Genomic DNA, 57343 nt, shown 5'->3' with positions numbered 1-57343 from the left:
GGGAGTCAGGGCATTCGGGGCGCCCGAGGACGGTCGGTGCGGTGGCCGAACGGGGGTAGGGCGCGGGTCAGATGAGCCGTACTGTCCCGTCCGTGACATCCCCGGAACCGGCCCCGGAACCGGCCCCGGACGCGGAACCAGCCCCAGCCCCGGCCCTCGTGTCCCAGGCCGCGAACGGGTCGAAGCCGCGGTGGCCCAACTCGCCGAAGACCGTGACCGGGGCGCCGCCCGAGAGTGCGACGAGCTTCCACAGCCCCTGGCGGGACAGCGCCGCCGGGGCGAGGGGCAGCGCGGATTCGCCCTCCGCGTCGGCCAGTTGCCAGCCGCCCTCGGACGGCACGGGTATGACCTCGCGCAGGGTGACCGGCCAGGCGTCCAACCAGGGATCGTCCCGCAGTGCCGCCCCGTACGCGGTGAGGGCGTCGGCGGTGGCGCCCCCCGGTGGCCGTGTGCCCGGCGCCGGGTCGGGCGTGGCGAACTGCCGGCCCGGATCGGCCCGGAGTCCACTGCCCGGGTACGGCGTGAGCTCGGCGTCGATCGTGACGCCCACCGGCAGCGCGAGATCCGGGGCACGGCCCGCCGCGCCGAAGGAGAGCAGCAGGGCCGTGCGGCCCGACCCCTTCCCGTGCAGCCAGATCCGCCGCGTGGTGAGCCGGCCGTCCGGGGTGTCGTACTGGGCGAGGACCAGCCAGTGGTCGCGGATTGGCGGGCCTTCGGCGGACAGGGGCAGCCCCACCCGCGTGCGCACCGTCGCGGCCAGCCGGTCCGGCAGCCGCTCCCGGCCCAGCCACGCCGTGTCCAGCAGGTGGAGCAGCCCGCACTCCTCCAGCAGCCGCACCGGCCAGCCCGGCCCGGAGCCCGGCACGGACCCCAACTCCCGCACCCGGCTCGCCAGTCCGGGCGCCTGGGCGTCGACCATGCGGGCGGCGGTCTCCTCCCACAGGCTGTACCCCGCCCGGTCGGCGGTGGCGAGTCCGCCCCGCAGCAGGTCGCTCAGGCGCTGTTCCAGCTCCTGAGCCCCTCCGGTGACGCGCTCCGCCCGGCGCTCCGCCCGCTTCCTGGCGGCGGTGTCGGCTGAGCCCGGTGCGGACTCCCCCACCGCGGTGGCCTCCTGCCGGGCCTGCTTGGCCTCCGCCCGGCCGCGGCGGGCTTCGAGCCACTGCACGGCCCAGTCGGCCGGCTCACCCCGCTCGAGCGGACCGTCGCCGGACGACCGGAGCAGCAGCAGCCCCAGCGCGTGCTTGCAGGGGAACTTGCGGCTCGGGCAACTGCACCGGTACGCGGGGCCGGTGGTGTCGACCACCGTCTGATACGGCTTGCTCCCACTTCCCTTGCACAGCCCCCATACCGCCCCCGATCCGTCGAAGCCGGTGCCCGACCAGTGTCCGGCGGAGGCCAGCTTGGTCCCCGCCTTACGTGATGCGTCGTCAGGAGCCAGGGACAGCACCTGCTCCACCGTCCAGCTCGCCACCGATTCCGTGGCGGGCAAGGGTTCTCCCCCGTGAGATAGCAGCATGGGAACGACGGTAGGGGCCACCACTGACAGTCCAGGGTGACCTGCGCGTTCGTGGCCCGGCAACCGATTTGACTTTGCTTTTCCTTTGCGTTTCTCTGCGATCTCCGCGCACGGAACCGTTCCGGTCGCGGTCCGATCCAGGGGGGATCCCGATGAAGCGCACCACCCGCACCACCCGCAGCCTGCGCACCGCCGTTCGTGCCCTTGCGGTCACCGGCCTCGTGTTCGGCCTCGGCGCCTGTTCGTCCGCCTCGGTGGACGAGGCGGTCGGCAAGGCGGTCGACAAGACCGTGGACGAGACGTACGAGGTCACGTACGAGGTGACCGGCAAGGGCGTCGACGAGATCACCTTCCACGCGGGTGGCGGTGACGCCATGGACCCGGAGCTGGAGACCGTCACCTCGCCCACCCTGCCGTGGAAGAAGACGGTGAAGCTGCGCGGCATCATGCCGCCCGCCGTCATGCCGCTGGCGGTGGAGGTCGACGGCTCCGACGTCGCCTGCACCATCACGTACCAGGGCAAGGTCATCAAGGAGGCGAAGGGCAAGGGCATGCTCACGGCGGGCGGCTGCGTCGCCGTCTCGCCGATCGTGGGCTGATCCGGCCCGCCGCCGGGCTGCCCGCAGTCGGCGCATGGGCCCTGACCTGCGGTCAGGACCCGTGCGGAGAGCGGCGCAGGGCCCGTTGTCAGTGGCATGGTGCACGGTGGAAACCACATCAGGTCGACGATCTGTCGACGATCTGGAGGGGGATCCATGACCGTGCCCGAAAACAGCACCGCCGCCGTCGACGGGGCGACCCGCCCCGAGGCCCTGCGCCCGCACGCCGAGGACGCGTTCGCCGACGAGCTGAAGGTGCTGGCCGCCGCCGACGACCGTCCCAGGCCCGCCCGTTGGCGCCTCTCGCCCTGGGCCGTCGCCACGTATCTGCAGGGCGGGACACTGCCCGACGGAACGGTGATCACGCCGAAGTACGTGGGCCCGCGCCGGCTGATCGAGGTGGCCGTGACCACCCTGGCCACCGACCGCGCGCTACTCCTGCTCGGCGTCCCCGGGACCGCCAAGACGTGGGTGTCCGAGCACCTCGCCGCCGCCGTCAGCGGCGACTCGACCCTGCTCGTGCAGGGCACCGCGGGCACCCCGGAGGAAGCCGTCCGCTACGGGTGGAACTACGCCCAGCTGCTCGCCCACGGCCCCAGCCGGGACGCGTTGGTGCCCAGTCCGCTGATGCGGGCCATGTCCGAGGGCATGACCGCCCGGGTCGAGGAGCTGACCCGCATCCCCGCCGATGTGCAGGACTCGCTCATCACGATCCTGTCGGAGAAGACCCTCCCCGTTCCCGAGCTGGGACAGGAGGTCCAGGCCGTCCGCGGCTTCAACCTCATCGCCACGGCCAACGACCGCGACCGGGGCGTCAACGAGCTCTCCAGTGCGCTGCGCCGCCGGTTCAACACCGTCGTCCTGCCGTTGCCCGCGACCCCCGACGCGGAGGTCGACATCGTCTCCCGGCGCGTCGACCAGATCGGCCGCTCGCTGGACCTGCCCGCCGCGCCGGAAGGTCTCTCCGAGATCCGGCGCGTGGTGACGGTCTTCCGGGAGCTGCGCGACGGCGTCACCGCCGACGGGCGCACCAAGCTCAAGTCGCCCTCGGGCACGCTCTCCACGGCCGAGGCGATCTCCGTCGTCACCAACGGCCTCGCCCTCGCCGCCCATTTCGGTGACGGCATCCTGCGCCCGGCCGACGTCGCCGCGGGCATCCTCGGCGCTGTCGTCCGGGACCCGGCAGCGGACCGCGTGGTCTGGCAGGAGTACCTGGAGACCGTGGTCCGCGAGCGGGACGGCTGGAAGGACTTCTACCGCGCCTGCCGTGAGGTCTCCGTATGACCGGCCCCGCGACCGCCGATCCCGCGACCACCGGCCCCGCGACCGACGCTGCCGTCCCCGGGCCGCTGCTGCTGGGCGTGCGGCACCACGGTCCCGGTTCGGCCCGCGCGGTCCTCGGCGCACTCGACGCCGCCCGGCCGGCCGCCGTGCTCATCGAGGGGCCGCCCGAGGGTGACGTGCTGCTGCCGCTCGCCGCCGACCCACGGATGCGCCCACCCGTCGCCCTGCTCGCCCACGCCGTGGACGACCCGGGGCGGGCGGCCTTCTGGCCGCTGGCCGAGTTCTCACCCGAGTGGGTCGCCATCCGCTGGGCCCTCGCCCACGACGTCCCGGTGCGCTTCATCGACCTCCCCGCGGCCCACTCCCTGGCCCTGAAGGAGCCCCACGGCGGACCTCCCGACACCGGGACCGGCCGCGACCCCGCCTCCGCGGACGAGGAGGTCACGCCGGTCGTCGACCCGATCCGGGTGCTCGCCGAGACCGCCGGATACGACGACCCCGAGCGCTGGTGGGAGGACGTCGTGGAGCACCGCTCACCGGACGGCTCCACCGCCGCCGGCACGTCGGCCGCCGACGCGCTCGCGCCGTTCACCGCGCTGGCCGAGGCCATGACGGCCCTGCGCGAGGCGTACGGGGACGGCGGGCACCCCCGGGACGCCGTGCGCGAGGCGTACATGCGGATCCAGTTGCGCACCGCCCGCAAGGAGTTCGGGGACAGTGTCGCCGTCGTCTGCGGTGCTTGGCACGTCCCCGCGCTCGCCGCCCGGACCACCCTCGCCGCCGACCGCGCCCTCCTCAAGGGACTCCCGAAGGTCAAGGCCGAGATGACCTGGGTGCCCTGGACCCACCGCAGGCTCGCCCGGCACAGCGGCTACGGCGCCGGGATCGACTCACCCGGCTGGTACGGGCACCTCTTCGGCGCCGCCGACCGGCCGATCGAGCGGTGGATGACGAAGGTCGCCGGGCTGCTGCGCGAGGAGGACCGGTTCGTCTCCACCGCCCATGTCATCGAGGCCGTCCGGCTCGCCGAGACGCTCGCCGCGATGCGGGGCCGCCCGCTGGCCGGTCTGAGCGAGACCACTGACGCGGTGCGCGCCGTGATGTGCGAGGGCTCCGACGTACCGCTCGCGCTCGTCCAGGACCGACTGGTCGTCGGCGAGACCCTCGGTGAGGTGCCCGACAGCGCCCCCGCCGTCCCGCTCCAGCGCGATCTGACCCGCAGCCAGCGCACCCTCCGGCTCAAACCGGAAGCGCTGGAGCGGGAGCTCGACCTCGACCTGCGCAAGGAGACCGACGCCGCCCGCAGCCGGCTCCTGCACCGGCTGCGCCTTCTCGGCATCGGCTGGGGCGAACCGGCCGAGGGCCGGGGCAGCACCGGCACCTTCCGGGAGAGCTGGCGGCTGCGCTGGGAGCCGGAGCTGCACGTGCGGATCGCGGAGGCCGGGGTGTGGGGCACCACGGTGGAGACCGCCGCCACGGCGAAGGCCGAGTACCAGGCCCTGGCGGCGACCGCCCTCTCCGAGGTCACCGCACTCGCCGAGCACTGCCTCCTGGCGGGGCTGCCCGATGCACTGCCCGTCGTCATGAAGGCCCTCGCCGACCGCGCCGCACTCGACGCGGACGTCGGCCACCTCGCCGACGCCCTGCCGGCCCTCGCCCGCTCCCTGCGCTACGGGGACGTGCGCTCCACGGACACGGCCGCGCTCGCCGAGGTCGCCGCCGGACTCGCCGAGCGGATCTGTGTCGCCCTGCCGCCGGCCTGCACCGGCCTCGACACGGACGGGGCCGAGGAGCTGCGCCGCCAGGTGGACGGGGTGCACGGCGCGATCGGACTGCTCGTCGCCGGCACCCCGCCCGCCGAGGGGCTGCGGGACCGCTGGGGCGCCGTCCTGCGCAAGCTCGCCGACCGGGACACGGTCGCGGGGATCATCCGGGGCAGGGCCGCCCGGCTGCTGCTCGACGAGGGGCGGCTGACCGAGGACGAGGCGGCCCGGCTCATGGGCCTGGCCCTCTCGCCCGGCACCCCGCCCACCGACGCGGCGGCCTGGATCGAGGGGTTCGTCGGCGGGGCGTCCGGCGGCGGCATGCTGCTGGTCCACGACGAGCGGCTGCTCGGCCTGGTCGACACCTGGCTCACCGGCGTTCCCGCCGACACGTTCACCGACGTGCTGCCGCTCCTGCGCCGTACGTTCTCCGCCTACGAACCGGGTGTACGCCGCACCCTCGGCGAGCTGGTCCGGCGCGGCCCCGTCCCCGATGGCGCCAGGAACGAGGGCGCGGACCACCCGTACCCGGGCTTCGGACCTGGCCTCGACACGGACCGCGCCGACGCCGTGGAGCCGGTGCTGCATCTGCTCCTCGGCAGGACACCCGAGCCGGCGGAGGCGCCCGCATGACCATGACCACGAGCGCCGCCACGCGGGCTATGACAACCACACGGGCCATGACAGCCACACCGGCCAGGACAGCCACACCGGCCAGGACAGCCACACACACCACACACACCACACACACCACACACGCCGCACAGGACGACGACCGCACGGGGGAGACGATGGAAACGGCGACGGCGCAGCCCGCACAGCACCCCGCCGACGGCGAGCGGATGCGGCGCTGGCGCATGGTGCTCGGCGGGGACAGCGCGGAGAGCACCGGATGCACCCTCACCGGCCAGGACGCCGCGATGGACAGCGCGCTCAACGCGCTCTACGGCGGGGGCGGCGGGAAGAAGCCCGGCGGCCGGAGCGGTGGACGTTCGGCCGGTCTCGGCGCGTCGGCCCCCTCCGTCGCCCGCTGGCTCGGCGACATCCGTACGTACTTCCCCAGCTCCGTCGTCCAGGTCATGCAGCGCGACGCGATCGACCGCCTCGGCCTCTCCGCGCTGCTCCTGGAGCCGGAGATGCTGGAGGCCGTCGAGGCGGACGTCCATCTCGTCGGCACCCTGCTCTCCCTGAACAAGGCCATGCCCGAGACGACCAAGGAGACCGCACGGGCGGTCGTCCGCAAGGTCGTCGACGACCTGGAGAAGCGGCTGGAGGGCCGCACCCGGGCCACCCTCACCGGGGCCCTGGACCGTTCGGCGCGGATCAGCCGGCCGCGCCACCGGGACATCGACTGGGACCGCACCATCCGGGCCAACCTGAAGAACTACCTGACCCTTCCCGGAGCGGACGGCGAGCCGGCCACGGGCACGGTCGTGCCGGAGCGCCTCATCGGCTACGGCCGAGCGTCGCAGTCGGTGAAGAAGGACGTCATCCTCTGCATCGACCAGTCCGGCTCGATGGCCGCCTCCGTCGTCTACGCCTCGGTCTTCGGCGCCGTGCTCGCCTCCATGCGCACCCTGGCCACCCGACTCGTCGTCTTCGACACGGCCGTCGTGGACCTCACCGACCAGCTCGACGACCCGGTCGACGTCCTCTTCGGCACCCAGCTCGGCGGCGGCACCGACATCAACCGGGCGCTCGCCTACTGCCAGTCGAAGATCACCCGGCCCGCGGACACCGTCGTCGTCCTCATCAGCGACCTCTACGAGGGCGGCATCCGCGACGAGATGCTCAAGCGGGTCGCGGCGATGAAGGCGTCCGGTGTGCAGTTCGTGACCCTGCTGGCCCTCTCCGACGAGGGAGCACCCGCCTACGACCACGAGCACGCGGCGGCACTCGGTGCGCTGGGCGCCCCCGCGTTCGCCTGTACGCCGGACCTCTTCCCCGACATCATGGCCGCCGCGATCGAGAAGCTACCGCTGCCCATACCGGACAAGGGGACCCAGCCGTAGCCGCGCCACCGGCCGCCCTACGGGACGCGCCCGTCCGGCACCCTCTGTGACCGTTATCACCGCTCAGGTGTGATCTGCGATTTAGGGTCACACGGAGTGCGGGGATAACCTGCCGGATGGACATGCCGCGTACTCGGACACCGTGTGCGCCTCCCTAGTGACAGAGCAGTCACGTTGCCCTTCGCGGCACGCCCACGCAGAAGAACGAACCGCGATACCACTTAAAAGGGACGGACGCGCGTGGACCTGTTCGAGTACCAGGCGAGGGACCTCTTCGCCAAGCACGGTGTACCGGTGCTGGCCGGTGAAGTCATCGACACGCCTGAGGCAGCCCGCGAGGCGACCGAGAAGCTGGGCGGCAAGTCTGTCGTCAAGGCGCAGGTGAAGGTCGGCGGCCGTGGCAAGGCCGGTGGCGTCAAGCTGGCCGCCACCCCCGACGAGGCGGTCGCCCGGGCGACCGACATTCTCGGCATGGACATCAAGGGCCACACGGTCCACAAGGTGATGATCGCCGAGCTGTCCCCGGAGATCGAGGCGGAGTACTACGTCTCGTACCTCCTGGACCGCACCAACCGCACCTTCCTGGCCATGGCCTCGGTGCAGGGCGGCATGGACATCGAGGAGGTCGCGGAGAAGACCCCCGAGGCCCTTGCGAAGGTCCCGGTCGACTCCAACTCCGGCGTCGACATCGTCAAGGCCCGCGAGATCGTGGCCCAGGCGAAGTTCCCGGCCGAGGTGGCCGAGAAGGTCGCCGAGGTCCTGGTGACGCTGTGGGACACCTTCGTCGCCGAGGACGCGCTCCTCGTCGAGGTCAACCCGCTGGTGAAGACCAAGGACGGCCGAATCCTGGCGCTGGACGGCAAGGTCTCGCTCGACGAGAACGCCGACTTCCGTCAGCCGGGCCACGAGGCTCTGGAGGACAAGGACGCAGCCAACCCGCTCGAGGCTGCCGCCAAGGCCAAGAACCTCAACTACGTCAAGCTCGACGGCGAGGTCGGCATCATCGGTAACGGTGCCGGTCTGGTCATGTCGACCCTGGACGTCGTCGCGTACGCCGGTGAGAAGCACGGCAACGTGAAGCCCGCCAACTTCCTCGACATCGGTGGCGGCGCCTCCGCCGAGGTCATGGCGAACGGCCTGGAGATCATCCTCGGCGACTCGGACGTCAAGTCCGTCTTCGTCAACGTCTTCGGTGGCATCACCGCCTGCGACGAGGTCGCCAACGGCATCGTGCAGGCGCTCGCGCTGCTCGAGTCCAAGGGCGAGAAGGTCGAGAAGCCGCTGGTCGTGCGCCTCGACGGCAACAACGCGGAGCTGGGTCGCAAGATCCTTTCCGACGCCAACCACCCGCTCGTGCAGCGTGTGGACACCATGGACGGCGCGGCCGACAAGGCCGCCGAGCTCGCCGCGGCTGCGAAGTAAGGACGAGGGACTCCACACCATGGCTATCTTCCTCACCAAGGACAGCAAGGTCATCGTCCAGGGGATGACCGGCGCCACGGGCATGAAGCACACCAAGCTCATGCTGGCCGACGGCACCAACATCGTCGGCGGCGTGAACCCGCGCAAGGCCGGCACCTCCGTCGACTTCGACGGCACCGAGGTACCGGTCTTCGGCTCCGTCAAGGAAGCGATGGAGAAGACGGGCGCGAACGTCTCCGTCCTCTTCGTGCCGCCGGCGTTCTCCAAGGCCGCCGTCGTCGAGGCGATCGACGCCGAGATCCCGCTCGCGGTCGTCATCACCGAGGGCATCGCCGTTCACGACTCCGCCGCCTTCTGGGCGTACGCGAACGAGAAGGGCAACAAGACCCGGATCATCGGCCCGAACTGCCCGGGTCTCATCACCCCCGGCCAGTCCAACGCCGGCATCATCCCGGGCGACATCACCAAGCCCGGCCGCATCGGTCTCGTGTCCAAGTCCGGCACGCTGACCTACCAGATGATGTACGAGCTCCGGGACATCGGCTTCTCCTCCGCCGTCGGCATCGGTGGCGACCCGGTCATCGGTACGACGCACATCGACGCCCTCGCGGCGTTCGAGGCCGACCCCGACACCGACCTCATCGTGATGATCGGTGAGATCGGTGGCGACGCCGAGGAGCGTGCCGCCGACTTCATCAAGGCGAACGTCACCAAGCCGGTCGTCGGTTACGTCGCGGGCTTCACCGCCCCCGAGGGCAAGACCATGGGCCACGCGGGCGCCATCGTCTCCGGCTCCTCCGGCACCGCCCAGGCGAAGAAGGAGGCCCTTGAGGCCGCCGGCGTGAAGGTCGGCAAGACGCCGACCGAGACCGCCAAGCTGGCGCGCGAGATCCTCGGCGCCTGAGTCAGGCACCGCAGGCACGCACGACGACGCGGGCCCGCACCCCTTGACCAGGGGTGCGGGCCCGCGTGGTTCTGCGCTCCCGCGCTCCCGCGCTCCCGCGCTCCCGCGCTCAGGGGATGCGCGGCACCAGCCGCTCCGGGCCGTGCGCCAACTGCTCCGTGAGGGCCTTCTGGAGCTCCAGGTCCTGCGCGGTCAGCTTCTGCGGACCACCGCGCGGCGGTACGCCCCCGACCCGTTCGGCGGGGGAGATGGGCGCCTCGTAGTGCGTGGGCGCCGTGTGCAGGGTGAGGGCCGTCACGCCGATGAGCAGGGCGGCGAAGGCGATGGCGGCCCGGGTCCAGAGCCTCGCCTTGGTATCGCTGCCGGTGCGCACGGCACGGGCGGGCGGCGGGGAGGGGACGTGCTCGGCGCGGGCGAGTCCGCTGAGCCGGTCGTGGAGCAGCGCGGACTGCTCGGCGGGCGAGGCGGCGGCCACCAGCTCGGGCAGCCGCTCGGCGACGGCGGCCCGGGCCGTCTCCAGACGTCCCGCCGCCGCCGGAGTCGACGCCTCCGTCTCGGCGGCGGTCTCCGGCAGGTCCAGACCGACCCCGTCGTAGAGGAGCAGGGTGCGTCGATACGCCGGCGGCAGATCGAGCAGCGCCTCGAACAGCGCCCGCCGGGCCGGTTCGGTGGGCGGGGCGTCGGGCTGCCGGTGGACGCGGCGCAGCCGGTGCCACGGGGACATCGCGTACTCGTACGCCGCCGCGCGCACCCAGCCGACCGGGTCACGGTCCACGGCCACCTCGGGCCAGCGGTGCCAGGCCAGTTGGAACGCCCGCTCCACGGACTCGCCGGCCAGACTGCGGCGGCCGGTCAGCAGAAAGGTCTGCCGTACGAGGCCGGGGGCGGCGTGGGCGTACAGCGCGTCGAACGCCTCGTCGGGGGAGAGCGGGGGGGTGCCGGGCTCCGGCCCGGGGGAGGGGGAAGGGCTCTCCGGTCCGGGGGAGGGGGAAGGGCTCTCCGGTCCGGGGGGTGCCGACGCGAGGGCCCCCGCGGCCGGCGGTGGGGCCCCTGCCGACGGCGAGGGTGCCTCTGCTGCCGCTGCGGGGGCCCCGGCCGCCGGTACGGGCGACGCGGCTTCGGGGAGCTGCTCCGGTACGGGTTCGGGCGACCGTTCCGGGGCCGCTGCGGGGGACCGCTCCGGAGCCGGTCCGGTCGAACGCTCCGGCGCCGGTCGCTTCCTCCGCCGTGCGGTCTCGGGCCTCGCGGCGGGGGCCGGATCCGGATCGGGCGCGATGAGCTGGGCGTACAGCGCGCGCTTGCGGCCGCGCGGGCTGGTGCGCCCGGTCTCCCAGGAGCGCACGGTGGCGCGCGTCACGCCCAGGGCCTGCGCGACCTCCTCCTCGCTCAGCGACTTCGCCTCGCGCAACCGACGGCGCTCCTTCGGGGAGGGCAGCGGCGGCGCGGCGGCCTCATCGGTGGTGCTCCGGGTCATGGACGACCCCCGGCAGCGCTGCACTGGGAGATAAAGTACATAAACGTATATTGGGCGACACGGCGGCTGTTCGCGCGTTACGCGGGATAAGCGCGTGTCGTTGGCAGCATGGGCGGCGTGACCCAAATGACCGAACGCGGCTCGATGTTGCCGTCCGAGCGGACCAGGACCCTCGCCCTGGCCTCCGCCTTTCTGCGGGGTGGCGCGGCCGCCGGGCTGGGTCTCGGCTCGCTGGCGGTGCTGGTGACGTTGCTCTGGATCAGCTCCCCGTACCCGGACAGCGGAGCGGGCGGCGCGCTGCGCGCGGCGGCCGGGGTCTGGCTGCTCGCGCACGGTGCCGAACTCGTCCGGCCCGACACCCTCAGCGGCGTGCCGGCTCCGGTCGGCGTGGTTCCGCTGCTCCTCGCGGCGGGTCCCGTCTGGCTGGCCCACCGGGCGGCGCGCGATGCGGCGGAGCCGGATGAGGGACTGCCGAGCCCTCCGCGGGCCGGTGCGTTCTGCGCGGTGACCGCGGGATACCTGCTGGTCGCGGCGGGGGCGGCGGCCTACGCACGGGGCGGGTCGCTGCGCGTCGTCCCGGAGACGCTGGCGTTCCCGGTGGCGCTGGTGGTGGCCGGTTCGGCGGCGGCCGGGGTGTGGACGGCGGCCGGGCGCCCGCTCGGAGCGTTGCCGTCCTGGTCACCCCTGGTACTCCAGGAGGCCGTCGCGCGGACCCTCTTCCGCGACCGGGCCGGGGCCGTGTGCCGGGCCGCCGCGTTGGGGGCGGCGACGCTGCTCGGCGGCGGCGCGCTCCTGGTGGCGGTGGCCCTGGGGCGGAACGCTGCGGCGGCACAGAATTCCTTCCTGGCGCTCTCCGGGGACTGGTCGGGGCGGTTCGCCGTGCTCCTGCTCGCCGCGTCGCTGGTGCCGAACGCCGCGCTGTGGGGTGCTTCGTACGGACTCGGCCCCGGCTTCGCGCTCGGTACGGGGGCCACCGCCACCCCCCTCGGCCTCGCCGGGGACCCCGCCGTGCCCCACTTCCCGCTGCTGGCGGCGCTGCCGGCCGAGGGCCCGGCCTCCCCGCTGAACTGGGCGGCCTTCGCAGTGCCGGTCGTGGCCGCGCTCACGGTCGCCTGGTGCGCGGTGAGCCGGGCGGCCCCGGCCGACGCTCCCCGCGCGCGGGCCTGGAGCGCGCGCGGGACGGCGCTGGTCACCGGCCTCGCCGCGCTCGGGTGCGGAGCCCTGACGGCACTGCTCACGGCGGTGGCGGGCGGGCCGCTGGGTACCGGGGCGCTCAGCGCGTTCGGGCCCGTGTGGTGGCTGACCGGGCCGGCGGCGCTGGTCTGGACGGCGGCCATCGGCGTACCGGCGGCCCTGCTCCTGCGGGTGTGGCGGCTGCGCGAACCGGACTGGGCCTGGCGCCGGGACGTACCGGAAGCGGGCGGCACGGAGGAGGCCCCCGTCGAGGCCAAGCCCGTCCGGCAGCAACCGGAACGCGGGCCCGGCCCCGCGCCGGAGGAAACGGCCACCGACCGGCCACGGCGCCACTGGTGGGCGCCGTGGCGCAAGCGCGGGTCGGGCGAGGGAGCCGTGGAGGAAGGCCAGGCGGCTGCCGCGGGGGCGGCCCCGGCCGGCGCTGCGGCCACGGACGAGGCGGGCTTCGAGCCGTACGACTTCCTGCCCACCGACCCCTGGCACGGGAAGGAGCCGGCCGACCCCTGGCACGGGAAGGAGCCGGCCGACCCCTGGCACGAGAAAGAGGCGACCGACCCCTGGCACGAGAAAGAGGCGACCGACCCCTGGCACGAGAAAGAGGCGACCGACCCCTGGCACGAGAAAGAGGCGAGGGAGGCCCGGTGGGCCTCCCTCAAGCAGGGTTCCGGCGGACTGATGGCCGAGTTCCCCGCCCGCGTCCCGGCCGCCCTGCGCTCCGACGAGGCGCCGGCGAAGCCCGCCGACGGCACCTCCGCCGGCGCGGAGGAGGGCCGGGGCGCTACTCCTTGACGCCGAAGAGCGGTTCCAGCGGCTTCGGCAGCTGGTCGTTGCAGGACAGCGCGCCGGTCTTGGTCAGGGCGTCGTTCACGCAGGTGTAGTAGTCGCGGTAGACGAGCTGCACGGTGAACGTCGTGATCACGATGATCAGGGCCAGCAGGGCGGTCACCAGACCACTGATCGCCGCCGTGGTCTGCGGGCGGCCGTTGCCCTGGGGCGCGGTCGCCGCCGGGGAGGCGCCACCGTCACCCGCGGCGCGCACTCCGCCGCCGGTGGCCGTCGCCCCGCCGCCGACCGCCGTACGGTCCGGCGCGGCCGGGTTCCTCGGCTTGCCGCGCAGCGAGCTGACGGCCCAGTACACGGAGAGCGCGCCCAGCAGCAGGGCGATCTCCGGGAAGTCGAAGAGCGCGAAGAAGAAGGCCCACATACCGCCGAGCACCGCGTAGCGGGCGCGCCGCTGCACGGGGTCGGTGGGGTCCCAGCGCAGTCCGCCGGGGCCGCCGTCGGGTCCGCCCTTGCCGCCCGTGCCGTTCGGGCCCGAGCGGCCGCCGAAGCCACCGCCGCCCCGGCCGGGCTGCTTGCTGCTCCACTGGCTGCCCCAGGACGGGCGGCCACCGGAGCCCTCGTCCCCGTTCTCGCCGGAACCGGAGGCGGACGAACCCGACGGGTGGCGCGGCTGCCACGGCTGGTCCGGCCGACCGGCCGGCGGCGGGGCGAACGGATTGTCGTCGGCCGGCTTCGCGGGAGGTGCGTCCGGCGACGAGGGGGAGCCGGAGGAACCGGAGGAACCCGAGCCGGAGGGGCCGGAGGCGGGTGAGGAGCCCGAGGGGGAGTCCGGCGAGGAGGAGTGGCGATCCCGCGTCAGCAGAGCGGCCCGCGCGGGCAACGGGAGGCGGAAGGCGGTGCGACGGCGTCGGTCCGGCATGTGGTGAACGTCTTCCCCATCTCGTCATGTCCGTCCGAAGGACGGTTCGTCCGCCCGGTGGACGGCTCGCTGTCCCCTGACGCTACCTCCCGGCCCGGCCCCCGTCCCGTGGGGGCCGCCGGGTGTGCCGGTATCGTTGCTGACGGTCGGCCCGTTCGTAGGGTTCCCCGTATCGGGCGGGGCGATTCTTTCGTACGACCCTACAAAGAGCACCTCCGCACCTGCGTCACCACGCGTTCACCCACGCGAGAAAGGGCCCAGACGTGGCCTCCCCGCCTCCCTCCGTCCCTCCCGCCCGGCTGGTCGTGCTGGTCTCCGGATCCGGTACGAACCTCCAGGCCCTGCTCGACGCCATCGGCGACGACCCGGCGGCGTACGGAGCGCGGATCGTCGCGGTCGGAGCGGACCGCGACGGGACCGGCGGGGCCGAGCGGGCCGAGCGCGCCGGAATCCCCACGTTCGTGTGCAAGCTCAAGGACCACGCGACCCGTGCCGAATGGGACGCGGCGCTCACCGCGGCCGTCACCGAGCACCGCCCGGACCTCGTCGTCTCCGCCGGTTTCATGAAGATCGTGGGCCCCGTGTTCCTCGCCGCCTTCGGCGGCCGGACCGTCAACACCCACCCCGCTCTGCTGCCCAGCTTCCCCGGCGCCCACGGAGTGCGTGACGCACTCGCGTACGGCGTCAAGGTCACGGGCTGCACCGTCCACTTCGTCGACGACGGTGTCGACACCGGTCCGATCATCGCGCAGGGCGTGGTCAAGGTGACCGAGGCGGACACCCCGGAGGGCGAAGCCGCCCTCCACGAACGCATCAAGGAAGTCGAGCGCACACTGCTCGTCGAGGCCGTGGGGCGGATCGCCCGTGACGGCCATCGCATTGAGGGACGAAAGGTTCATCTCGGTCATGTCGGTGAATAAGCCCATCCGCCGCGCCCTGGTCAGTGTCTACGACAAGACGGGGCTCGAAGACCTCGCCCGCGGTCTGCACGAGGCGGGCGTCGAGCTCGTCTCCACCGGTTCCACCGCCGGGAGGATCGCCGCCGCCGGCGTGCCGGTCACCAAGGTCGAGGAGCTCACCGGCTTCCCCGAGTGCCTGGACGGCCGCGTCAAGACGCTGCACCCCCGCGTCCACGCCGGCATCCTCGCCGACCTGCGCCTGGACGCCCACCGCGAGCAGCTCGCCGAGCTCGGGGTCGAGCCCTTCGACCTGGTGGTGGTCAACCTCTACCCGTTCGAGGAGACCGTCGCCTCCGGTGCCTTCGACGACGAGTGCGTCGAGCAGATCGACATCGGCGGCCCCTCCATGGTCCGCGCCGCCGCCAAGAACCACCCCTCCGTCGCCGTGGTGACCAGCCCCGAGCGGTACGCGGACGTCCTCGCCGCCGTGCGGGCCGGCGGCTTCGACCTCACCGCCCGCAAGCGGCTGGCCGCCGAGGCGTTCCGGCACACCGCCGCCTACGACGTGGCCGTCGCCTCCTGGTTCGCCGACGGCTACGCGGCCGCCGACGACTCGGGCCTCCCCGAGTTCCTCGGCGACGCCCTCACGCGCAAGAACGTCCTGCGCTACGGCGAGAACCCGCACCAGCCCGCCGCCCTCTACACCTCGGGCACCGGCGGTCTGGCCGAGGCGGAGCAGCTGCACGGCAAGGAGATGTCGTACAACAACTACACGGACACCGACGCCGCGCGCCGGGCCGCGTACGACCACGCCGAGCCGTGCGTGGCGATCATCAAGCACGCCAACCCGTGCGGCATCGCCATCGCCGACGATGTCGCCGAGGCGCACCGCAAGGCCCATGCCTGCGACCCGCTCTCGGCCTTCGGCGGGGTCATCGCCGTCAACCGCCCGGTGACGGTCGCGCTGGCCGAGCAGGTCGCGGAGATCTTCACCGAGGTCATCGTCGCCCCGGCGTACGAGGACGGCGCGGTAGAGGTGCTGGCCCGCAAGAAGAACATCCGCGTGCTGCGCGCCCCCGGGGCCCCGGCCGCCGAGACCGAGGTCAAGCCCATCGACGGCGGGGCGCTGCTCCAGGTCACCGACCGCCTCCAGGCCGAGGGCGACGACCCGGCGGGCTGGACGCTCGCCACGGGTGAGGCGCTGTCCGAGGCGGAGCTGAAGGAGCTGGCCTTCGCCTGGAAGGCGTGCCGCGCGGTCAAGTCCAACGCGATCCTGCTCGCCAAGGACGGCGCCTCGCTCGGCGTCGGCATGGGCCAGGTCAACCGGGTCGACTCCGCCAAGCTCGCCGTCGAGCGGGCGGGCGCGGAGCGGGCGGCCGGTGCGTACGCCGCGTCCGACGCCTTCTTCCCGTTCCCCGACGGCCTGGAGATCCTGACCGCCGCCGGTATCAAGGCGGTCGCCCAGCCCGGCGGTTCCGTCCGCGACGAGCTGGTGATCGAGGCGGCGAAGAAGGCGGGCGTCACGATGTACTTCACCGGGACGCGCCACTTCTTCCACTGACCTGACCTGACCTGACCTGACCTGACCTGACCTGACCTGACCTGACCTGACCGGACCGGACCGGACCCGACCGGACCGGACCGGACCGGACCGGACCGGACCGGACCCGACCGGACCGGACCCGACCGGACCGGACCCGACCGGACCGGACCGGACCCGACCGGACCGGACCGGACCCGACCGGACCGGACCCGACCGGACTCGACCGACCTGACCCGCACTCCGCAGGCCGCACCCCCACGCGCGACGGGGTGCGGCCTCGGTCGCGTCCGCCACGTCCGTCGTACGGAACGGTTTGGCCGCTCTGTTCTAATGAACGGCCGTATCCGATGAACGGCCGTAGCAATCCCTAGCGGGGGCAGTCACCGTGCTTGAGCTCAACAAGAGTGGAACGGACCGGCCGGGTCCGGGACGCCTGCCCGCCCAGCGGCCGGGGCCGCGGACCCGCCCGGTGGCCGGCTCGCCGGACACGGAGACCACCGCCGCCGAACGCGTACCCCTGCGGCCGTACCTGATCGCCGCCGCGATCCTGTGCGCCCTCTACTTCCTCTACTCCCACCTCCAGTACAGCCGGTTCGGCTCGCCCTCCTGGGACCTCGGGATCTTCGAGCAGGAGGTACGGGCGTACGCCGGCCTCGGAGCCCCGATCGTCGACATCAAGGGTCCCGGCTATCTGATCCTCGGCGACCACTTCTCCCCCATCGTCGCGCTGCTGGCCCCGCTGTACTGGCTCTGGCCCTCGGCCGAGTCCCTGCTCCTCGCGCAGGCCGCGTTCTTCGCGCTCGGCGCGGTCATCGTCGGCCGCACCACCCAGCAGCTGCTCGGCGGCCGCTCCGGGCTCTGCGTCACCGTCGCGTACGGCCTCTCCTGGGGCATCCAGGAAGCGGTGAAGTCCGACTTCCACGAGATCGCCTTCGCGGTCCCGCTGCTCGCCCTCGTCTGCCGGGCGCTGCTCCTGGAGCGGTGGACGGCCGCCGTGCTCTGGTCGCTGCCCCTGGTCCTGGTCAAGGAGGACCTCGGCGCCACCGTCGCCGTCGTCGGCTTCCTGCTGTTCGTGTACGGGCGCCGCCTCCAGGGCGCGCTGCTCGCCGCGTTCGGGGTGGCCGCCTTCGTGGTCACCCTCATGGTGCTGATCCCGGCGGCCAGCAGCGCGGGGACGTACGACTACTGGCAGAAGATCGACAAGAAGGGCGAGCAGGACGTCTCGCTGCTGGACTCGGTCCTCGGCGTCCTGAACTCCTCCGTCAAGATCGAGATGCTGGTCTTCCTGATCGGCGTCACCGCGTTCATGGCGCTGCGCTCCCCCCTGACGCTGCTGATCGTCCCCACCCTCGGCTGGCGTCTGCTGTCGCAGGACAGCAACCACTGGGGCATGGTCTGGCACTACAGCGCGATCCTGATGCCGGTGCTCTTCCTGGCGATGGCCGACGGCGTCCGCCGCAGCCGCGCCTCGCACCACCCCTGGCTCGTCTCGTACGCGAAGGCCGCCGTCCCCGTCGCCACCGCGATCGCCGTCGCCATGACCCAGCACCTGCCGCTACGCGACCTGCTGCGCCCGGAGTCCTACCGCACCGACGCCCGCACCGAAGCGGCCCGGGCGGCGATCGAGGCCATCCCGGCCGGGTCGCGGGTCGAGACGGACATCACGCTCATGGCGCATCTCACCTCCGACCGGACCGTCTACTGGATCGGCGGCGCCCCGGGCACCGCGCCCGACATCGTCGCCATCAACCTGGACTTCGGCTGGTCGCGGCCGATCCAGGACCCGGTGGCGTACGCCCGGCAGCTCCACCCCGAGGCCCGGTACCGGCTCAAGCACCGGGGCGGCAGCTTCGTGGTGATGGAGCGTACGACGCCGGAGCCGGCCGACATCCCGGGCGTACGGGGGGACTGAGCGCGGCGCCGGGCCCGTACCGGGAAGGGGCGCGGCCCCGGTCCCCTACGAGCGAAGGCCGCGCCCGGTGGTGCGGGCGCGGCCTTCGTGACCGGTGGTGCGGGCGTCAGCCGGCCTTGACGACCACCGACGAGCAGACCTTGTCCGCGAACGTCTGCTTCTTCTGGTCCCACAGCGGCCACAGCCAGCCGATGTAGCAGGCGAGGCTGTCCAGGAAGTGGGCCAGGCGGCGCACGAAGGCCATGCCGAAGCCCAGCGGACGGCCGTCGGCCTCGCGCAGCAGGCGGATGCCCACGGCCTTCTTGCCGATCGTCTGGCCGGTGGTGCCTTCCTTGTACAGCTGCCAGAGGGAGAGGCCGATCATCAGCAGCACACCGATCATTGCCATGACGCCACCCGCCGCGTCGCCCATGGAGCCGCCGATGCCGACGAAGACGAGGTACGGCACACCGATGATGAGCCCGTCGATGATCATGCCGCCAGCCCGCAGCCCCCAGTGCGCCAGCTCCGGCATGCCGCCGCCGTAACCCGGCTGCTGCGGATAGCCGCCGCCGTAGGGCTGGCCGGGCTGCTGCGGATACCCCTGCGGCGGCGGGTACCCCGACTGCTGCTGCGGGTAGCCGTAGCCCTGCTGCGGAACACCCTGCGGAGCCTGCTGCGGGTAGCCGTAGCCCGGCTGACCCTGCGGCGGGCCCTGGGGAGGCTGGCCGGGCTGCTGCCCGTACGGGTTGTTGGGGTCGCCGAAGCTCATAAGGGGTGTTCCTTCAACAGACGTGTGGGGACGGATGGCCACACGGAGGAAGGACGATGTCAGCGGCCCACCCCCCGTACAACCGCGGCCTTCATCGTTATAAGCGCGACCCGCGTTTGTCCAGTCCGGGACGTGGGACGTTGTGCAAGTGCAATCTCGGCCACAGCTGGGGCACAGGCAATTGGTATGCGGGCGGGGTCATCCGCGAGGATGGGTCCATGACTGCCCAGATTCTCGATGGCAAGGCCACCGCTGCCGCGATCAAATCCGATCTGACCGTCCGTGTGGCGGCCCTCAAGGCGCAGGGGATCACTCCCGGCCTCGGCACCCTGCTCGTCGGGGACGACCCGGGCAGCCGCTGGTACGTCAAGGGCAAGCACCGCGACTGTGCCGAGGTCGGCATCGGCTCCATCCAGCGCGAACTCCCCGACACCGCCACCCAGGAGGAGATCGAGGACGTCGTACGGGAGCTCAACGCCGACCCGGAGTGCACGGGTTACATCGTGCAGCTGCCGCTGCCCAAGGGCATCGACACCAACCGTGTCCTGGAGCTGATGGACCCGGAGAAGGACGCCGACGGGCTGCACCCGATGAGCCTCGGCCGCCTCGTCCTCAACGAGACCGGCCCGCTGCCCTGCACCCCGCAGGGCGTCGTCCAGCTGCTGCGCGCGCACGGCGTGGAGATCAACGGGGCGCACGTCGTGGTCGTCGGACGCGGTGTCACCATCGGCCGGTCGATCCCGCTGCTGCTGACCCGCAAGTCGGAGAACGCCACGGTGACTCAGTGCCACACCGGCACCCGGGACCTCTCCTCCCACCTGCGGCAGGCCGACATCATCGTGGCCGCCGCCGGCGTGCAGCACCTGATCAGGCCCGAGGACGTCAAGCCGGGCGCGGCCGTGCTCGATGTCGGCGTCAGCCGGGACGAGAACGGCAAGATCGTCGGCGATGTGCACCCCGGGGTCCGCGAGGTGGCGGCCTGGGTCGCCCCGAACCCCGGCGGTGTCGGCCCGATGACCCGCGCCCAGCTGCTGGTCAACGTGGTCGAGGCGGCCGAGCGGACCGCAGCCGAGGCCGCCGACGCGGCTGCCGCGGGCTGACGGCCGGATCCGGAGGGAACCCCATGGGTGCTGGTACGAGTCCGGCCGACCCCGCCTCGGCGGGCCGGTCGGCCGAGGCGGGGCCGGCTTCCGCCGCGGCGGGCCCGGCTTCCGCCTCGGCGGGCCCGGCAGTCGGCGGACCGGATTCCGTCGCGGCGGGCCCGGCAGTCGGCGGACCGGATTCCGTCGCGGCGGGCGGCGCCCCGGCGGCCCGGGACGCGGAGCCGGGCGAGGCCGCGGCCGGGCGCGGGGAACCGGGCTCCGGCCCGGCCGAAGGCGTGAGCGCGGACGGGCTCCGGGCCGGAGAGCCGGGCGGCGGCTCCACCGGCACCGCTCCGGACGGCGAGGCACCCGTGCCCCGCAGGTCCCGGCGGTTCCCCCTGTTCACACGGGACACCGCCCGCCCCGAAGGCGGCGGCCGGGCCGCATCGGGCGACGCGCCCGCTCCGGCCCGGCAGTGGCCGTTGCTCACCGTGCTCTGCGCGGCGGGCGCCGGGCTGCTGGTCGTTGCCCTGGACCCGTTCGCCGAGGCGTTCCGCATCGGCACCATCCTGATCGGCGCGGCCCTGATCGCCGGAGCGGTGCTGCGCTGGGTGGTGCCGTTGGTCGGCATGCTCGCGGTGCGGTCCCGCTTCACCGACCTGGTGACGTACGGGCTGATGGGCACCCTGATCGTGCTGCTCGCGCTGGTCGCCCAGCCGGAGCCATGGCTCGACGTCCCCATCCTGGAGGACGCGGTCCGCTTCACGATCCGCTAGATCGGCAGGCCCCTCGGAGCCCGGGCGGACACCCGTCAAGAGGTGCCCGCCCGGGGTGCCCGTCCCCACCCCCGAGGAGGGACGGACGGCCGGTTCGGGGCTCCGGGGCGATGGGCCCCGGTGTACGGCGGAATGAGCGGCCTTGCCCCGTCCCGACTCAAGCGTCATGGACATGGAAGGCCGCTACAAGGTTCCCCTGTGGCCTGTGGCACGGAAGTGACCATTCCGGCACGGTGTGATCGCCGCGCAACGATGGCAGACTGGCACGGCGCGACGGACGGACAGCGGACCGGTCGGGGGGCGCACCGGCCGGTGGGACCGGCCGCGGCGGGGGCACAGGGAGCCCGTCCGGGGGATGCACCGGGGATACAAAGGGGGAGGCGCCATGCCTCGTTGGAAGGCACTGCCCGAAGAACTCGACCCGCAGATCAGGGAGTTCACCGGCCAGCTGCGCAGGCTCGTGGACCACAGCGGGCTGAACACCACCGCGGTGGCCGACCGCACGGGATTCAGCGAGACGTCCTGGGATCGATACCTGAACGGCCATCTGCTCCCCCCTCGTCGCGCCGTCGTGGCCCTCGCCGATGTGACGGGCACCCCGCAGCACCACCTCACGACCCTGTGGGAGCCGGCCGAGCGGGCCTGGAGGCGGGTCGAGATGCGCCATCACCTGGCGAACGAGACCATCCGCATCGGCCAGGCACGCGAGGCGCTCGGTACGACGGACCCGGCGGCGGGCGGCCGGAGCCGCCCCGGCACCGACACGTACGGCACCGATGCCCCCGGCACCGACGCGTACGGCACCAGTGCCCTCGGCACCGACATGTACGGCACCGACGCGTACGACATCGACACGTACGGCATCGACGCCCCCGGCACCGACACGTACGGCCCCAGTGCCCCCGGCACCGACACGTACGGCACCAACGCGTACGACATCGACACGTACGGCCCCGATGCCCCCGGCCCCGATGCCCCCGGCACCGGCGGGCGCGCCCCCTTCGTCCCCGCCCAGCGCGGAACCGCGCCCCCCGTCCCGCCGCAGCCGCGGGGCGGGCGGCGGGCGGACGCGAAGCGGAGCGGTGGCGGCGCTTCGGGGCGGTCCTCCGGCGGCCACAGCCAGGCGGGCAGGCTCGCCGTCGGTGCGGCCGGAGCCCTGATCGTGGTCGTCGGCGCACTGATGCTCGCGCCCAGCGGCGATGAGCCCGCCAAGGCCACCGCGCCGCCCCCGACAGCCGCCCCCACGACCGAGAAGGCCCCCTCCCAACCGCCGGCCGGCGTCGAGTGCCAGGGCGCCGACTGCGCCGGGCAGAACCCCGACGCGATGGGATGCGGCGGCGATCACGCCCGTACGGTCTCGACCGCCGAGGTCGGCGGCGCCCGGGTCGAGGTCCGGTACAGCGAGGTCTGCTCCGCCGCCTGGGCCCGGCTCACCGAGGCGGGCCTCGGCGACACCGTGACGATCACCGGGAGCGCGGCGGCGGACGGGCAGGACGGCGAGGTCATGGGTGCCACGGAGGCGTACACGCCGATGGTCGCGGTGCGGAAGGCGGCCGACGCGAAGGCCTGCGCGACGCTCACCTCCGGCACGAAGGGATGCACCACCTCCTAGCCCCGCTGCCCGGCACGCACCGCGCCCCGCGTCGCTGCCCGGCACGTACCGCGCCCCGCGTGCGGTGCGTGACCGGCTGTGTGCGGTGCCACAGGGGGGTGGGCGGCCCACCCCCGCCGGGTCCGATAGCCTGGCCGCCGGAAATCTCTTCACGTCAAGATTGGTCGGGCGCGAAGGGGTCTCCCGCACCAGGGTCCGGCACCAGGGGCCGGGACCCCCACCGCCAGCTGTCTAACGGAGACCGCCATGACCCGCACTCCCGTGAATGTCACCGTGACCGGCGCTGCCGGCCAGATCGGCTACGCGCTGCTCTTCCGCATCGCCTCCGGCCACCTGCTCGGCCCGGACGTGCCGGTCAACCTGCGCCTCCTGGAGATCCCGCAGGGCCTCAAGGCCGCCGAGGGCACCGCGATGGAGCTCGACGACTGCGCCTTCCCGCTGCTGCGCGGCATCGAGATCACCGACGACCCGAACGTCGGCTTCGCCGGTGCGAACGTGGCCCTGCTCGTCGGCGCCCGCCCGCGTACCAAGGGCATGGAGCGCGGCGACCTGCTCGCCGCCAACGGCGGCATCTTCAAGCCGCAGGGCAAGGCCATCAACGACAACGCCGCGGACGACATCAAGGTCCTCGTCGTCGGCAACCCGGCCAACACCAACGCGCTCATCGCGCAGGCCGCCGCCCCGGACGTACCGGCCGAACGCTTCACCGCGATGACCCGCCTGGACCACAACCGCGCGATCTCGCAGCTGGCCGCCAAGACCGGTGCCGCCGTCTCCGACATCAAGAAGCTGACGATCTGGGGCAACCACTCGGCCACCCAGTACCCGGACATCTTCCACGCGGAGATCGCCGGCAAGAACGCCGCCGAGACCGTCGACGACGAGGCGTGGCTGGCCGACACCTTCATCCCGACCGTCGCCAAGCGCGGCGCCGCGATCATCGAGGCCCGTGGCGCGTCCTCCGCCGCCTCGGCCGCCAACGCCGCCATCGACCACGTGTACACCTGGGTCAACGGCACCGCCGCCGGCGACTGGACCTCGATGGGCATCCCGTCGGACGGCTCCTACGGTGTCCCCGAGGGCATCATCTCCTCCTTCCCGGTCACCACGAAGGACGGGAAGTACGAGATCGTCCAGGGCCTGGACATCAACGAGTTCTCCCGTGCGCGCATCGACGCGTCGGTCAAGGAGCTCACCGAGGAGCGCGACGCGGTCCGCGAGCTCGGCCTGATCTGACCCGCACCCGCACCCCGTCGAGCGCCCCCGGCAGCACACGCCGCCGGGGGCGCTCGGCGTCCACGCCGCTCACCGCGGCCGCTGCGCCGCCTCGCGGGCCAGCGGCCGCCGAGCCGCCTCGCGGGCCGTCAGTGCTTGAGGTCGCCGGGCGTGTAGTGGCCCGGGACCTGGCGGGTGGCGACCCCGAAGCGGTTCCAGGCGTTGATCACCGTGATCGCGGCGATCAGCTGGGCCAGCTCGGTCTCCTCGAAGTGTGCGGCGGCCCGTGCGTACACGTCGTCCGGGACGAAACCGTCGGTCAGGACGGTGACGGCCTCGGTCAGCTCGATCGCCGCGATCTCCTTCTCCGTGTAGAAGTGCCGCGACTCGTCCCAGGCGCTCAGCTGGATGACCCGCTCGACGCTCTCGCCCGCGGCGAGGGCGTCCTTGGAGTGCATGTCCAGGCAGAGCGCGCACCGGTTCAGCTGCGAGGCCCGCACCTTCACCAGCTCCAGCAGCAGCGGGTCGAGCCCCTTCCGGGAGGCGGCGTCCAGCCGGACCATCGCCTTGTAGACCTCGGGGGCCAGCTGGGCCCACGGCATGCGGGCGGGGTGCTCGGGGGCGTACGGGGTGTCGGTGGCGTTGTGGGGGTGGGTGTGCGGTGCGGGTGTCGTCGTCATGGCATCGACGCTACGGGCCCGTTGGCGCACCGGTATGGTCCATTCCCATGACGGATTCCTGGGCCACTTTCGGCGCCGACCTGCACCTGGAACCGGTCGGCACGGGGCTGCGCAGCGGGCTGATGGAGGCCCTGCGGGAGGCGGTGCGCAGCGGGCGGCTGACCCCCGGCGCCCGGCTGCCGTCCTCCCGGGCGCTCGCCGCCGACCTGGGCATCGCCCGCAACACGGTCGCCGACGCCTACGCCGAACTGGTCGCCGAGGGCTGGCTCACCGCCCGGCAGGGCTCGGGGACCCGAGTCGCGCAACGGTCCGCGCCGCGCCGGGCGGACCCGGTGGCCACCCGCACCCGCCCGGCCCGCCGGCGTACCGGCCACAGCCTGAAGCCGGGCTCCCCGGACGTCTCCTCCTTCCCGCGCACCGCCTGGCTCCGGGCCGCCCGCAAGGCGCTCACCGCCGCGCCCGACGAGGCGTTCGACTACGGCGACCCGCGCGGACGCGCCGAACTGCGCACGGTGCTCGCCGAGTACCTGGCCCGCGCCCGGGGGGTCTACGCCGACCCGGAACGCATCGTGATCTGCTCCGGCTTCGTCCACGGGCTGACGCTGCTCGGCACGGTCCTGCGGCAGCGCCGGGTGCGGGACATCGCCGTCGAGTCGTACGGTCTCGACCTGCACCGCGACCTCCTCACCGGCGCCGGCCTCGCCACCCCCCGGCTGGCGCTGGACCCCCTCGGCTCACGGACCGGGGAGCTGGCCGCGATGCGCGGCACGGGGGCGGTCCTGCTCACCCCGGCACACCAGTTCCCCACCGGCGTACCGCTCCATCCGGACCGGCGGACCGCCGCCGTCGACTGGGCCCGCTCCACCGGGGGCCTGATCCTGGAGGACGACTACGACGGGGAGTTCCGGTACGACCGGCAGCCGGTCGGGGCGCTCCAGGGACTCGACCCCGAACGGGTCGTCCACCTCGGCACCGCCTCCAAGTCGCTCGCCCCCGGTCTGCGGCTCGGCTGGATGGTGCTGCCCCGGGGCCTGGTGGCGGAGGTCGTGGCGGCGAAGGGCAAGGCCGACTGGATGACCGGCACCGTCGAGCAGCTGACGCTCGCGGAGTTCATCGCCTCGGGGGCGTACGACCGGCATGTGCGCTCCATGCGGCTGCGCTACCGGCGCCGCCGCGACCAGCTCGTCGCGGCGCTCGCCGAACGCGCGCCGGGCGTCGAGGTCAGCGGCATCGCGGCCGGGCTGCACGCGGTCCTCGAACTCCCTCCGGGCACCGAGCGTTCGGTGATCCAGGCGGCGGCCTTCCAGGGCCTGGCGCTGGAAGGCCTGGCGAACTACCGGCACCCCGACGCCCCGGCCGGGCGCGACGCACTGGTGATCGGCTACGGGTCGCCGTCGGAGAGCGCGTGGGCGGGAGCGCTGGACGCGCTGTGCCGGGTGCTGCCGTAGGCGCCCCACGGAGCCGGGGTCCAGCCCACGGGTTTCGATCCTGCTGACCGGCGAACTAGTCTGACAAGTGGTCCGGCGGCGAACAGGGTGCCGGACCGTGTCACGTACCACGGGGGAGAACCGGACATGGCCGAACGGCGGTTGAGGTCGAGCACGGTCGTGCTCGGCGGGATGGGGTTGCTCGCCCTGACGATCACGTCCTGCGGATCGGAGCCCGACCGGCGCTGCGCCGACCGCTCGACCCAGAGGACCCTGCCGAACTCCGAGTGCCGCAGCGGCGGCAGCGGTTCGTACTACTACGGCGGCAAGAGCGGCGACGGCAAGGTCCAGGGCGGCAGCTTCGACAAGTCGGCGGTCGACCGGGGCGGCTTCGGCTGCACCAAGTCCGGCGGAGGCTGAGCCCGGTGGAGCGCCGCACCATCGAGCCGCGCCCCGGCTGGCAGCAGACCGTCGAGTCCCAGGGGCTCGTCTATCCGCTCACCCGCTACCCGGACGGTTCGCTGCGCCCCTACTGGGACGAGAGCGCCTACTACGTCTTCTCGCTGCCCGAGGTCGAGGCGCTGGAGGAGACCGTCGAGGAGCTGCACACGATGTGCCTGGCCGCCGCCGCGCACATCGTGGAGCGGGACCGCTTCGCCGACCTCGGCATCACCGACCCGCGACTGGCGTCCCTGGTCGCCGAGTCCTGGCGCCGCCGTGACGAACTGCCCTCCGTGTACGGGCGGTTCGACCTGCGCTACGACGGGAGTGGTCCGGCGAAGATGCTGGAGTACAACGCCGACACCCCGACCTCGCTGGTGGAGGCGGCCGGCCCGCAGTGGTTCTGGATGGAGGAGCGGTTCCCCGGCGCCGACCAGTGGAACTCCCTGCACGAGCGGCTGGTCGACGCCTGGAAGCGGCAGGCGCACCTGCTGCCGCCGGGTCCGCTGCACTTCGCGCACTCGGACGGCGACGAGCTGGGCGAGGACCTGATGACGGTCGCGTATCTGCGCGAGACCGCCCAGCAGGCCGGACTGGAGACCGAGGCGCTCTCCGTGGAGGAGATCGGCTGGGACCGGCTGAGCGGGCGCTTCGTCGACGACCGGTTCCGCTTCCTCCGCAGCTGCTTCAAGCTCTACCCGTGGGAGTGGCTGACCACGGACCGCTTCGCCCCGCAGGTGCTGGACACCCTCGACAACGGCGGCGGCTCCGGCACCACCTGCTGGATCGAGCCCGCCTGGAAGATGCTGCTCTCCAACAAGGCGCTGCTGGCGATCCTGTGGGAGCTCCACCCGGGCCACCCCCATCTGCTGCCCGCCTATCTCGACGGTCCCCGCGAGCTGGCCGGGCCCGACGGGACGGGGTACGTCTCCAAACCGCTGCTCGGCCGCGAGGGCGCCGGGGTCGACCTGTACGAACCCGGCTCCCCGGCCGTCCTGCGCGAGGAGCCGTGCTGCTACCAGGAGCTGGCGCCGCTGCCCGACTTCGACGGCAACCGGGTGGTGCTCGGCGCCTGGGTCGTCCAGGACGAGGCGGCCGGGCTCGGCATCCGGGAATCGGCGGGCCCGGTCACCGACGAGTACGCCCGCTTCCTGCCCCACATCATCCGCTGAGACCTGAGTCCTCTGAGACCTGAGTCCTCTGAGACCTGAGTCCTTTGCGACCTGAATCCTCCGAGACCTGAACCCTTTGAGATCTAACGGCTGAGCACCGTCCGCAGCCGGTCGAGCCCCCAGTCCAGGTCCTCCTTGCTGATCACCAGTGGCGGTGCGATGCGGATCGTCGAGCCGTGGGTGTCCTTCACCAGCACCCGCTCCTCCATCAGCCGCTCGGAGATCTGCCGGCCGGTGCCGAGGGCGGGCGCGATGTCGACGCCCGCCCACAGCCCCCGGCCGCGTACCGTCTCCACCGCGCCGCCGCCGGCCAGCAGCCCCAGCTCCCGGTGCAGATGGTCGCCCAGCTCGGCGGCGCGTTCCTGGTACTCGCCGGTCCGCAGCATCGCCATCACCTCCAGCGCCACCGCGCAGGCCAGCGGGTTCCCGCCGAAGGTGGAGCCGTGCTCGCCGGGCCGGAACACCCCGAGGACGTCCGCCGACGAGACGACGGCCGACACCGGGACCACCCCGCCGCCGAGCGCCTTGCCCAGCACGTACATGTCCGGCACCACGTCCTCGTGCTCGCACGCGAACGTCCTGCCGGTACGCCCGAGACCCGACTGGATCTCGTCCGCGATGAAGAGCACGTTCCGCTCCCGGGTCAGCTCCCGCACCCCGGGCAGATAGCCGGCCGGCGGCACCAGCACCCCGGCCTCCCCTTGGATCGGCTCGATCAGCACCGCCACGGTGTTCTCCGTCATCGCTTCGCGGAGGGCGGTGAGATCCCCGTACGGCACGATCTCGAACCCCGGGGTGTACGGGCCGTAGTCGGCCCTCGCCTCCGGGTCCGTGGAGAAGCTGATGATCGTCGTGGTGCGGCCGTGGAAGTTGTCCGAGGCCACGATGATCTTCGCCATCCCGTCCGGGACGCCCTTGACCCGGTAGCCCCACTTCCGGGCGGTCTTCACCGCCGTCTCCACCGCCTCCGCCCCGGTGTTCATGGGCAGCACCATCTCCATGGAGCAGAGCTCGGCCAGCCGCGTACAGAAGTCGGCGAACCGGTCGTGGTGGAACGCCCGGGAGGTCAGCGTCACCCGTTCCAACTGGGCCCTGGCCGCGTCGATCAGCCGGCGGTTGCCGTGGCCGAAGTTGAGCGCCGAGTACCCGGCGAGCAGATCGAGGTAGCGGCGCCCCTCGACATCGGTCATCCAGGCGCCCTGCGCCGAGGCCACGACGACCGGCAACGGATGGTAGTTGTGTGCGCTGTGCGCCTGGGCGGAGGCGATGGCGGTTTCCGTGGTCGACACGGGATCTCCGTTCGTCGTGCGGCGAGGGCGGGGGTGGTGCCCACTTTGTATCGTCGGTCGCGTCCGGCGCAGGGAAACCTTCACTCTGCGGCGCGCCCGCCCGCGCGCGCTCCCTCATGCTCCGCGCGTCGGCCCGCGCGCGTTTACCGTGCCCCACCCCGCGCCCGCCCGCGCGCACTCCGGCGGCCGGAATGTGCGCTTCGTCTCAGGTGCGTGCTCCCGGTGTGTACCCGGCCCCGCACCCGAGCGGGTGCGCCCCCGCTGCGCCCCGCACCGGCTGCCGGAGATCGCCGCCGCACCTGAGACAATGGGCCCATGGCCTCTGATCGCCCCTCGCTCCCCGCCGACCAGCCGCAGACGGGCGGCACCGGCGTGCCCGCCCGCCCGCGTGTGCTCTCCGGGATCCAGCCCACCGCCGGCTCGTTCCACCTCGGCAACTACCTGGGCGCGGTGCGCCAGTGGGTGGCGCTGCAGGAGACCCACGACGCCTTCTACATGGTCGTGGACCTGCACGCGATCACGGTGCCGCAGGACCCCGCCGAGCTGCGCGCCAACACCCGGCTCGCGGTGGCGCAGCTGCTCGCGGCCGGCCTGGACCCGGAGCGGTGCACGCTCTTCGTCCAGAGCCACGTGCCCGAGCACGCCCAGCTCGGCTGGGTGATGAACTGCCTCACCGGCTTCGGCGAGGCCTCCCGGATGACGCAGTTCAAGGACAAGTCCGCCAAGCAGGGCGCCGACCGCGCCACCGTCGGCCTCTTCACCTACCCGGTCCTCCAGGTCGCCGACATCCTGCTCTACCAGGCCAACCAGGTCCCGGTGGGCGAGGACCAGCGCCAGCACATCGAGCTGACCCGGGACCTCGCGGAGCGGTTCAACGGCCGGTTCGGGCAGACGTTCACCATCCCCGCGCCGTACATCCTGAAGGAGACGGCGAAGATCTTCGACCTCCAGGACCCGGCGGTGAAGATGAGCAAGTCGGCCTCCACGCCGAAGGGCCTCATCAACCTCCTCGACGACCCGAAGGCCACGGCGAAGAAGGTGAAGAGCGCGGTCACCGACACCGACACGGTGATCCGCTACGACGCCGAGAAGAAGCCGGGCGTCAGCAACCTGCTGACGATCCTCTCCACCCTCTCCGGCAGCCCCGTCGAGGACCTGGAACGGAAGTACGAGGGCAAGGGCTACGGTGCGCTGAAGACGGACCTGGCCGAGTCCATGGTGGAATTCGTCACCCCCTTCCGGGCCCGCACCCAGGAATATCTGGACGACCCGGAGACGCTGGACTCCATCCTGGCCAAGGGAGCGGAGAAGGCCAGGGCCGTCGCCGCCGAGACCCTGGCGCAGACGTACGACCGGATGGGCTTCCTGCCCGCGAAGCACTGAGTCCAAGGACCCTGGCGAGATCACTGCCCGAGGGGCCACACTTGCGGCGGGCAGCGGTGTACGACCGGAAACCGACCATCGACGATTGAGGAGAACGACGTGGGGACCGTAACGCTCGGCGTTTCGATCGCGGTCCCGGAGCCCTACGGCAGCCTGCTCCAGGAGCGGCGCGCGAGCTTCGGGGATCCTGCCGCGTACGGCATTCCCACCCACGTCACCCTCATGCCGCCGACCGAGGCGGAGGCGGCCGACCTGCCGGCGATCGAGGCGCACCTCGACGAGATCGCCACGGCCGGCCGCCCCTTCCCGATGCGGCTCTCCGGCACCGGCACGTTCCGGCCGCTCTCCCCGGTGGTCTTCGTCCAGGTCGTCGAGGGCGCCTCGGCCTGCTCCTGGCTCCAGAAGCGGGTCCGGGACGCCTCCGGGCCGCTGGTGCGCGAGCTCCAGTTCCCGTACCACCCGCACGTCACCGTGGCGCACGGCATCTCCGAAGAGGCGATGGACCGGGCGTACGCGGAGCTCGCCGACTACGAGGCGGCTTGGACCTGCGGCTCCTTCGCCCTGTACGAACAGGGCGCGGACGCCGTCTGGCGCAAGCTCCGCGACTTCCCCTTCAGCTCCGGCGGCAACGCGCCCGCCGTCCCCGCCCAGGGCGGCTACTCGGTCGACGCGCCCTCGCTGCACCCCTGACCCGGCTGCCGTTGATCACACCGGCAGCCGCCGGAACAGCGGGCGCGGGACGTGCCGCAACGCCGACATCACCACCCGGAGCGAACCGGGCACCCACACCGTCTCCGAGCGCCGCCGCAGCCCCGTCACGATCGCCCCGGCGACCGCCTCCGGCGTGGTGGCGAGCGGCTGCTCCGGCTGCCCGGCCGTGGCCCGCGTCCGTACGGTGCCGGGGCGCACGACCATCACCTGCACGCCGGTGCCCTGGAGCGCGTCCCCGAGCCCCTGGGCGAAGGCGTCGAGCCCCGCCTTGCTGGAGCCGTAGATGAAGTCGGCCCGCCGGGCACGCTCCCCGGCCACCGAGGACAGCACCACCAGCGAACCATGACCCTGCGCCTGGAGTGCGCCCGCGCACACCAGCCCCGCCGAGACCGCCCCCGTGTAGTTGGTCTGGGCGACCCGGACCGCGGCCATCGGCTCCTCCTCGTCGCGCGTCTGATCGCCCGCGATCCCGAACGCCAGCAGCACCACATCGATGTCGCCCTCCGCGAAGACCTTGCCCAGCACCTCCTCGTGCGCGGCGGAGTCCAGCGCGTCGAAGGCGACCGTCCGCACCTCGGCGCCCCGGTCACGCAGCTCGGCGGCGGCCGCTTCCAGGGCGGGGGAGGGGCGCCCGGCCAGCCACACCCGGCGGGTGCGCAGGGCGATCAGGCGGCGCGCGGTGGCCAGGGCGATCTCGGAGGTGCCGCCGAGGACGAGCAGGGACTGCGGGGCACCGAAGGCGTCCTTCACGGAACGCTCCTGTTCAGGGGAGGGCGTGATTACGGGGGCGAGGGGAGGGCGTGGATACGGGGGCGAGGGGCGGGCGTGGGTACGGGGGGCGAGGGCGTGGGTACGCGGAGGGCGGCGCGGTTACGGGAGGGGTCCCCGTCACAGGCCGAGCCGGCGGGCCAGGTCCGAGCGGAACGCCCCCGTCGGGTCCAGCTCCGCCCGCAGCTCCCGGAACTCCCCGAGCCGCGGGTACATCGCGGCCGCCGCCTCCGGGCGCATCCGGGAGTCCTGCGCCAGGCAGACCCGGCCCCCGGCCGCCGCCACCTCCGCGTCGAGTCCGTCCAGGAAGCGGCCGAGGCCGGGCAGCGCGGCGGGCAGGTCGAGGGCGAGCGTCCAGCCGGGGGCAGGGAACGACAGCCACCCCGGGTCCGGGGTACCGAACCGCTGGAGCTCGGCCCGGAACGCGGGACACCGCCGCGCCGAGATCCGCCGCACCACGCGGTGCAGCGCCTCCTCCTGCCCGTGGCCGACCGTGAACCGGTAGCGCACCAGTCCGGCGCGGCCGTACAGCCGACTGGCGTCGGGGAGGGCGTCCAGGGGGTGGAAGAAGGCGGCGGCGGTGCGCAGCTCACCGGTCCGGGAGCGGCGCGCACTCCGGTAGCGGATCTCGTTGAGGAGGGCGACGGTGGCCGGGCCCAGCAGCCCGCCGGGGAGGGTCGGCAGGGCCGGCCAGGGGTCGGGCCGGCCGTGACCAGCTGCACCCGGGGAGCGCCTCGTGCGCCGGGCGTGCGCCGGCGGCACAGAGGGGGGCGCGTGCTCCCCCCGGATGAGGACACCGCGGCCGGTCGCCCGGCCGCGGGCCAGCAGGTCGATCCACGCGGAGGCGTACGGCAGCCGGCCGCCACCGGCGCCGAAGCGGGCCAGCAGATCGTCCAGGTCCGTGGCGCGCTCGGTGGTGACGGCGATCAGCGGGGTCGCCACGCGCTTCAGGCGGAGGGTGGCGGAGAGGATCACCCCGGTCAGCCCAAGCCCGCCGGTGGTCGCGTCGAAGAGGGCGCTGCCGGGCGTCACCGTACGCACCTCGCCGTCGGCGGTGAGGAGCTCCAACGCGCCGACGTGCCGGGCGAGGGAGCCGACGCCCGGGTGGTCGCGGCCGTGCACGTCGGAGGCGATCGCGCCGCCCACGGTGATCCGGCCGCTCCCCGGCACGACCGGCAGGAACCAGCCGCGCGGCAACAGGATCCGCAGCAGCCGCTCCAGGCTCACCCCCGCGTCGCAGCGGACCGTCCCCGCCGACTCGTCCAGACCGCGTACCCGGTCCAGGCCGGTCAGGTCGAGCACCGAGCCGCCCGCGTTCTGCGCCGCGTCCCCCGGCGCCCGCCCGAACCCCCGGGCGATGGCGCCCCGGGGCCCGCGGCCCCGGACCACGGCAGCCGCCTCCTCGTACGTACGGGGGCGAAACCGTACGGCGGTGGTCGGGGCGGTGCGGCCCCAGCCGGTCAAGGACACCGTGTCGACGGACATGCCCGTGACCGTAGCCCCGGGCCCGTCGTCCGGGAAAACCTATTCGTCCCCTTTGTTACACCGCTCACCGGAATGGGTGATGGAGCGAGTGTCACCGGGAGAGGGCGTCGTTCTCCAGGACGCGTCCGGGAGAGTCCTCGGTGCGGTCCGCCGGTTTTCCGGGCCCAGGAGGGTACGCGTACGTTCATGGACTGGCTCAAGAAGCTCCCCGTCGTCGGGCCCCTCGTCTCCCGGCTGATGGAGACGCACGCCTGGCGCTCCTACGAGCGGCTGGAGAAGGTCCACTGGACCCGGCTCGCCGCCGCGATCACCTTCATCAGTTTCCTGGCGCTCTTCCCGCTGATCGCGGTCGGCGCGGCGATCGCGGCCGCGCTGCTCTCCGACAAGCAGCTGGACACCATCAAGGACGAGCTCGCCGACCAGGTGCCGGGGATCTCCGACCAGCTCGGCATCGACGCCCTGGTGGCCAACGCCGGCACGGTCGGCCTGGTGGCCGGGGCGCTGCTGCTGTTCACCGGCATCGGCTGGATCGGCTCGATGCGCGAGTGCCTGCGCGCGGTCTGGGAGCTGGACGACGTCCAGGAGGCCAACCCGGTCGTCGCCAAGGTCAAGGACGCCGTGCTGCTGATCGGCCTCGGCGGAGCCGGGCTCGCCACCCTGGCGGTGTCCACGGTCGGTTCGACGGCCGTCGCGTGGACCGCCGACCGGATCGGCATCCCCGAGGGCGGCGCGGGGGGCGTCCTGCTCCAGGTGGCCGCCCTGGTGGTGGCGGTCCTCGCCGACTTCCTGCTGCTGCTCTACCTGCTGTCCCTGCTGCCCGGGGTCGAGCCGCCCCGGCGTCGGCTGGTGGTCGCGGCCCTGACCGGCGCGGTCGGCTTCGAACTGCTCAAGCTGCTGCTCGGCAGCTATATGAAGGGCGTCGCGGGCAAGAGCATGTACGGTGCGTTCGGCGTGCCGATCGCCCTGCTCCTGTGGATCAACTTCACCGCGAAGCTGCTGCTGTTCTGCGCCGCGTGGACCGCGACCCGGTCCAAGGACGAGCACCGGCCGGAGGAGGCCGGGGCGGAGGAGGCCACCGAGGCGGTCACGGGCGGCTCCAGCCGGGCGTCCTAGGAGGTCAGTCGCGCGGGGGGCGCCGGCTCAGACCGGGCACCGGCCAGCGCCGGTTGACCAGGAACACCCCGGCCGCCAGCACCACCAGCACCCCGGCTACGATCCCCAGCGCGACCCCGACCCCGCCGGAGTCCTGGGTCGCCGAGGCGTGAGTGGCCTTCGCCTGGCCAGCGGAGCCCTGGTCCGCCCCGGCGGCCGGCTGCGCGCCCTTCCCGCCGTTCGCGTTCCCGGTGGCCACGGACTTCGGCGGCACCAGCTGGCCGACCGGCCGCACCTTGCCGCTCGCGGCGAAGCCCCAGTCGAGCAGGTGCGCGGCCTCCTTGTAGACGGCGTGGCTCTCCTCGGCCGACGGGTTCATGACGGTCACCAGCAGCACCCGGCCGCCGCGCTCGGCGACTCCGGTGAACGTGGAGCCCGCATGGGTCGTGTAGCCGTTCTTGACGCCCGCGATGCCCTGGTACGGATCCACGCCGATGTCCCCGGTGATCAGCCGGTTGGTGTTCTGGATCTCGAAGCTCTCGCGCTTCCCCTTCTTCTTCTCGCCGGGGAAGTCGGCGGAGGCGGTCGCCGCGTACTCGCGGAAGTCCTTCTTCTGCATACCGCTGCGGGCGATCAGCGTCAGGTCGTAGGCGCTGGAGACCTGCCCCGGGGCGTCGTACCCGTCCGGCGAGACCACCGTGGTGTCCAGTGCCTGGAGCTCCTCGGCGTGCTTCTGCATCGCCGTCACCGTCTTGGGGATGCCCCCGTACATCTCCGAGAGCACGTGCACCGCGTCGTTGCCCGACCGCAGGAAGACCCCGAGCCACAGGTCGTGGACCGTGTACGTGTGGTCCTCCTTGACGCCCACCAGGCTGCTGCCCTCACCGACCCCCGCCAGGTCGCTGTCCTGGACCGTGTGGGTCAGGGTGGTGGGCTGGAGGGCGGGCAGGACCGTGTCCGCGAAGAGCATCTTCAGGGTGGAGGCGGGCGGCAGCCGCCAGTGCGCGTTGTGCGCGGCCAGCACGTCCCCGCTCTCCGCGTCCGCGACGATCCACGAGCGGCCGGACAGCTTCTTGGGCAGCACGGGGGCTCCCGCACCCAGGTTGACCTGGGGGCCCGTCTTGGCGAGCTGCTCCCCGCCGAGGCTCGACATCGTGCTCGGCGGTTTGGGCTGCTTGTCGTCGCTCTTGTCCTTGTCGGCCGCCGATGCGGGAGTGAGGGCAAGACTGGACAGCAGGGCGGCGGAGATGACCGACAGAGTGATCTTTTTCAGAGCAGGCACGGTCGAAAAAGTACAGGGCGAACATGTGGATGCGGACCCGGACCGGCTGACCCGCCGGAGGGACGGCCGGGACTGCCCCTTTCGGACGCCACCCCGGCCGAGGGGCCCCGAGGGCAGCGGCGATACTGGATCCATGAAGCTCAGCCGCCCCGTCTCCTGGTTCCTGCTCGTCTTCGGGGTGTGGAGCTGGTTCATCTGGATCACTTTCGTCAAGAACCTGTGGCAGGACGGCAGCGGGCTCGCGTTCGACGACGCGGGTGAGCCGACCGGCTACTTCTGGGTCCACCTGCTGCTCGCCATCACGTCCTTGTCTCTGGGGACGGTGGTCGGCGCGATCGGGTTGCGTGGGGTCCGGGCTTTGCGCGACGAGCGCGCATGACGACAGGAACGTAGGGAAGCGCGGATGGCAGCTGTGGTCTTCGTCCTGGTGGCGCTCGTGGTGCTGGCGCTGCTCGCCGGCGTGCACCGCTATGTGTGGCGCCGGTTCGTCGGCGACACGACGGCACCGGGCAGCACACCGCGCAAGGTGGGCACCGTCGCCGCCTTCGTGCTGCCCCTGCTGAGCCTGGGAGCCATGACCTCCGGCCGGATCGGCGCCCCCTTCTGGCTCCAGCAGGTGCTGGCCTGGCCGGGGTTCCTGTGGCTGGCCGCCCTGCTGTACCTGACGCTGGCGCTGCTGGTGGGCGAGGTCGTCCGCCCGCTCCTCGGCCGGGTGCTCGCCCGGCGCGACGCGGTGGCCGCGGCCCGGCGAGCGACCGGAACCGGAACCTCCGATCCGGCGGTGGACGGACCCGTGGCCGCGACGCCGAGCGGGACCCGTCCCCGTACGGAAGAGCTGATCCCGGCGGGCCCGACCCGCCCCGCCACCTCGCCCGATCTGACTCCCGCCACCGCGCCGGCCGCCGAACCGGAACCGGAAGCGGCCCACGAGACGGCAGCGTTGAGCGATACGGAAGCGTCTGTTCCGGCAGAACCGGAACCGCCGGCGACCGGGTCGACGATCACCCACCCCTCCCGGCGGCTCTTCGTCTCCCGGGTCGTCGGCGGCGCCGCTGCCGCCGCCGGGCTCGCCACCGTCGGGTACGGCACCTACGGCGTGCTGCGCGGGCCGAGCGTCAAGCGCGTCACCGTGCCGCTCGCCAAACTGCCCCGTGCGGCCCACGGCTTCCGGATCGCCGTGGTCAGCGACATCCACATCGGCCCGATCCTCGGCCGCGCCCACACCCGGCGCATCGTCGACACGATCAACTCCACCTCGCCCGACCTGGTCGCCGTCGTCGGTGACCTGGTCGACGGGTCCGTGGCCGACCTCGGCTCCGCCGCCGAACCGCTGGCCGGACTGCGGGCACGGCACGGCAGCTTCTTCGTCACCGGCAACCACGAGTACTTCTCCGGTGCCGCCCAGTGGCTCGACCACGTACGGGAGCTGGGGCTGGTCCCGCTGGAGAACGCGCGGGTGGAGATGGGCGGCTTCGACCTCGCCGGGGTCAACGACGTGGCGGGGGAGACCGAGGGCCAGGGCCCCGACTTCGTCCGCGCGCTCGGCGACCGGGACCGCTCCCGGGCCGCCGTCCTCCTCGCGCACCAACCCGTCGTCATCCACGACGCCGTCGAGCACGGTGTCGACCTCCAGCTCTCCGGCCACACCCACGGCGGACAGCTCTGGCCCGGGAACCACCTCGCCGAGCTCGCCAACCCGACCGTCGCCGGGCTCGAGCGCTACGGCGACACCCAGCTGTTCGTCTCCCGCGGGGCGGGCGCCTGGGGTCCGCCGGTACGGGTCGGCGCCCCGGCCGACATCACCGTCGTCGAACTCGCCTCGCGCCAGGCGTAGAACCGGTCCTGCCGTCGCCCCGGCACATTCCGCTTGTGATCACGCGACCTTCATGGATACCGCACCGTAGCGTCACCGTCAGCAACGGAAAGCCGCAGGTGGGAGGGGGGAAACGGCCTTTTCGGACACGCTGTGGGGGGCGTGTCCAACAAAAGGCTGTGAGTGCCCCATTTACTCTTCCAGATGTGAAAATCGTGTGATTGGGTGAGCGCGAACGTGCGGCAGTATGCGTGTCAGCGCACAACTGCCGTAGTGGGGCTGGTAAGGGAGAGCACGGCAATGCGGTCGGTCCGGGTACGGATTCTCGCGATTCTCGCGGTTTTGGTCATCGCAGGCGTGGGTGCCTGGCAACTGCTCCCGTCAGGGGAGGGCAGGAACGGCGCGGTCACGGTCGGGACCTCGGACATCGTGACCTCCCTGGACCCGGCCGGGGCGTACGACGCGGGTTCCTGGGCGATCTACAGCAACCTCTACCAGTCGCTGATGACCTTCCAGCCCGGGGCGATCGTGCCGGAGCCGGACGCGGCGGAGAGCTGCGCGTTCGTCGGGCAGAAGCTCCAGACCTACCAGTGCAGGCTCCGTGACGACCTGACCTTCTCCAACGGCCGGAAGATCACCGCCGAGGACGTCAAGAAGTCCTTCGACCGGATCTTCACGATCAAGTCGGACGTCGGCCCCGCGGGCCTCTTCCCGACGCTCGACAGCGTCGCCACCGAAGGCCGCACGATCACGTTCAACCTGTCCGGCAAGGACGCGACCTTCCCCCAGAAGCTCGCCACCGGCGCCGCGGCGATCGTGGACTCGACCAAGTACCCGCAGGGTGAGCTCCGCAAGGGCAACCAGGTCGACGGCTCCGGCCCGTACGTCCTCAAGTCGTACGAGCCCGGGGCCCGCGCCGAGCTGGTGCCGAACCCGAAGTACCGGGGCGCGCTCAAGAAGACCGGCCACGCGGTCGACATCCGCTACTTCACGGCCTCCGAGGACCTGCTGGCCGCCTGGAACAGCGGCGACGTGGACGTCGCCCACCGCCAGCTGCCCTCCGCCACGCTCGCCGAACTCAACCCGGGCGACCCCGACGTGCGGGTGACCGAGGCGGCCAGTGCCGAGATCCGCAACATCATCTTCAACGTCCGGGACAACTCCCCGTTCGCCGACAAGAAGGTCCGGCAGGCCGTCGCCACGCTCCTCGACCGGGGCCCGCTGGTCCGCAAGGTCTACCAGGGCACGGTCGACCCGCTGTACTCGCTGATCCCCACCGGCTACATCGGGCACAGCACCCCCTTCTTCGACGCCTACCCCTCCTCCGATCCCCAGCGCGCCAAGGAGCTGCTCCGGCAGGCCGGCGCGCAGACCCCGGTCGACGTCGAGTTCGCCTACCGCGAGGGCGACATGTACACCAAGGAGACCGCCGAGCTGCGGCGCCAGCTGGAGAAGGACGGCCTGTTCAAGGTCTCGGTCAAGGCCGTGGAGTGGACGAAGTACCAGAAGGAGTACGCGGCCGGTGAGTACGACATGTACACCGTCGGCTGGTTCCCCGACTTCCCGGACCCCGACACCTTCAGCCAGCCGCTCGTCGGCACCGGCAACGTCCTGCACAGCGGGTACTCCAGCAAGAAGATGGACCAGCTGATCGCCGCCACCCAGCAGTTCAGCGACCGTGGCCGCACCTCCAACGACTTCAAGGAGATGCAGCGGCTGGTGGGCGAGGACGTACCGCTGCTGCCGCTGTGGCAGAAGAAGGACTACGTCGTCGCCAAGTCCGAGGTGGCCGGGTCCCAGTACCTCTCCGACGGCACCGGCTTCTGGCGCCTGTGGGAACTCAGCTGGATCTGACGGGCCGCCCAGGCGGACGGCCGCCGGGGCACCCCGGTCAGCCGGCCGGCCGGGGCTCCGTCCCGGCCGGCGCGCCGGGCATGAACTCCACCAGCACCGCGTGGACCTGCCGTACGAGCGGGCGCAGCACCCGGAACCGGGAGAGCGCGATCGCCCGCGCCGCGATCGGCGCGGTGCGCTCGACGAGCCGCCGGCTCCGCTCCGCGCCCCCGGACCGGTCGTACACCCAGAACAGCACCAGGCCCATCTGCATCAGCCAGAGCAGCTCGGGCAGCAGCGGGGCCAGTTCGGGATCGCTCCTGGTGCTCGAACCGGCGAGGGTCTCCCGGTGGATGGAGACCGCCGCCTCGCGGGCCGCCACCGACTCGTCGGAGAAGGGGGAGAGCGGACTCTCCGGATCGGCCGCGTTCTTGAAGAACTGGGCGGCGAACCGGTGGTACGGCTCCGCCACGTCCAGCCAGACCAGCAGCACCCCCCTGATCCGGTCGGCCAGTTCGCTCTCGCCGGCCAGGACGGGCCGGACCGCGGCCGCGTGTTCCCCGGCGATGCGGTCGTAGAAGCCCTGGACCAGGTGCTCCTTGGAGGAGAAGTAGTAGTAGGCGTTCCCGACGGAGACGCCCGCCTCCTGCGCGATCGCCCGCATGGTCGTCCGGTCGTACCCCCGCTCGGCGAAGAGCCGGAGCGCCGTTACCAGAATCAGCGTGCGGGTCTGCTCGCTCTTGGCCGCCTTGCCCGCCCTGGCGGGCCTTACGGCCCCGTTCTCCTGCACGTTCTTCTCTTCCTTCACCACGGGCCCAAGGTTAACGGGGGCCCCACGGGCCGCCCGGCTGGGTGGTGCACGCCCGCCCGGGGACGCACCGCGCGGCCGTCGCCGACCGGTACCTCGCCGCGGCGAGCACGGTCCCCCGGGCGAAGGGCGCTCCCGCCGGGGTGGTCAGCCAGTGGGCCTTCGAGCGGTACTTCGCCAGCGCCCACAGGCAGACGATCCAGGCGGAGGTCCCCCGGTAGACCTGGCCCAGGTCGCCCACCACGGTGATCTCGGCGTAGGTGGACACGGGGTCCAGCTCCGGGAACCGCTGCCGCGCCTCGGGCGATCCGGCCGGTAGGAGGTCCAGCGGGACCAGCTGGCGCTGCCGCTGGAGCCAGGCCGCAGGTGGTACGCGACAACAGTGAGGTCCATACCCCACCCGCCTTTGAACGCGTTCAAAACTGTTTGCGGACATGACTGTAGCCCCCTTCTTGAACATGTTCAAGAAGGGGGCTACGGAAGGGTGTCCAGAGAGGGCCGGGCGCCGGTGAGGGCGGCGGGCCCGGTGCTCAGGCGCTCATCGAGCGGGCCTGGTTGACCTGGCCCATCACGGCCAGGAAGGTGTGCGGGCCCATCGCCGGGATCATGGTGCCGTGGTGGCGGCCGCCGCTGGTGACCGTCACCTGGACGAAGCCGACGGTCCGCTTCTCCTTCATCAGCAGGAACAGCAGGCCGATCAGGCAGAACAGGGCGAAGACGATCGCCAGCACGATCGCGTGCGCCGGGATCTTCTCCTCGGTGCGCGACATGTCGGTCGCCGTCCAGACCGCACCCTTGAGCGGCATCGTCCCCGAAGGGGTGACGACCGCGTCGCTCATGACGGTGATGTCGCCGATCGACAGGACCGGGACTCCGCCGCCCTGGCCGGGCACGCCCTGGGTCGCGGGGAGGTACGGGCCGGGCATCGTCGGCTGCGCCGGGTTCGGATAGCCGTAGCCCGGGCCGGGCTGGGTCGCCGACTCGGGCAGCGGCTGCGGATAGCCGTACGCGGGCGTGGCGCCCGGCGCCGGATACCCGTAACCCTGTCCGTCGGCCATCGTCGGCGGATGGCCGGGCTGCTGGGGAGGACCCCACTTGTACGCGTCGCCCGCATACGGATTCGGCTCGCTCATGGGGATCCCCGTTCTCTGCGCGTTTTCCGCTCCGCACGACCGTACCGCCCGCACCGCCCCGGCGCAGCAACAGGCCCCGGCCGCCGCGGTCGTGATGACCGGAGCGGCCGGGGCCTGTGCGGGTGCCGGGAGACCCGGGAGGGTCAGAAGCGACGCGTGATGAGCGCGCGCTTCACCTCCTGGATCGCCTTGGTGACCTCGATGCCACGCGGGCAGGCGTCCGTGCAGTTGAACGTGGTGCGGCAACGCCACACGCCGTCACGGTCGTTGAGGATCTCCAGACGCTGCTCGCCGGCCTCGTCGCGCGAGTCGAAGATGAAGCGGTGCGCGTTGACGATCGCCGCCGGGCCGAAGTACTGGCCGTCGTTCCAGAACACCGGGCACGAGGACGTGCACGCGGCGCACAGGATGCACTTGGTGGTGTCGTCGAACCGCTCGCGGTCCTCGGCGGACTGCAGGCGCTCGCGGGTCGGCTCGTTCCCCTTGGTGACGAGGAAGGGCATGACATCGCGGTACGCCTGGAAGAACGGGTCCATGTCGACCACGAGGTCCTTGAGGACCGTGAGGCCCTTTATGGCCTCCACCATGATCGGCTTCTCCGGGTTGATGTCCTTGATCAGCGTCTTGCAGGCGAGCCTGTTCTTGCCGTTGATCCGCATCGCGTCGGAGCCGCAGATGCCGTGCGCGCAGGAACGGCGGAACGTCAGGGTCCCGTCGAGCTCCCACTTGATCTTGTGGAGGGCGTCGAGGACGCGCTCCTTCGGGTCGATCTCGATCTGGAAGTCCTGCCACTGGACCTCGTCGGAGACCTCGGGGTTGAAGCGGCGGATCCGGAACGTGGCGGTGATGAACGGGGAGTCGGCGAAGCCCGCTTCGGGCTTCGGGGTCCCGTCGGTCTTGTCCAGGGTCGGGGTAGCCATCAGTACTTACGCTCCATCGGCTGGTAGCGGGTCGTCACGACCGGCTTGTAGTCGAGCCGGATCGACTCGGCGCCGTCGGCGGCCACCTCGCGGTACGCCATGGTGTGGCGCATGAAGTTGACGTCGTCGCGGTTGGGGTAGTCCTCGCGGTAGTGACCGCCGCGGGACTCCTTGCGGGCGAGCGCGGAGACCGCCATGACCTCGGCCAGGTCGAGCAGGTTGCCCAGCTCGATGGCCTCCAGCAGGTCGGTGTTGAACCGCTTGCCCTTGTCCTGGATGGACACGTTGAGGTACCGCTCGCGCAGCTCGGCGATCTTGTCGACCGCCGTCTTGATCGTCTGCTCGGTGCGGAAGACCATCACGTTGGCGTCCATGCACTCCTGGAGCTCCAGGCGCAGCGTGGCGACACGCTCGGTACCGGTGGAGTTGCGCAGCCGCTCCACCTGGTCGGCGACGAGCTGGGCCGGGTTCTCGGGAAGCTCGACGAAGTCGTGATTCGCCGCGTACTCGGCGGCGGCGATGCCCGAGCGCTTGCCGAAGACGTTGATGTCGAGCAGCGAGTTGGTGCCCAGACGGTTGGCCCCGTGCACGGAGACACAGGCGACCTCGCCGGCGGCGTACAGGCCCGGGACGACGGTGGTGTTGTCGGCCAGCACCTCGCCCTCGACGTTGGTCGGGATGCCGCCCATGGCGTAGTGCGCGGTCGGCTGGATCGGGATCGGGTCCGTGTAGGGCTCGATGCCGAGGTAGGTCCGCGCGAACTCCGTGATGTCCGGGAGCTTGGCGTCCAGCTGCTCCGGCGGCAGGTGCGTCAGGTCCAGGTAGACGTGGTCACCGGCCGGACCGCAGCCGCGGCCCTCGCGGATCTCGGTGTAGATGGAGCGCGAGACGACGTCACGGGAGGCCAGGTCCTTCATGACGGGCGCGTACTTCTCCATGAAGCGCTCGCCGTCCTTGTTGCGGAGGATGCCGCCCTCACCGCGGGCGCCCTCCGTCAGCAGGATGCCCATGCGCCAGATGCCCGTCGGGTGGAACTGGAAGAACTCCATGTCCTCCAGCGGCAGGCCGCGCCGGTAGCAGGCGGCCTGGCCGTCACCGGTCAGGGTGTGCGCGTTGGACGTCACCTTGAAGAACTTGCCGGTGCCGCCGGAGGCGTAGATGACCGACTTCGCCTGGAAGACGTGGATCTCACCGGTGGCCAGCTCGAACGCGACGACGCCGGCGGACTTCTTGACCCCGTCGACCTCGGTGATCAGCTGGTCCAGGACGTAGAACTCGTTGAAGAACTCCACGCCCTCCTTGACGCAGTTCTGGTACAGCGTCTGGAGGATCATGTGACCGGTGCGGTCCGCGGCGTAGCAGGACCGGCGGACCGGGGCCTCGCCGTGGCTGCGGGTGTGGCCGCCGAAGCGGCGCTGGTCGATGCGGCCCTCGGGCGTCCGGTTGAACGGCAGGCCCATCTTCTCCAGGTCGAGGACGGCGTCGATGGCCTCCTTCGCCAGGATCTCGGCGGCGTCCTGGTCGACCAGGTAGTCGCCGCCCTTGACCGTGTCGAAGGTGTGCCACTCCCAGTTGTCCTCCTCCACGTTGGCGAGCGCGGCGGCCATGCCGCCCTGCGCCGCACCGGTGTGGGAGCGGGTGGGGTAGAGCTTCGTCAGCACGGCGGTACGGCTGCGCTTGGTCGACTCGATGGCCGCACGCATGCCGGCGCCGCCGGCGCCGACGATGACGGTGTCGTACTTGTGGATCTGCATGGTTTCCTCTGGTCCCTCTGTCCCGGCGCCTAGCGGATGTTCGGGTCGAAGGTGAAGATCACCAGCGTGCCCAGCAGGACGGTGAACACCGTGGCGGTGTACAGGAGCATCTTCAGCCAGAAGCGGGTCTTGTCCCGTTCGGCGTAGTCGTTGATGACCGTACGGAGGCCGTTGGCGCCGTGGAGCATGGCGAGCCACAGCATCATCAGGTCCCAGACCTGCCAGAACGGCGAGGCCCAGCGGCCCGCCACGAAGGCGAAGCCGATCTTGGAGACACCGCCGTCGAGCACCAGCTGGATCAGCAGGTGGCCGAGGACGAGGACGACCAGGACGATGCCCGACAGGCGCATGAAGAGCCAGGCGTACATCTCGAAGTTGGTGCGCGATCCCTTGGGCGTCTTGGCCGTCCGCTGGCGCGGGGGCTCGATCACCGGGGCCGGGTGGTCGGCGTCGAATCGGAGCACGGGCTCAACACCCTCGACGTCGCCGATCGCGGCTGCGGAAGAAGTCTCACTGGACATGGGCCTCAGCTCCCGAAGACGTCGCGTACGGCGTGACCGAGGACGGGGTACAGGGCCCCGACCATCAGCACGATCCAGATGCCCAGCACGGTCCAGAGCATCTGCTTCTGGAAGCGCGGGCCCTTGGCCCAGAAGTCCACGGCGATGATCCGGAGACCGTTCAGCGCGTGGAAGAGAATGGCGGCCACGAGGCCGTATTCGAGGAGCGCGACGATCGGCGTCTTGTACGTGGCCACGACATCGTCGTAGGCCTCGGGGGAGACGCGGACGAGAGCGGTGTCCAGGACATGTACGAACAGGAAGAAGAAAATGAGGACACCGGTGACTCGATGAGCCACCCAGGACCACATGCCTTCCCGGCCGCGGTACAGCGTTCCAGCCGGCACGGAAGAACCCTCCGGGAGCGGGGATTGGGGTCGGCCGGCTTGACTGTCGGTCTGACCCGGCCGGGTACGGTCCACCGGCCCCGGCCATCGTAGCGACGCATTGTCGGTTCGTTCGCGCCGGGGCCTCTGGTGTGATCAAAGTGGCAATCAAACAGGCACGTACGGGCTAGAGCCGCCCTTCCCGGACGCTGTGCCCCGGGCCCTTCTCCGTCCGGGCGCCGCCGGGGTCACCAGCCCTCGGTCACCAGCTCGACCAGTCGGCTCCGGGCGAGTCGCCGCAGCTCGTCGGCGGTCACCGCCCGCTCCTCGTCCACCTCGTGCGTCAGCCTGACCCGGATGCCGGCCAGGACCTGGTCCACGGCCTGGGAGGGCGGGCACGCGTCCAGGCAGATCACGAAGGAATGGCCGAATCTGCTCTCGTACGCCGCGTGCGCGGCCCGCAGCGCGAGGTGGGCGGCGCGGGGTGCGTCGTGGTGCAGGCAGGGGGCGGGCTCGGCGGCGAGCGCCTCCGCGATGTCGCGGGGCGCCAGGTCGTACCCCGCCTCGTCGGAGGCGGCCAGCAGGGACGCCAGGTCCGGGAAGGGGCGGTGTGCGGCCATCCGGTGGGCCCAGCGGCGGCTGCCGCAGCACTCCAGGAGCGCGGCCTCGGCGGTGGCGAAGGGGGCCGCGTTGAAGCGGGCGAGACCGGCCGCCAGGTCGGCGGGCGGTACGCCGGGAGCCCCGCTCACCTGCGGCGGGCGGCGGTGCTGGACGGGTATGGCGGAGCGCCCGGCCGGGGGCGTGGACTGCCTGGGCAGGCCGGCGGGGGACTCGCTGGACCTGGACAGCGTGGACTCCTCGAATCAACGACATCTGTGACCCTGAAGAGGGGCAGGAGGGCGACAAGGTTGCCCGACGGGGCGTACGCGGGGTGGAAGTGGGGCGGTGTCGGGGTGGGAGTGTGATGTTCCCGGGGTGGAAGTGGGGCGAGAGACGAATGTGCCGCAACGCTAGCGAGATCGGTCGGCGGCCGTCCGGGGGATCGGCCGAAAATCACCCGAACGGGAGAGTTACGGAACGTTTGACGACCGCCTGACCTGCGGTGACCAGCGTCCCACCCGCCGCCCGCGCGTTCTCGATGGGCGGATCTTCAGCAAAAATGTCAACCTTTCAGCCTATTCACCCGTCCCTGCCCCCTATCTGTCCCCTGGCCCCTATCCCGGAGGAATCTGACCGATGTCGCCCACGCGTGGTGCCCTCGTCACCGGCGCGGCTGTCACAGCCGCGGCCGCCGTCGTCCTCACCGTCGTCGTCTGGCCGGAAGGCTCCGGCAGCCACCCCTCCCGCGACGCCGCGTCGCCGTCCGGGACCTCCGCGTCGGCGGCCGCCCCGTCGCCCACCCGCAGCTACCCGCTCTCCAGCGCGCCGAGCACCATCCCGGCGGTCCGCGAGCACACCTCCGCGCGCGGGCCGGGCTGGCGGCCGGGCGAGGACAGCACGGTCGTCATAGCCAAGGGCAGCCAGGTGCTCGCCGACGAGGCCCGGCTGCTCGCCAAGGAGCTGAAGATCCGCTACCGGGGGGCCCGGGCGCCCCGCGAGGGGGACGTCGAGCTGGTGCTCGGCGCGAAGGACGAGGGGCCCGCCGAGTCGTACACGCTCACCGTCCGCGACCGGAAGGTGCGGATCACCGGTCCCGACGAGTCGGGCGTCTTCTACGGCACCCGCACCCTCAAGCAGTCCCTCGCGGCGGACACGACCGTGCCCGAGGGCGTCGTCAACGACCGGCCCGACCGGCCGCAGCGCGGGCTCAACCTCGACATCGCGCGCAAGCACTACAGCGCCGGGTGGATCGAGGACCGCCTACGCGAGATGGGCGACCTCAAGCTCAACCAGCTCGGCCTGCACTTCTCCGACGACCAGGCCTTCCGGATCGAGTCGAAGACCCACCCCGAGGTGGTCTCGGACGAGGCCCTCAGCCAGGACGAGGTCCGCCGCATCGTCGGGCTCGCCAACAGCCTGCACATCGAGGTCGTCCCGGAGATCGACTCGCCCGGACACCTCGGAGCGGTGCTGCGCGCCCACCCCGACCTCCAGCTCCGCAACACCCAGGGCGTCGAGTCCCGGGGGTCCATCGACATCTCCGAGCCGGGGTCGGCGAAGCTGATCGACGAGCTGCTGGACGAGTACACCGACCTGTTCCCCGGGAAGTACTGGCACCTGGGCGCCGACGAGTACCAGGCGCTGATGGTCCGCGACCCCGCCGCCTCCTACCCGCAGCTCCAGCGGGCCGCCGAGCAGCAGCACGGCTCCGGCGCCACCATCGAGGACCTCGCCACCGGCTGGCTGAACGACCGGGCCGAGGTGGTCGAGCCCGAGGGCCGCACCGCCAAGGCGTGGAACGACGGCCTCTTCCGGGACTCGGAGGTCACGGCGGCCAAGAACATCGAGATCGAGTACTGGACCGGCAAGGAGATCGGCGCCCGGCCCCCGCAGGAGTACCTCGCCGAGGGCTACAAGATGCTCAACCTCAACGACGAGTTCCTGTACTACGTGCTCGGCGAGCCTAACCAGTTCGTCTACCCGACCGGCAAGCGGATCTACGAGCAGTGGACCCCGATGGTGCTGCGCGGCACCGAGCCGGTCGCTGAGCGCTACTCGCCACAGATCCTCGGCGGCCGGTTCGCCGTCTGGGGCGACCTGCCGAACGCCCAGACCACCCAGCAGGTCGCCGACGGCATCAGGATGCCGCTCGTCGCCACCTCCCAGAAGCTCTGGGACCCGCGGAAGCCGGAGCTGACCTGGGCGCAGTTCCAGGAGCTGGCGGAGCGGACGGGCAGCGCGGGCTGACGCCCCGGCCGTCCACGGCGGGCGGGGCGAGTGGGCCGAGCAGGTCGCGCCGCGTGCGCACCCCCGGGTCACCGCTCCGGCCGTTCCGGGCGCTCAATCGGTGACGGCCGCGCCGAAGTGACGCTATTCAGCCATTCGGCGCAGTAGGTGGTAGACCGAGGGAGACGTCGATGAGTCTGCTGGAACTGATCGGACGCGCCGACGAGCGAGCGCTCGCCGCCAGTGCCGTGGCCTGCCTGGACCGCTGCCTGCCGCTGCTCGCGGGACCGGAGGGGGCCGAGCCGCTGCGGCCGCTCTGGGCGAGCTGTGAGGGCGGGCGGGAATGGGCCACCTGCCTGGTGGCCGTCCGTACGGCGATGGACCACGAGTCCGTCGCCGACGGACCGGCGGCACGGGTGCGCGCGATGCTGGGGGCCGCCCCCTCCGACTTCGCTCCCGCGCCGCTGCGGGAGTGGGCGGACGCCTGCTCGCTGGTCGCGCTGGAGATCCACGGGCGGTTCGACGCCCCGGACGGGGACACCCCGCGGGACGCGGCCGGTCCGCCGAGGGCGGCGCGCGGCGGGGCGGCGGCCGACCTCGGGCCGCTGGTGGCGGGGGAGCTGGAGCGGCAGGTCCGCATCCTGGAGATCCTCGCGGAGACCACCGGCACGGCGGGCAGCGGAGCCGGGATGCGCAAAGCCCTGGACCTGTCCACGGAGGGGCGCCGGGTGCTGCGCGCGGTGATGTCGCGCCGGGCCCGCATCCGGGGCTGACGGCGACCGCTCCCCTCCGGGACCGGGTACGAACGGCTCCCCTCCCGCGCACCGGGTGCCAGCAGGGGAGCCGCTGTCGCCGTCAGTCCGCCAGGGCCGCCGCCTGGTCGGCGGCGCGCAGGCCGGACTCGATCGCGCCCTCGACGAACGCCCCGTACCAGCCGCTCGCTATGTCGGAGCCGGCGAAGACGACCTGGCCGTGCGGCTGCTGGATGGCGGGCAGCTGGCGCAGCAGCTGGCCGGGGCGGCGCAGCCCCCAGCCGCCGCGCGCGTAGGTGTCCTTGCTCCATTCCATCGCCCGGTGGCCGACGAGCGTGGCCCCGGGGATGAAGCGGCGCACGGCCGCCTGCACCGTCGCGCGGTCGGACACATTGAGCGAGGGGCCGCTGAAGCCGACGTACAGCCGTCCGCCGGGGAGCTCCTGCTGCGGGAGGAGCAGCTGGATCGGGCCGGTCTCGTCGGACTGCGCGTACACCGCGTCCGAGCTGCCGCGCACATGCAGCCACAGCTTGGTGGCGTGCGGTACGCCGACGCCCTCCCGGGTCGCGTCGGTGTGCACCTTCGGCAGGCCCGGCGTGAAGGCGATGGTCCCCCAGGTGTTGACGGGGGTGGCGACGACCACCACCCGCGAGCGGTACGTCTGTCCGCCGCCGAGACGCACCTGCGTCCACCCGCCACCGGCTCTGCTGACCGACGTGACCCGCGAGTTGAGGCGTACGGCCGCCTTGGACTCGGCGAACATCGCCGACAGCACCGAGGTCATGCCCCCGTCGGGCCGCAGGCTCATGGTGGAGTGGAACCCGTCGTACGTCCCGCCGGCCAGCTGGTACCACTGCGCCAGGCCGGTCAGCCCGCCCCAGTCGTTGCTGCCCGCGAAGGGCGCGGTGGAGCCCGCCACCCACTGGTGGTCCACGGGGGAGAGGTCCAGCTGCTTGATGCGGTCCGCCAGCGAGAGGCGGTCCACGGTCTCCAGCAGGTCCTTGCGGTGGAGCGGTTCCAGCGGGCGTGCGAAGTACTCGGCGGAGCCCGCGTAGAACTCGTCGAACAGGGTTCCGAGCCGGCCGAAGGTCTCCTCGGGCGCCGCGCTCCGGTAGCCGTTCCCGTCCGGCATGACGGCGACGGTCGGGGCGATGTCCAGGGTGGTGCCGACGGAGTAGCGCTGGAGCTCGCGTTCGACGAGGTGCTGGCCGGGGCCGAACCAGCCGCCGCCCAGTTCGACGCGCTCGCCGGCGAACGTGCTGGTCCACACGCGGCCGCCGATCCGGTCGCGGGCCTCCAGGACCAGCGTGGACAGACCGCGTGCCGTCAGCTCGCGGGCCACGGTGCCGCCCGCGTACCCGGCGCCGATGACGATCGCGTCCCAGGGGGCGTCCTCGGAGGCGTGGGCCGTTCCCGAACCGGCCGCGGCGACCGCCGAGGCGAGCGCCGTCGCCCCGGCCGCCTTGAGCAGGGACCGGCGGCCGACTCCGCGGGAGGTGCTGTGCGCGGGGGTATCGACGTGCGGACGCATGGAACTCCTTCTGGACGGGGTTGACCGGACGGTGGCGGGACTGCTGGGGCTCCGGGACGACCGGGCCGGGAGTGCGCAAGTGGCCCGAGGCGTACGGGACAAGCGGCCCGGGGCGTGCGGAAGGGGCCGGTGCGGCTGGTGACGCTCCGGCCCCTTCCGGGACGGACGGTGCGGCCGGGTGGCCGCTCAGCTCACGCCGAGGGCTTGCGGTACGCCTTGAGCACGGCCGCGTAGCTGTTCTTGGCGTGGCCCTGGGCGATGACGCGCTCCATCAACGCCTCGGAGTACTTGGGCAGTTCGGCGTCGATGCCCAGCGCCTCGCTCTCGTGCACCAGGTGCTTGAGCGCGGCCAGGTGCGTCTCCAGCGTGGCGTCGTTCGCGGGGAACTTGCCGTCGCCGGCGTCGATCTGGGCGGCGTAGTCGGTGGTGAACATCTTGATCGCGTCGAGCCACATGTGCGCCCAGGGCAGGAACTGCTGGGCGCCGACGCCCGCGGTCTCCACCACGGCGACACCGTGCAGGAAGCTGTTGAGCGTGCCCCACATGAGGCCGAGCAGCGACACGTCGTACAGCGCGGGCATGCCGTGGTCGGTGCCGAGGTACGTGGTGCCGCCGCCGAGCAGCTTGAGCGCGGGCTCGTACTTCTCGAACACGCTCTGCGTACCGGCGTAGAAGAGGACGGCGGTCTCGGTGCCGATGCCGGGCGGCGTGATCATGATCGCGCCGTCCAGGTAATCCACGCCCTGCTTCTCGGCCCACGCGGCCGTCTCGCGGCCCTGGTCCGACGAACCGGACGTCAGGTTCACGATGGTCTTGCCCCGGAGGGACTCGCCGAGCGAACCGATCACGTCGTGCATGTTGTCGTACGTCGACAGGCAGACCACCACCAGGTCGGCGGCGGCCACCGCCTCGGCGGGCGTGGCGGCCTGCACCGCGCCCTGCGAGACGAGCTGCTCGGCCTTGCCGGCCGAACGGTTCCACACGGTCGTCGTGTGGCCGGCCTTGAGGAACGCGGCGGCGAGCGCCTGTCCCATGAGGCCGAGGCCGATGACCGTCACCGGGGTGCGGTTGTCGCCCATGAATGATCCTCCAGTGCAATTGTTCTACGGGGTGAAAATGCGGGTGGTGGGAGCGCGGGATGAGAAATGAGGGTGGGTAAAGCCGCACAGGGTGTTACGGGAAAGCGTGGCGCGGGTGGGATCAGAGGAAGACGGTGCCCGGTTCCATACCGAGGAGCACCCTGCCCTGGAGCTCCAGATTCACATCGACCTGTGCCAGCGCGTGCAGGGAGAAACCCTGGATGTCGCGGTGGAAGCGCTGCAGATGGACGCTGCGCTGAATCACCGAGCCGCCGCTCGCGTTGAACAGGATCTCGACGGCCTCCTTCGCCAGCTGTGCCGCGAAACCGGTCTGGCCGCGCACCACGGCCTTCTCGGCGTCCGTCGGCTGCACACCGGCGTCGGCACGCTCCTGGAGCAGCGACAGCCAGCGCTCGGACAGCGCCTCGGCCGCGTCGATCTTGTTGGCCGCGGTCGCCACCTGGATCTGGGTGAGCGGGTGCAGCTTCTGGTCGGTCCAGTCCGTGTACGTGATGCCACGTCCGGGCACCCGCTCCAGGAACAGTTCGTACGCGCCGCGGGCGATACCGATGAAGACGGCCGCGCACTCGGCCATCACGAAGCTGAGCAGGCCGTAGTTGCGGCCCGTCGCACCGGTGTTGGAGCGGTCGCCCGTCGCGCTGACCATCACCTCTTCGAACCGGGTGACATGGTGCGCGGGGACGAAGACGTCCTTGGCGGTGGAGGTGGCGCTGCCGGTGGCCGAGCCCGCCGAGACGTGCCAGTCGTCGGCGACGGTCAGCTGGTCCATCGGGACGATGGCCATGACCTCTTCGTGGCTGCCGTCCGGGCGCTCCAGCATCGCCGCGGTGAAGTTCCAGTGGGCGCCGGGGGAGCCGGTGTTGAAGCGCCAGCTGCCGTTGAGGATGTAGCCGCCCTCGGTCTCCACCACCGTGCCGGTCGGCGCGAAGGCGCTGGAGATCCGGACCGAACCGGGGGCGAAGATCTCCTTCTGCGCCTCGTCCGGGTAGAGGGTGGCGGTCCAGGTGCTGCTCACCCAGACCATCGTCACCCAGGCGGTGGCGGGGCAGCCGCGCCCGATCTCGGTGATGACCTTGGCCTGGTCGGCCAGCGGCAGGTCCAGGCCGCCGAACCGGGCCGGCACGGCCATGCGGAACACGCCGGCCTTCTCCAGCAGGTCCAGGTTTTCCTCCGGGAGCCAGCGCTGCTCCTCACCCGCGAGCCCGTTCTCGCGGAGCGTGGGAATGCTGCTCCGCACTGCTTCCAGTACGGACGCCAGGTCGTCGTTCGTAGCCAATGCGGCTCCTCGGTCTTGGGGTTGGTTCTGCCGAACAAGAGGTGCACGCGGCCGACACTCTTCAGGCACGGGGAACACTACTGAAAGCGCGCGGGAAAGGAGTAAGCGTTTGCCCATTGGGCGGTCATGGGCAAACCAGGGTCCAGTCGGTCCCAATTACCGCTCAATTACCGGTGGATGACCGGGCGGCGCGGCCGATTTACTTGTGGCACCATCCATTCCATGAATCCTTCCTGGCCCGACCTCGTACGCTCCGCCGCCGACGAAAGCACCGCAGTTCTGGAGAAGGGCGCCGACAAGAACTGGTCCCGCAGGGCGGGGGACCTCGACTGGAGCGGCCGCGAGACCCTGTCGCACATCGCCCTGGGAGTCGTGGGGTACGCCGGGCTGCTCATCGCCCGGCCGACCGACCGCTACATCACGCTCTTCTCCTCGATCGACTCCCACGCCCCGGCCCCCGCGGCGCTGGAAGGCATCCGGATCGCGGGCACGCTGCTCGCCGGCACGGTCCGTGACACCGAGCCCGAGGCGCGCGCCTGGCACCCCTACGGGCACTCCGACGCGGCCGGCTTCGCCGCCATGGGCGTGCTCGAAATGGTCGTGCACGGCCGGGACATCGCACGGGGACTCGACATCGACTGGACCCCGCCGGCGGAGCTCTGCGCCCCGGTCGTGGAGCGGCTGTTCCCGCACGCGCCCACCGGCCACGACCCCGTCGAGACGCTGCTGTGGTGCACCGGACGCGCCGAACTGCCGGGCCTGCCCCGGCAGTCGGGCTGGCGCTGGGACGGCAGCGTCCGCTGACCGGCGCGAGAACGCCGCAAGGGGGCTGTCGGCCGACAGCCCCCTCCGCTGTTCCCGGCGTGTGCCTACGCGGCCGGCGCCGGCGGGAAGTGTCCTTCCTGGACGAAGAACGCGACGTACTTGTCGAAGAGTTCATCCGTCAGCGGCGGGCAGCTGATGCCGGTGCCCCGCAGGGCGAGCTCCGTGTCCGAGGTGTCGATCGGCGGGTAGAAGCCGTCCGTGTCCGACGTCATCATCTCGAAGGCGTGCAGCAGCGGCAGCAGCGCGTTGTCCCGGTCGGAGCGCACCGCCTCGGTCCACGCGCCGTGGTCGAGGTCCCGCAGCCCGTAGCCGAGGCCGCGCAGCCGGCGTACGCAGTCCGCCAGGCTCAGCGAGCTCTGGTTGAACAGGTGGAACGTTCCGCCGTCCGACGCGGGCAGACCCGACAGCGCGACGATCGCCCCGCTGACGTAGTCGACCGGCAACAGATGGAACCGGCCACCGGTGCCCACCGGCACCGCGCCGGACTGCACCAGACCCTTGAGCGTCAGCCACACGAAGTCCCGTGTCTGGCAAGCCCCGTTGACCTGGTCGCCGGAGATGACGTCGACCCGGTACACCGACACCGGCAGGCCGCGCTCCCGGGCGAGGCCGAGCACCTGCTCGGCCACCCACTTGCTCTGGAGGTATCCGCTGGGCAGCGCCTCGGCGGGCCCGGTCGCGTCCGTCGTCCGCAGCGGCACGCCCGGCGTCACCGGGCCGTCGAACACCCCGACGGTGGACACGTAGTGGACCGGCACCGTGCGGTGCCGCGCCGCCAGCCGCAGGATCTCCTCGGTGCCCCGGACGTTGGCGTCCCGGAGCGCCGCGTAGGGGTGCAGCCAGTGGACGGTGGCGCCCGCGTGGTGCACGACGTCCACCGTGCGGGCCAGGCCGTCGAAGACCTCCTCGGTCAGGCCGAGCCGCGGCCGGGCCAGGTCACCGGAGACCACCGACAGCCGGTCCGGGTCGATCTCGTCCCAGACGCGGTACCACTCCAGACTGCTCCGCAGCCGCTCGTACGCGGCCGTGTCGTCGGCGCCGCGCACCAGGCAGTGGATACGGGCCCGGGTACCGCGCATCAGATCGCGCAGCAGGAACGCCCCGAGGAAGCCGCTGGCCCCCGTGAGCAGCACCTCGCGCGGCTCCTCGACGGTCCGCACCACCACACCGGCGGGCCGGATCTCGTCGTCGAGCCGGATGTCCGCCGTGTGGTCGACGCCGGCCGCGGCCCCTCCGCCCTCGCCGCCGGGGCTCAGCTCCGCCAGCAGGTACGCGGCCAGCGCGTTCGGCGTCGGGTGGTCGAAGACCAGCGTCGCGGGCAGCCGCAGCCCGGTGCGCACCGCGAGCCGGTTGCGCAGCTCCACCGAGGTCAGCGAGTCGAGGCCCAGTTGCGGGAAGGACAGCGCGCCGCTGAAGCTCCCGGCGTCGGTGTGGCCGAGCGCCCCGGCGATCTCCTCGAGCACCGCGTCCCGCACCACGTCCAGCCGCCGCCCGTCCTCGAGACCGGCGAGCAGCTCACCGAGCGAGGCACCTCCCGCGGCCTCACCGCGCGCGAGCGGCCGCACGGTGCGGCGCACGAGCGAGGCGAACACCGGTGACACGCGCGGCTGTTCGCGCAGCGCGCCGAAGTCCAGCGGGGTGGCCACGGCGTCCGGGCGTCCGCTGCGCAGCGCCAGGTCCAGCAGCGCCGGGCCCTGTTCGGTGGCGACCGGCAGCAGCCCGCTGCGGGCGATGCGCCGGAGGTCGGCCTCGCTGAGCCCGCCGGTGAGCCCGGTCGCCTCGGCCCACAGGCCCCAGGCGATCGAGGTGGCCGGCAGGCCTTCGGCGGCGCGGTGCTGGGCCAGGGCGTCCAGGGCCGCGTTGGCGGCGGCGTAGTTCGACTGGCCGGGGCCGCCGACGAGGGCGGCGACCGAGGAGAACAGCACGAACGCGGTCACATCGAGGTGCCGGGTGAGGTCGTGCAGATGCCAGGCCGCGTCCGCCTTCGGGGCCAGCACCGACGCCAGCCGCCCGGGCGTCATCGCCGGCACGAGCCCGTCGTCGAGGATGCCCGCCGTGTGCACGACCCCGGTGAGCGGGTGCGCCCCGGGAATCCGGTCGATGAGCCCGGCCAGTTCGGCCCGGTCGGACACATCGCAGGCCCGTACGGTGACACTCGCCCCGAGCCCGGTGAGCTCGGCCACCAACTCCTGTGCACCAGGCGCCTGTTCGCCGCGACGGCTGACCAGGAGCAGATGGCGTACGCCGTGCCGGACGACCAGGTGCCGGGCGAAGAGCGCACCCAGCGACCCGGTACCACCGGTGATCAGGACGGTGCCCCCGGCGGTGAACGACGGGGCGGCGGGGACGCCGGTGGCCGCCGGTCGCGGGCGCCGGGCGCGGACCAGGCGCGGGAGCAGCACCGTGCCCCCGCGGATCGCGGCCTGGGGCTCGCCGGAGGCCACGGCGGCGGCCAGCGTCGCGGGGTCGGTGTCCCGGGGGGCGTCGATCAGGACGATGCGTCCGGGCGCCTCGGACTGGGCCGAGCGCAGCAGCCCCCAGGCGGCGGCCGCGCCCGGGTCGGTGACCGGGGCCCCCGCCTCGGTCGCCACGGCACCCGAGGTGACGACGACCAGCGGGGCGTCGGGATGCCCCTCGTCGGCCAGCCACCGCTGGGCGAGGGCCAGGGCCCGTTCGGTGGTCGCGCGTACCGAGGCGACGGGGTCACCGGGGGCGGTGGACTCCAGCCGCTCGATCACCGTGCCGGGGACCGGGGCGCCGGCCGGGGCGAGGGGCCGGGGCGCGGGCGTCCAGTCGAGGTGGAACAGGGCCTCGTGGTCGCGGGCCGCGCCGACCGCGACGCGCGCCGGGTCCACCGGGCGGACGGTCACGGCGGTGATGTCGGCGACCGGGTGACCGGACAGGTCGGTCACCCGCACGGCGACGGACCGCTCGCCGTCGGCGTCCCGGTGGCTCCCGGCCAGGGGCGTGAGGTGGGCCCGTACCCCGGTGGCCCCCGTGGCGTGCAGCCGCACCCCCCGCCACCCGGTGGCGGCGACGGGCCCGCCCACGACGGCGGCCAGCGGGTGCAGGGCCGCGTCGAGCAGCGCCGGGTGCAGCCCGAACAGAGGGCTCTGCGCGCCGAGTTCGTCGGTCAGTCGCAGCTCGGCGAAGAACTCCTCGCCGCTGCTCCAGAGCCCGGTGAGCGCCTGGAGTGCGGGCGCGTACGTCACCCCGGCCGCCGCGCACCGCTCGTACACCGCGTCGTGGGCGACCTCGGTCGCACCGGCGGGCGGCCACTGCGCCGCGGTTCCGGCGGACGGGGCGGGGCCGGCGGGCAGCCCCGCGAAGGCGCTCAGCGTGCCGTGGGCGTGGGTGGTCCAGGGCAGTTCGGCGTCCTCGGGCCGCGCGTGCACGGTGAGCGCGCGCCGCCCCTCGGCGTCGGGGGCGCCGAGCCTGATCTGCAGCTGGAGGCCGCTGTCGGCGGGCAGCACCAAGGCCTCGTCGACGACCAGTTCGTCGATCACACCGCAGCCCGCCTCGTCCCCGGCCCGTACCGCGAGCTCCACGAGCACCGCCTCGGGCAGTACCGTGGTGGCGCCGACGGAGCGCCCGCCGAGCCAGGCGGCGGTGTGCCGGGACAGCCGCCCGGTGAACACCCTCTCCTCGCCGCCGCCCAGTTCCAGGGCGGCGCCGAGCAGCGGATGCCCGGCGGCGGCGAGGCCGAGACCGGCCGCGTCGGCGGGGGCGTCGGCCGCCTCCAGCCAGTACCGCTCGTGCTGGAAGGCGTACGTCGGCAGCTCCACCCGGCGGGCGCCGGTGCCCGCGAAGTACGCGTCCCAGTCGATCCGTACGCCCGCCGCGTGCAGGGCGCCGAGGGCGGCGGCCAGCGTGTGCGGCTCGGACCGCTCGCGGCGCAGCAGGCTGATCGTGGTCGCCCCGGGGCCGGCCGTTTCCCCGGCGAGTGCGCTGAGGACGGTGTCGGGTCCTATTTCGAGGTAGGTGGTGACGCCGTGTTTTTCGAGGGTGTGGATGGTGTCGGCGAATTGGACGGTGTGGCGGAGTTGTCTGGTCCAGTAGTGGGGGTTTTGGAGTTCTTGGTGGGTGGTGGGTTGTCCGGTGAGGGTGGAGATGAGGGGGGTGGTGTGGGGGTGGGTGGTGATGGTTTTCGCGGTGGTGGCGTATGGGTGGAGTATGCCGTCCATGTGGGGGCTGTGGAAGGCGTGTGAGGTGGTGAGGGTGTGGGTTTTGTGGCCGGTGTTGTGGAGTTGGGTGGCGATGTGTTGGGCGGTGTGGGTGGTGCCGGAGATGACGGTGTTGTTGGGGGTGTTGATGGCGGCGATGTCGATGTGGTTTTCGTGGCCGGTGAGGTGGGGGCGGATGGTGTGGGGTGGTGCTTGGATGGCGATCATGGTGCCGCCGGGGGGTGCGGTTTGCATGAGGTGGGCGCGGGCGGTGACGAGTTTGGTGGCGTCGGTGAGGGTGAGGATGCCGGCGCAGTGGGCGGCGGCGATTTC

The 57343-nt window shown here is 72.4% G+C and carries 47 protein-coding genes; 26 read left to right on the top strand and 21 right to left on the bottom strand.

Annotated elements, in window-relative coordinates; translation table 11 throughout:
* Positions 1-67: 67 nt before the first annotated feature.
* Entirely contained in the window at positions 68-1489 is a 1422-nt protein-coding gene (locus ACIQAK_RS31915) for an SWIM zinc finger family protein (RefSeq protein ID WP_401365571.1), read from the bottom strand.
* Between the two features lie 179 nt (positions 1490-1668).
* On the opposite strand from ACIQAK_RS31915, the gene ACIQAK_RS31910 reads away from it, so the two are divergent.
* From ACIQAK_RS31910 to sucD, 6 genes are all read left to right on the top strand, one after another.
* The gene (locus ACIQAK_RS31910) at positions 1669-2115 is read left to right on the top strand and encodes a hypothetical protein (protein WP_366390883.1); all 447 of its coding nucleotides are present in this window, start codon (positions 1669-1671) and stop codon (positions 2113-2115) included.
* A 156-nt stretch (positions 2116-2271) separates the two neighbouring features.
* Complete coding sequence (locus ACIQAK_RS31905) at positions 2272-3399, top strand: AAA family ATPase (RefSeq protein ID WP_366390884.1); 1128 nt, start codon at positions 2272-2274, stop codon at positions 3397-3399.
* The gene (locus tag ACIQAK_RS31900; protein ID WP_366390885.1) at positions 3396-5795 is read left to right on the top strand and encodes a DUF5682 family protein; all 2400 of its coding nucleotides are present in this window, start codon (positions 3396-3398) and stop codon (positions 5793-5795) included. Before ACIQAK_RS31905 ends, ACIQAK_RS31900 begins: the two co-directional genes overlap by 4 nt.
* 158 nt (positions 5796-5953) lie before the next feature.
* Positions 5954-7174, top strand: coding sequence for a VWA domain-containing protein (locus ACIQAK_RS31895; RefSeq protein ID WP_366390929.1), 1221 nt, complete (start codon positions 5954-5956; stop codon positions 7172-7174).
* A gap of 240 nt (positions 7175-7414) precedes the next feature.
* Positions 7415-8596: an ADP-forming succinate--CoA ligase subunit beta gene (gene sucC / locus ACIQAK_RS31890; protein WP_366390886.1), complete on the top strand. Its 1182-nt coding sequence runs from the start codon at positions 7415-7417 to the stop codon at positions 8594-8596.
* Positions 8597-8615: 19 nt separating this feature from the next.
* Positions 8616-9500, top strand: a complete 885-nt coding sequence (gene sucD, locus ACIQAK_RS31885; RefSeq protein ID WP_366390887.1) for a succinate--CoA ligase subunit alpha — start codon at positions 8616-8618, stop codon at positions 9498-9500.
* Positions 9501-9609: 109 nt separating this feature from the next.
* Here the strand turns inward: sucD and ACIQAK_RS31880 are convergent, their stop codons facing one another.
* Positions 9610-10974 carry a helix-turn-helix domain-containing protein gene (locus ACIQAK_RS31880; RefSeq protein ID WP_366390888.1) on the bottom strand — a complete coding sequence of 455 codons (1365 nt, stop codon included), beginning with the start codon at positions 10972-10974 and terminating at the stop codon, positions 9610-9612.
* 126 nt (positions 10975-11100) lie between these two features.
* On the opposite strand from ACIQAK_RS31880, the gene ACIQAK_RS31875 reads away from it, so the two are divergent.
* Positions 11101-12957, top strand: a complete 1857-nt coding sequence (locus tag ACIQAK_RS31875) for a DUF6350 family protein (RefSeq protein ID WP_366390930.1) — start codon at positions 11101-11103, stop codon at positions 12955-12957.
* Here ACIQAK_RS31875 and ACIQAK_RS31870 read toward each other — a convergent pair.
* The gene (locus ACIQAK_RS31870) at positions 12947-13870 is read right to left on the bottom strand and encodes a hypothetical protein (protein WP_366390889.1); all 924 of its coding nucleotides are present in this window, start codon (positions 13868-13870) and stop codon (positions 12947-12949) included. The genes ACIQAK_RS31875 and ACIQAK_RS31870 overlap by 11 nt on opposite strands.
* A gap of 263 nt (positions 13871-14133) precedes the next feature.
* Here ACIQAK_RS31870 and purN point away from each other — a divergent pair, with 263 nt between their 5' ends.
* From purN to ACIQAK_RS31855, 3 genes are all read left to right on the top strand, one after another.
* Positions 14134-14790, top strand: a complete 657-nt coding sequence (purN, locus tag ACIQAK_RS31865) for a phosphoribosylglycinamide formyltransferase (RefSeq protein WP_366390890.1) — start codon at positions 14134-14136, stop codon at positions 14788-14790.
* Entirely contained in the window at positions 14777-16330 is a 1554-nt protein-coding gene (purH, locus tag ACIQAK_RS31860) for a bifunctional phosphoribosylaminoimidazolecarboxamide formyltransferase/IMP cyclohydrolase (protein ID WP_366390891.1), read from the top strand. The genes purN and purH overlap by 14 nt, the downstream gene beginning before the upstream one ends.
* Before the next feature lie 367 nt (positions 16331-16697).
* On the top strand, positions 16698-18224 hold the full coding sequence (locus ACIQAK_RS31855) for a DUF2079 domain-containing protein (protein WP_366390892.1): 1527 nt from the start codon (positions 16698-16700) through the stop codon (positions 18222-18224).
* A 106-nt stretch (positions 18225-18330) separates the two neighbouring features.
* Here ACIQAK_RS31855 and ACIQAK_RS31850 read toward each other — a convergent pair whose 3' ends face one another.
* A complete protein-coding gene (locus ACIQAK_RS31850) occupies positions 18331-18975 on the bottom strand; it encodes an RDD family protein (protein WP_366390893.1) in 645 nt (214 codons plus the stop codon).
* Positions 18976-19193: 218 nt separating this feature from the next.
* Between ACIQAK_RS31850 and ACIQAK_RS31845 the strand changes: the two genes are divergently transcribed.
* The 4 genes from ACIQAK_RS31845 (at position 19194) to ACIQAK_RS31830 (ending at position 23681) form a co-directional block, all read left to right on the top strand.
* Positions 19194-20075, top strand: a complete 882-nt coding sequence (locus ACIQAK_RS31845) for a bifunctional methylenetetrahydrofolate dehydrogenase/methenyltetrahydrofolate cyclohydrolase (protein ID WP_366390894.1) — start codon at positions 19194-19196, stop codon at positions 20073-20075.
* 23 nt (positions 20076-20098) lie between these two features.
* On the top strand, positions 20099-20833 hold the full coding sequence (locus ACIQAK_RS31840; protein ID WP_366390895.1) for a DUF3017 domain-containing protein: 735 nt from the start codon (positions 20099-20101) through the stop codon (positions 20831-20833).
* A 385-nt stretch (positions 20834-21218) separates the two neighbouring features.
* The gene (locus ACIQAK_RS31835) at positions 21219-22445 is read left to right on the top strand and encodes a DUF2690 domain-containing protein (protein ID WP_366390896.1); all 1227 of its coding nucleotides are present in this window, start codon (positions 21219-21221) and stop codon (positions 22443-22445) included.
* A gap of 246 nt (positions 22446-22691) precedes the next feature.
* Positions 22692-23681, top strand: coding sequence for a malate dehydrogenase (locus ACIQAK_RS31830; RefSeq protein WP_366390897.1), 990 nt, complete (start codon positions 22692-22694; stop codon positions 23679-23681).
* 128 nt (positions 23682-23809) lie between these two features.
* Here the strand turns inward: ACIQAK_RS31830 and ACIQAK_RS31825 are convergent, their stop codons facing one another.
* Entirely contained in the window at positions 23810-24340 is a 531-nt protein-coding gene (locus ACIQAK_RS31825) for a carboxymuconolactone decarboxylase family protein (protein ID WP_366390898.1), read from the bottom strand.
* Positions 24341-24387: 47 nt separating this feature from the next.
* On the opposite strand from ACIQAK_RS31825, the gene ACIQAK_RS31820 reads away from it, so the two are divergent.
* The 3 genes from ACIQAK_RS31820 to ACIQAK_RS31810 all read left to right on the top strand — a co-directional run bounded on the left by ACIQAK_RS31820 (position 24388) and on the right by ACIQAK_RS31810 (position 27380).
* Entirely contained in the window at positions 24388-25788 is a 1401-nt protein-coding gene (locus ACIQAK_RS31820) for a PLP-dependent aminotransferase family protein (RefSeq protein WP_366390899.1), read from the top strand.
* Between the two features lie 126 nt (positions 25789-25914).
* The gene (locus tag ACIQAK_RS31815) at positions 25915-26187 is read left to right on the top strand and encodes a hypothetical protein (RefSeq protein ID WP_366390900.1); all 273 of its coding nucleotides are present in this window, start codon (positions 25915-25917) and stop codon (positions 26185-26187) included.
* A gap of 5 nt (positions 26188-26192) precedes the next feature.
* On the top strand, positions 26193-27380 hold the full coding sequence (locus ACIQAK_RS31810) for a glutathionylspermidine synthase family protein (RefSeq protein ID WP_366390901.1): 1188 nt from the start codon (positions 26193-26195) through the stop codon (positions 27378-27380).
* A gap of 83 nt (positions 27381-27463) precedes the next feature.
* Here the strand turns inward: ACIQAK_RS31810 and rocD are convergent, their stop codons facing one another.
* Positions 27464-28669: an ornithine--oxo-acid transaminase gene (gene rocD / locus ACIQAK_RS31805; RefSeq protein ID WP_366390902.1), complete on the bottom strand. Its 1206-nt coding sequence runs from the start codon at positions 28667-28669 to the stop codon at positions 27464-27466.
* 390 nt (positions 28670-29059) lie between these two features.
* Here rocD and trpS point away from each other — a divergent pair, with 390 nt between their 5' ends.
* Together trpS and ACIQAK_RS31795 are read left to right on the top strand one after the other, a co-directional pair.
* Entirely contained in the window at positions 29060-30052 is a 993-nt protein-coding gene (gene trpS / locus ACIQAK_RS31800; RefSeq protein ID WP_366390931.1) for a tryptophan--tRNA ligase, read from the top strand.
* A gap of 99 nt (positions 30053-30151) precedes the next feature.
* Complete coding sequence (locus ACIQAK_RS31795) at positions 30152-30742, top strand: 2'-5' RNA ligase family protein (protein ID WP_366390903.1); 591 nt, start codon at positions 30152-30154, stop codon at positions 30740-30742.
* 15 nt (positions 30743-30757) lie between these two features.
* On the opposite strand, the gene ACIQAK_RS31790 is transcribed toward ACIQAK_RS31795, so the two are convergent.
* Complete coding sequence (locus ACIQAK_RS31790; RefSeq protein WP_366390904.1) at positions 30758-31513, bottom strand: decaprenylphospho-beta-D-erythro-pentofuranosid-2-ulose 2-reductase; 756 nt, start codon at positions 31511-31513, stop codon at positions 30758-30760.
* 138 nt (positions 31514-31651) lie between these two features.
* Positions 31652-33016 carry an FAD-binding oxidoreductase gene (locus tag ACIQAK_RS31785; protein ID WP_366390905.1) on the bottom strand — a complete coding sequence of 455 codons (1365 nt, stop codon included), beginning with the start codon at positions 33014-33016 and terminating at the stop codon, positions 31652-31654.
* A 186-nt stretch (positions 33017-33202) separates the two neighbouring features.
* On the opposite strand from ACIQAK_RS31785, the gene ACIQAK_RS31780 reads away from it, so the two are divergent.
* Positions 33203-34129 carry a YihY/virulence factor BrkB family protein gene (locus ACIQAK_RS31780; protein WP_366390906.1) on the top strand — a complete coding sequence of 309 codons (927 nt, stop codon included), beginning with the start codon at positions 33203-33205 and terminating at the stop codon, positions 34127-34129.
* A 4-nt stretch (positions 34130-34133) separates the two neighbouring features.
* Here ACIQAK_RS31780 and ACIQAK_RS31775 read toward each other — a convergent pair whose 3' ends face one another.
* Positions 34134-35390 (bottom strand): D-alanyl-D-alanine carboxypeptidase, encoded by a 1257-nt coding sequence (locus ACIQAK_RS31775; RefSeq protein WP_366390907.1) that lies wholly within the window; start codon positions 35388-35390, stop codon positions 34134-34136.
* Positions 35391-35523: 133 nt separating this feature from the next.
* Here ACIQAK_RS31775 and ACIQAK_RS31770 point away from each other — a divergent pair, with 133 nt between their 5' ends.
* From ACIQAK_RS31770 to ACIQAK_RS31760, 3 genes are all read left to right on the top strand, one after another.
* Positions 35524-35769, top strand: a complete 246-nt coding sequence (locus tag ACIQAK_RS31770) for an SCO4848 family membrane protein (protein ID WP_237527540.1) — start codon at positions 35524-35526, stop codon at positions 35767-35769.
* A gap of 33 nt (positions 35770-35802) precedes the next feature.
* A complete protein-coding gene (locus tag ACIQAK_RS31765; RefSeq protein ID WP_366390932.1) occupies positions 35803-37224 on the top strand; it encodes a metallophosphoesterase in 1422 nt (473 codons plus the stop codon).
* 279 nt (positions 37225-37503) lie between these two features.
* Positions 37504-39057, top strand: coding sequence for an ABC transporter substrate-binding protein (locus ACIQAK_RS31760; RefSeq protein ID WP_366390908.1), 1554 nt, complete (start codon positions 37504-37506; stop codon positions 39055-39057).
* 37 nt (positions 39058-39094) lie between these two features.
* Here the strand turns inward: ACIQAK_RS31760 and ACIQAK_RS31755 are convergent, their stop codons facing one another.
* The 8 genes from ACIQAK_RS31755 to ACIQAK_RS31720 form a co-directional block, all read right to left on the bottom strand.
* Complete coding sequence (locus tag ACIQAK_RS31755) at positions 39095-39847, bottom strand: TetR family transcriptional regulator (RefSeq protein WP_366390909.1); 753 nt, start codon at positions 39845-39847, stop codon at positions 39095-39097.
* A gap of 10 nt (positions 39848-39857) precedes the next feature.
* Positions 39858-40280 (bottom strand): hypothetical protein, encoded by a 423-nt coding sequence (locus ACIQAK_RS31750; protein WP_401849564.1) that lies wholly within the window; start codon positions 40278-40280, stop codon positions 39858-39860.
* A gap of 94 nt (positions 40281-40374) precedes the next feature.
* Positions 40375-40977, bottom strand: a complete 603-nt coding sequence (locus tag ACIQAK_RS31745; RefSeq protein WP_366390911.1) for a hypothetical protein — start codon at positions 40975-40977, stop codon at positions 40375-40377.
* A gap of 143 nt (positions 40978-41120) precedes the next feature.
* Positions 41121-41897, bottom strand: a complete 777-nt coding sequence (locus ACIQAK_RS31740) for a succinate dehydrogenase iron-sulfur subunit (RefSeq protein ID WP_366390912.1) — start codon at positions 41895-41897, stop codon at positions 41121-41123.
* Positions 41897-43651, bottom strand: coding sequence for a succinate dehydrogenase flavoprotein subunit (sdhA, locus tag ACIQAK_RS31735; protein ID WP_366390913.1), 1755 nt, complete (start codon positions 43649-43651; stop codon positions 41897-41899). The genes ACIQAK_RS31740 and sdhA overlap by 1 nt, the downstream gene beginning before the upstream one ends.
* Positions 43652-43680: 29 nt before the next feature.
* Positions 43681-44172 (bottom strand): succinate dehydrogenase hydrophobic membrane anchor subunit, encoded by a 492-nt coding sequence (locus tag ACIQAK_RS31730; protein WP_366390914.1) that lies wholly within the window; start codon positions 44170-44172, stop codon positions 43681-43683.
* Between the two features lie 5 nt (positions 44173-44177).
* The gene (gene sdhC, locus ACIQAK_RS31725) at positions 44178-44558 is read right to left on the bottom strand and encodes a succinate dehydrogenase, cytochrome b556 subunit (RefSeq protein ID WP_010058610.1); all 381 of its coding nucleotides are present in this window, start codon (positions 44556-44558) and stop codon (positions 44178-44180) included.
* 227 nt (positions 44559-44785) lie between these two features.
* On the bottom strand, positions 44786-45316 hold the full coding sequence (locus ACIQAK_RS31720; RefSeq protein ID WP_401365666.1) for a 2-oxo-4-hydroxy-4-carboxy-5-ureidoimidazoline decarboxylase: 531 nt from the start codon (positions 45314-45316) through the stop codon (positions 44786-44788).
* A gap of 457 nt (positions 45317-45773) precedes the next feature.
* On the opposite strand from ACIQAK_RS31720, the gene ACIQAK_RS31715 reads away from it, so the two are divergent.
* The gene (locus ACIQAK_RS31715) at positions 45774-47384 is read left to right on the top strand and encodes a family 20 glycosylhydrolase (protein WP_366390916.1); all 1611 of its coding nucleotides are present in this window, start codon (positions 45774-45776) and stop codon (positions 47382-47384) included.
* A 170-nt stretch (positions 47385-47554) separates the two neighbouring features.
* On the top strand, positions 47555-48136 hold the full coding sequence (locus ACIQAK_RS31710; RefSeq protein ID WP_366390917.1) for a hypothetical protein: 582 nt from the start codon (positions 47555-47557) through the stop codon (positions 48134-48136).
* Positions 48137-48218: 82 nt separating this feature from the next.
* Here ACIQAK_RS31710 and ACIQAK_RS31705 read toward each other — a convergent pair whose 3' ends face one another.
* From ACIQAK_RS31705 to ACIQAK_RS31695, 3 genes are all read right to left on the bottom strand, one after another.
* On the bottom strand, positions 48219-49646 hold the full coding sequence (locus tag ACIQAK_RS31705; protein ID WP_366390918.1) for an NAD(P)/FAD-dependent oxidoreductase: 1428 nt from the start codon (positions 49644-49646) through the stop codon (positions 48219-48221).
* Positions 49647-49837: 191 nt separating this feature from the next.
* On the bottom strand, positions 49838-50725 hold the full coding sequence (locus ACIQAK_RS31700) for an NAD(P)-binding domain-containing protein (protein WP_366390919.1): 888 nt from the start codon (positions 50723-50725) through the stop codon (positions 49838-49840).
* Positions 50726-50846: 121 nt separating this feature from the next.
* Positions 50847-52022: an acyl-CoA dehydrogenase family protein gene (locus tag ACIQAK_RS31695; protein ID WP_366390920.1), complete on the bottom strand. Its 1176-nt coding sequence runs from the start codon at positions 52020-52022 to the stop codon at positions 50847-50849.
* A gap of 222 nt (positions 52023-52244) precedes the next feature.
* On the opposite strand from ACIQAK_RS31695, the gene ACIQAK_RS31690 reads away from it, so the two are divergent.
* Entirely contained in the window at positions 52245-52826 is a 582-nt protein-coding gene (locus ACIQAK_RS31690; RefSeq protein ID WP_366390921.1) for a maleylpyruvate isomerase N-terminal domain-containing protein, read from the top strand.
* Positions 52827-52891: 65 nt separating this feature from the next.
* On the opposite strand, the gene ACIQAK_RS31685 is transcribed toward ACIQAK_RS31690, so the two are convergent.
* A partial coding sequence (locus ACIQAK_RS31685; RefSeq protein WP_366390922.1) for a thioester reductase domain-containing protein occupies positions 52892-57343 on the bottom strand: 4452 nt, incomplete at its 5' end.

The organism is Streptomyces sp. NPDC088706, from assembly GCF_044752765.1.
In the GTDB taxonomy this organism is placed as follows: Bacteria; Actinomycetota; Actinomycetes; order Streptomycetales; family Streptomycetaceae; genus Streptomyces.
This window is presented reverse-complemented; position numbering and strand designations above follow the sequence as displayed.

What these genes read in the sequence shown, in the direction of transcription:
- ACIQAK_RS31815 (WP_366390900.1), top strand. Translation starts at nt 25,915, where the DNA reads ATGGCCGAACGGCGGTTGAGGTCGAGCACGGTCGTGCTCGGCGGGATG.
- ACIQAK_RS31710 (WP_366390917.1), top strand. Translation starts at nt 47,555, where the DNA reads ATGAGTCTGCTGGAACTGATCGGACGCGCCGACGAGCGAGCGCTCGCC.
- ACIQAK_RS31880 (WP_366390888.1), bottom strand. Translation starts at nt 10,974, where the DNA reads ATGACCCGGAGCACCACCGATGAGGCCGCCGCGCCGCCGCTGCCCTCC.
- ACIQAK_RS31850 (WP_366390893.1), bottom strand. Translation starts at nt 18,975, where the DNA reads ATGAGCTTCGGCGACCCCAACAACCCGTACGGGCAGCAGCCCGGCCAG.
- ACIQAK_RS31780 (WP_366390906.1), top strand. Translation starts at nt 33,203, where the DNA reads ATGGACTGGCTCAAGAAGCTCCCCGTCGTCGGGCCCCTCGTCTCCCGG.
- ACIQAK_RS31825 (WP_366390898.1), bottom strand. Translation starts at nt 24,340, where the DNA reads ATGACGACGACACCCGCACCGCACACCCACCCCCACAACGCCACCGAC.
- ACIQAK_RS31830 (WP_366390897.1), top strand. Translation starts at nt 22,692, where the DNA reads ATGACCCGCACTCCCGTGAATGTCACCGTGACCGGCGCTGCCGGCCAG.
- ACIQAK_RS31745 (WP_366390911.1), bottom strand. Translation starts at nt 40,977, where the DNA reads ATGAGCGAGCCGAATCCGTATGCGGGCGACGCGTACAAGTGGGGTCCT.
- ACIQAK_RS31875 (WP_366390930.1), top strand. Translation starts at nt 11,101, where the DNA reads ATGACCGAACGCGGCTCGATGTTGCCGTCCGAGCGGACCAGGACCCTC.
- ACIQAK_RS31700 (WP_366390919.1), bottom strand. Translation starts at nt 50,725, where the DNA reads ATGGGCGACAACCGCACCCCGGTGACGGTCATCGGCCTCGGCCTCATG.
- ACIQAK_RS31785 (WP_366390905.1), bottom strand. Translation starts at nt 33,016, where the DNA reads ATGTCCGTCGACACGGTGTCCTTGACCGGCTGGGGCCGCACCGCCCCG.
- ACIQAK_RS31750 (WP_401849564.1), bottom strand. Translation starts at nt 40,280, where the DNA reads ATGTCCGCAAACAGTTTTGAACGCGTTCAAAGGCGGGTGGGGTATGGA.
- ACIQAK_RS31690 (WP_366390921.1), top strand. Translation starts at nt 52,245, where the DNA reads ATGAATCCTTCCTGGCCCGACCTCGTACGCTCCGCCGCCGACGAAAGC.
- ACIQAK_RS31705 (WP_366390918.1), bottom strand. Translation starts at nt 49,646, where the DNA reads ATGCGTCCGCACGTCGATACCCCCGCGCACAGCACCTCCCGCGGAGTC.
- sucD (WP_366390887.1), top strand. Translation starts at nt 8,616, where the DNA reads ATGGCTATCTTCCTCACCAAGGACAGCAAGGTCATCGTCCAGGGGATG.
- ACIQAK_RS31820 (WP_366390899.1), top strand. Translation starts at nt 24,388, where the DNA reads ATGACGGATTCCTGGGCCACTTTCGGCGCCGACCTGCACCTGGAACCG.
- ACIQAK_RS31905 (WP_366390884.1), top strand. Translation starts at nt 2,272, where the DNA reads ATGACCGTGCCCGAAAACAGCACCGCCGCCGTCGACGGGGCGACCCGC.
- ACIQAK_RS31895 (WP_366390929.1), top strand. Translation starts at nt 5,954, where the DNA reads ATGGAAACGGCGACGGCGCAGCCCGCACAGCACCCCGCCGACGGCGAG.
- ACIQAK_RS31715 (WP_366390916.1), top strand. Translation starts at nt 45,774, where the DNA reads ATGTCGCCCACGCGTGGTGCCCTCGTCACCGGCGCGGCTGTCACAGCC.
- ACIQAK_RS31845 (WP_366390894.1), top strand. Translation starts at nt 19,194, where the DNA reads ATGACTGCCCAGATTCTCGATGGCAAGGCCACCGCTGCCGCGATCAAA.
- sdhA (WP_366390913.1), bottom strand. Translation starts at nt 43,651, where the DNA reads ATGCAGATCCACAAGTACGACACCGTCATCGTCGGCGCCGGCGGCGCC.
- ACIQAK_RS31760 (WP_366390908.1), top strand. Translation starts at nt 37,504, where the DNA reads ATGCGGTCGGTCCGGGTACGGATTCTCGCGATTCTCGCGGTTTTGGTC.
- ACIQAK_RS31740 (WP_366390912.1), bottom strand. Translation starts at nt 41,897, where the DNA reads ATGGCTACCCCGACCCTGGACAAGACCGACGGGACCCCGAAGCCCGAA.
- purH (WP_366390891.1), top strand. Translation starts at nt 14,777, where the DNA reads ATGTCGGTGAATAAGCCCATCCGCCGCGCCCTGGTCAGTGTCTACGAC.
- ACIQAK_RS31770 (WP_237527540.1), top strand. Translation starts at nt 35,524, where the DNA reads ATGAAGCTCAGCCGCCCCGTCTCCTGGTTCCTGCTCGTCTTCGGGGTG.
- ACIQAK_RS31840 (WP_366390895.1), top strand. Translation starts at nt 20,099, where the DNA reads ATGGGTGCTGGTACGAGTCCGGCCGACCCCGCCTCGGCGGGCCGGTCG.
- ACIQAK_RS31870 (WP_366390889.1), bottom strand. Translation starts at nt 13,870, where the DNA reads ATGCCGGACCGACGCCGTCGCACCGCCTTCCGCCTCCCGTTGCCCGCG.
- ACIQAK_RS31730 (WP_366390914.1), bottom strand. Translation starts at nt 44,172, where the DNA reads ATGTCCAGTGAGACTTCTTCCGCAGCCGCGATCGGCGACGTCGAGGGT.
- ACIQAK_RS31835 (WP_366390896.1), top strand. Translation starts at nt 21,219, where the DNA reads ATGCCTCGTTGGAAGGCACTGCCCGAAGAACTCGACCCGCAGATCAGG.
- ACIQAK_RS31900 (WP_366390885.1), top strand. Translation starts at nt 3,396, where the DNA reads ATGACCGGCCCCGCGACCGCCGATCCCGCGACCACCGGCCCCGCGACC.
- ACIQAK_RS31910 (WP_366390883.1), top strand. Translation starts at nt 1,669, where the DNA reads ATGAAGCGCACCACCCGCACCACCCGCAGCCTGCGCACCGCCGTTCGT.